Annotated in this window: 47 protein-coding genes (1 of these 47 running past the window's edge); 17 read left to right on the forward strand and 30 right to left on the reverse strand. The window is 67.5% G+C overall.

What is annotated here, in order from left to right:
* Positions 1 to 664 precede the first annotated feature (664 nt).
* The 5 genes from ASE02_RS00010 to ASE02_RS00030 all read right to left on the reverse strand — a co-directional run bounded on the left by ASE02_RS00010 (position 665) and on the right by ASE02_RS00030 (position 9,023).
* Positions 665 to 3,730 carry an AAA family ATPase gene (locus ASE02_RS00010; protein ID WP_056729928.1) on the reverse strand — a complete coding sequence of 1,022 codons (3,066 nt, stop codon included), beginning with the start codon at positions 3,728 to 3,730 and terminating at the stop codon, positions 665 to 667.
* Position 3,731: 1 nt separating this feature from the next.
* The gene (locus tag ASE02_RS00015) at positions 3,732 to 4,883 is read right to left on the reverse strand and encodes an exonuclease SbcCD subunit D (RefSeq protein WP_056729929.1); all 1,152 of its coding nucleotides are present in this window, start codon (positions 4,881 to 4,883) and stop codon (positions 3,732 to 3,734) included.
* 73 nt (positions 4,884 to 4,956) lie between these two features.
* Entirely contained in the window at positions 4,957 to 7,269 is a 2,313-nt protein-coding gene (locus ASE02_RS00020) for an AAA family ATPase (protein ID WP_056729931.1), read from the reverse strand.
* A 297-nt stretch (positions 7,270 to 7,566) separates the two neighbouring features.
* On the reverse strand, positions 7,567 to 8,478 hold the full coding sequence (locus ASE02_RS00025) for a HEPN domain-containing protein (RefSeq protein WP_056729933.1): 912 nt from the start codon (positions 8,476 to 8,478) through the stop codon (positions 7,567 to 7,569).
* 254 nt (positions 8,479 to 8,732) lie between these two features.
* Complete coding sequence (locus tag ASE02_RS00030; protein WP_056729936.1) at positions 8,733 to 9,023, reverse strand: hypothetical protein; 291 nt, start codon at positions 9,021 to 9,023, stop codon at positions 8,733 to 8,735.
* A gap of 876 nt (positions 9,024 to 9,899) precedes the next feature.
* Between ASE02_RS00030 and ASE02_RS00035 the strand changes: the two genes are divergently transcribed.
* Genes ASE02_RS00035 through ASE02_RS00050 form a run of 4 tightly spaced genes read left to right on the forward strand, consistent with a single transcriptional unit; the run spans position 9,900 to position 12,721 of the window.
* A complete protein-coding gene (locus tag ASE02_RS00035; RefSeq protein ID WP_056729938.1) occupies positions 9,900 to 10,301 on the forward strand; it encodes an MAPEG family protein in 402 nt (133 codons plus the stop codon).
* 40 nt (positions 10,302 to 10,341) lie between these two features.
* Positions 10,342 to 11,673, forward strand: a complete 1,332-nt coding sequence (locus ASE02_RS00040) for a TldD/PmbA family protein (protein ID WP_056730031.1) — start codon at positions 10,342 to 10,344, stop codon at positions 11,671 to 11,673.
* Complete coding sequence (locus ASE02_RS00045) at positions 11,673 to 12,467, forward strand: 3'(2'),5'-bisphosphate nucleotidase CysQ (RefSeq protein ID WP_056729939.1); 795 nt, start codon at positions 11,673 to 11,675, stop codon at positions 12,465 to 12,467. The genes ASE02_RS00040 and ASE02_RS00045 overlap by 1 nt, the downstream gene beginning before the upstream one ends.
* A gap of 17 nt (positions 12,468 to 12,484) precedes the next feature.
* Positions 12,485 to 12,721, forward strand: coding sequence for a DUF4170 domain-containing protein (locus ASE02_RS00050; protein ID WP_056729941.1), 237 nt, complete (start codon positions 12,485 to 12,487; stop codon positions 12,719 to 12,721).
* Positions 12,722 to 12,860: 139 nt separating this feature from the next.
* Here ASE02_RS00050 and ASE02_RS00055 read toward each other — a convergent pair whose 3' ends face one another.
* Entirely contained in the window at positions 12,861 to 13,526 is a 666-nt protein-coding gene (locus ASE02_RS00055) for a beta-lactamase hydrolase domain-containing protein (protein ID WP_056729944.1), read from the reverse strand.
* 133 nt (positions 13,527 to 13,659) lie between these two features.
* Between ASE02_RS00055 and ASE02_RS00060 the strand changes: the two genes are divergently transcribed.
* Genes ASE02_RS00060 through lpxK form a run of 5 tightly spaced genes read left to right on the forward strand, consistent with a single transcriptional unit; the run spans position 13,660 to position 19,400 of the window.
* The gene (locus tag ASE02_RS00060) at positions 13,660 to 15,432 is read left to right on the forward strand and encodes an ABC transporter ATP-binding protein (protein WP_056729946.1); all 1,773 of its coding nucleotides are present in this window, start codon (positions 13,660 to 13,662) and stop codon (positions 15,430 to 15,432) included.
* Positions 15,429 to 16,148 (forward strand): lysophospholipid acyltransferase family protein, encoded by a 720-nt coding sequence (locus ASE02_RS00065; RefSeq protein ID WP_056729948.1) that lies wholly within the window; start codon positions 15,429 to 15,431, stop codon positions 16,146 to 16,148. Before ASE02_RS00060 ends, ASE02_RS00065 begins: the two co-directional genes overlap by 4 nt.
* Before the next feature lie 11 nt (positions 16,149 to 16,159).
* Complete coding sequence (locus ASE02_RS00070) at positions 16,160 to 17,146, forward strand: cation diffusion facilitator family transporter (protein WP_056729950.1); 987 nt, start codon at positions 16,160 to 16,162, stop codon at positions 17,144 to 17,146.
* Between the two features lie 8 nt (positions 17,147 to 17,154).
* A complete protein-coding gene (locus ASE02_RS00075; RefSeq protein ID WP_056729952.1) occupies positions 17,155 to 18,411 on the forward strand; it encodes a 3-deoxy-D-manno-octulosonic acid transferase in 1,257 nt (418 codons plus the stop codon).
* Positions 18,408 to 19,400, forward strand: coding sequence for a tetraacyldisaccharide 4'-kinase (gene lpxK, locus ASE02_RS00080; protein WP_056729954.1), 993 nt, complete (start codon positions 18,408 to 18,410; stop codon positions 19,398 to 19,400). The genes ASE02_RS00075 and lpxK overlap by 4 nt, the downstream gene beginning before the upstream one ends.
* Here the strand turns inward: lpxK and ASE02_RS00085 are convergent.
* The 8 genes from ASE02_RS00085 to ASE02_RS00120 form a co-directional block, all read right to left on the reverse strand.
* The gene (locus ASE02_RS00085) at positions 19,397 to 21,382 is read right to left on the reverse strand and encodes a transglycosylase domain-containing protein (protein ID WP_082601778.1); all 1,986 of its coding nucleotides are present in this window, start codon (positions 21,380 to 21,382) and stop codon (positions 19,397 to 19,399) included. The genes lpxK and ASE02_RS00085 overlap by 4 nt on opposite strands.
* Positions 21,383 to 21,456: 74 nt before the next feature.
* Positions 21,457 to 22,524, reverse strand: coding sequence for a phosphotransferase (locus ASE02_RS00090; protein ID WP_056729957.1), 1,068 nt, complete (start codon positions 22,522 to 22,524; stop codon positions 21,457 to 21,459).
* 103 nt (positions 22,525 to 22,627) lie between these two features.
* The gene (gene purD / locus ASE02_RS00095; protein WP_056729959.1) at positions 22,628 to 23,902 is read right to left on the reverse strand and encodes a phosphoribosylamine--glycine ligase; all 1,275 of its coding nucleotides are present in this window, start codon (positions 23,900 to 23,902) and stop codon (positions 22,628 to 22,630) included.
* Between the two features lie 32 nt (positions 23,903 to 23,934).
* A complete protein-coding gene (locus tag ASE02_RS00100) occupies positions 23,935 to 24,408 on the reverse strand; it encodes a VOC family protein (RefSeq protein ID WP_056729961.1) in 474 nt (157 codons plus the stop codon).
* Positions 24,409 to 24,456: 48 nt separating this feature from the next.
* On the reverse strand, positions 24,457 to 24,648 hold the full coding sequence (locus ASE02_RS00105; protein ID WP_056729963.1) for a helix-turn-helix transcriptional regulator: 192 nt from the start codon (positions 24,646 to 24,648) through the stop codon (positions 24,457 to 24,459).
* Positions 24,649 to 24,661: 13 nt separating this feature from the next.
* Positions 24,662 to 24,859, reverse strand: a complete 198-nt coding sequence (locus ASE02_RS00110; RefSeq protein ID WP_056729965.1) for a hypothetical protein — start codon at positions 24,857 to 24,859, stop codon at positions 24,662 to 24,664.
* 79 nt (positions 24,860 to 24,938) lie between these two features.
* Positions 24,939 to 25,787 carry a hypothetical protein gene (locus ASE02_RS00115; RefSeq protein ID WP_156405857.1) on the reverse strand — a complete coding sequence of 283 codons (849 nt, stop codon included), beginning with the start codon at positions 25,785 to 25,787 and terminating at the stop codon, positions 24,939 to 24,941.
* An 87-nt stretch (positions 25,788 to 25,874) separates the two neighbouring features.
* Positions 25,875 to 26,903 (reverse strand): 2'-deoxycytidine 5'-triphosphate deaminase, encoded by a 1,029-nt coding sequence (locus ASE02_RS00120; protein ID WP_056729969.1) that lies wholly within the window; start codon positions 26,901 to 26,903, stop codon positions 25,875 to 25,877.
* 138 nt (positions 26,904 to 27,041) lie between these two features.
* On the opposite strand from ASE02_RS00120, the gene metZ reads away from it, so the two are divergent.
* The gene (metZ, locus tag ASE02_RS00125; protein WP_056729971.1) at positions 27,042 to 28,226 is read left to right on the forward strand and encodes an O-succinylhomoserine sulfhydrylase; all 1,185 of its coding nucleotides are present in this window, start codon (positions 27,042 to 27,044) and stop codon (positions 28,224 to 28,226) included.
* 25 nt (positions 28,227 to 28,251) lie between these two features.
* On the opposite strand, the gene ASE02_RS00130 is transcribed toward metZ, so the two are convergent.
* From ASE02_RS00130 to ASE02_RS00140, 3 genes are all read right to left on the reverse strand, one after another.
* Positions 28,252 to 28,557: a hypothetical protein gene (locus tag ASE02_RS00130; protein ID WP_056729973.1), complete on the reverse strand. Its 306-nt coding sequence runs from the start codon at positions 28,555 to 28,557 to the stop codon at positions 28,252 to 28,254.
* Between the two features lie 132 nt (positions 28,558 to 28,689).
* Positions 28,690 to 29,556, reverse strand: coding sequence for an alpha/beta hydrolase (locus tag ASE02_RS00135; RefSeq protein ID WP_056729974.1), 867 nt, complete (start codon positions 29,554 to 29,556; stop codon positions 28,690 to 28,692).
* A 14-nt stretch (positions 29,557 to 29,570) separates the two neighbouring features.
* Entirely contained in the window at positions 29,571 to 31,235 is a 1,665-nt protein-coding gene (locus ASE02_RS00140; RefSeq protein WP_056729976.1) for a sulfatase, read from the reverse strand.
* Positions 31,236 to 31,444: 209 nt separating this feature from the next.
* Between ASE02_RS00140 and ASE02_RS00145 the strand changes: the two genes are divergently transcribed.
* Both ASE02_RS00145 and ASE02_RS00150 read left to right on the forward strand, forming a co-directional pair.
* Positions 31,445 to 32,467: a LacI family DNA-binding transcriptional regulator gene (locus ASE02_RS00145; protein ID WP_056729978.1), complete on the forward strand. Its 1,023-nt coding sequence runs from the start codon at positions 31,445 to 31,447 to the stop codon at positions 32,465 to 32,467.
* A gap of 23 nt (positions 32,468 to 32,490) precedes the next feature.
* A complete protein-coding gene (locus tag ASE02_RS00150; RefSeq protein ID WP_056729980.1) occupies positions 32,491 to 33,396 on the forward strand; it encodes a formylglycine-generating enzyme family protein in 906 nt (301 codons plus the stop codon).
* A 54-nt stretch (positions 33,397 to 33,450) separates the two neighbouring features.
* Here the strand turns inward: ASE02_RS00150 and ASE02_RS00155 are convergent, their stop codons facing one another.
* Positions 33,451 to 35,871 (reverse strand): TonB-dependent receptor, encoded by a 2,421-nt coding sequence (locus tag ASE02_RS00155; RefSeq protein WP_162257116.1) that lies wholly within the window; start codon positions 35,869 to 35,871, stop codon positions 33,451 to 33,453.
* Between the two features lie 147 nt (positions 35,872 to 36,018).
* On the opposite strand from ASE02_RS00155, the gene ASE02_RS00160 reads away from it, so the two are divergent.
* Positions 36,019 to 37,563, forward strand: a complete 1,545-nt coding sequence (locus tag ASE02_RS00160; protein ID WP_082601780.1) for a sulfatase — start codon at positions 36,019 to 36,021, stop codon at positions 37,561 to 37,563.
* Here ASE02_RS00160 and ASE02_RS00165 read toward each other — a convergent pair.
* Together ASE02_RS00165 and ASE02_RS00170 are read right to left on the reverse strand one after the other, a co-directional pair.
* Positions 37,524 to 39,398 (reverse strand): sulfatase, encoded by a 1,875-nt coding sequence (locus tag ASE02_RS00165; protein ID WP_056729984.1) that lies wholly within the window; start codon positions 39,396 to 39,398, stop codon positions 37,524 to 37,526. The genes ASE02_RS00160 and ASE02_RS00165 overlap by 40 nt on opposite strands.
* A 241-nt stretch (positions 39,399 to 39,639) precedes the next feature.
* Positions 39,640 to 41,880, reverse strand: a complete 2,241-nt coding sequence (locus tag ASE02_RS00170; protein WP_056729986.1) for a TonB-dependent receptor — start codon at positions 41,878 to 41,880, stop codon at positions 39,640 to 39,642.
* Positions 41,881 to 42,052: 172 nt separating this feature from the next.
* Here ASE02_RS00170 and ASE02_RS00175 point away from each other — a divergent pair, with 172 nt between their 5' ends.
* The gene (locus ASE02_RS00175) at positions 42,053 to 43,414 is read left to right on the forward strand and encodes a metallophosphoesterase (protein ID WP_056729988.1); all 1,362 of its coding nucleotides are present in this window, start codon (positions 42,053 to 42,055) and stop codon (positions 43,412 to 43,414) included.
* 15 nt (positions 43,415 to 43,429) lie between these two features.
* On the opposite strand, the gene ASE02_RS00180 is transcribed toward ASE02_RS00175, so the two are convergent.
* Both ASE02_RS00180 and ASE02_RS00185 read right to left on the reverse strand, forming a co-directional pair.
* Complete coding sequence (locus ASE02_RS00180; protein ID WP_235536540.1) at positions 43,430 to 43,780, reverse strand: hypothetical protein; 351 nt, start codon at positions 43,778 to 43,780, stop codon at positions 43,430 to 43,432.
* Positions 43,781 to 43,929: 149 nt separating this feature from the next.
* Entirely contained in the window at positions 43,930 to 45,951 is a 2,022-nt protein-coding gene (locus tag ASE02_RS00185) for a TonB-dependent siderophore receptor (protein ID WP_056729990.1), read from the reverse strand.
* A gap of 120 nt (positions 45,952 to 46,071) precedes the next feature.
* Between ASE02_RS00185 and ASE02_RS00190 the strand changes: the two genes are divergently transcribed.
* The 3 genes from ASE02_RS00190 to ASE02_RS00200 are packed head-to-tail and all read left to right on the forward strand — an operon-like array spanning position 46,072 to position 48,392.
* Positions 46,072 to 46,383, forward strand: a complete 312-nt coding sequence (locus ASE02_RS00190; protein WP_235536541.1) for a PepSY domain-containing protein — start codon at positions 46,072 to 46,074, stop codon at positions 46,381 to 46,383.
* Complete coding sequence (locus ASE02_RS00195; protein ID WP_056729993.1) at positions 46,384 to 47,043, forward strand: response regulator transcription factor; 660 nt, start codon at positions 46,384 to 46,386, stop codon at positions 47,041 to 47,043.
* Positions 47,040 to 48,392: a sensor histidine kinase gene (locus tag ASE02_RS00200; protein ID WP_056729995.1), complete on the forward strand. Its 1,353-nt coding sequence runs from the start codon at positions 47,040 to 47,042 to the stop codon at positions 48,390 to 48,392. Before ASE02_RS00195 ends, ASE02_RS00200 begins: the two co-directional genes overlap by 4 nt.
* On the opposite strand, the gene ASE02_RS00205 is transcribed toward ASE02_RS00200, so the two are convergent.
* The 8 genes from ASE02_RS00205 to iolC all read right to left on the reverse strand — a co-directional run.
* Positions 48,393 to 49,817: an alkaline phosphatase gene (locus tag ASE02_RS00205; protein ID WP_056729997.1), complete on the reverse strand. Its 1,425-nt coding sequence runs from the start codon at positions 49,815 to 49,817 to the stop codon at positions 48,393 to 48,395.
* On the reverse strand, positions 49,814 to 50,647 hold the full coding sequence (locus ASE02_RS00210; RefSeq protein WP_056729998.1) for an inositol monophosphatase family protein: 834 nt from the start codon (positions 50,645 to 50,647) through the stop codon (positions 49,814 to 49,816). Before ASE02_RS00210 ends, ASE02_RS00205 begins: the two co-directional genes overlap by 4 nt.
* Positions 50,647 to 52,002, reverse strand: coding sequence for an MFS transporter (locus ASE02_RS00215; RefSeq protein WP_056730000.1), 1,356 nt, complete (start codon positions 52,000 to 52,002; stop codon positions 50,647 to 50,649). The genes ASE02_RS00210 and ASE02_RS00215 overlap by 1 nt, the downstream gene beginning before the upstream one ends.
* 183 nt (positions 52,003 to 52,185) lie before the next feature.
* The gene (locus tag ASE02_RS00220) at positions 52,186 to 53,682 is read right to left on the reverse strand and encodes a CoA-acylating methylmalonate-semialdehyde dehydrogenase (RefSeq protein ID WP_056730001.1); all 1,497 of its coding nucleotides are present in this window, start codon (positions 53,680 to 53,682) and stop codon (positions 52,186 to 52,188) included.
* Positions 53,683 to 53,685: 3 nt separating this feature from the next.
* Positions 53,686 to 54,492, reverse strand: a complete 807-nt coding sequence (iolB, locus tag ASE02_RS00225) for a 5-deoxy-glucuronate isomerase (protein ID WP_056730003.1) — start codon at positions 54,490 to 54,492, stop codon at positions 53,686 to 53,688.
* A 1-nt stretch (position 54,493) separates the two neighbouring features.
* Positions 54,494 to 55,393, reverse strand: coding sequence for a myo-inosose-2 dehydratase (iolE, locus tag ASE02_RS00230; protein ID WP_056730005.1), 900 nt, complete (start codon positions 55,391 to 55,393; stop codon positions 54,494 to 54,496).
* Positions 55,394 to 55,396: 3 nt separating this feature from the next.
* The gene (iolD, locus tag ASE02_RS00235) at positions 55,397 to 57,235 is read right to left on the reverse strand and encodes a 3D-(3,5/4)-trihydroxycyclohexane-1,2-dione acylhydrolase (decyclizing) (RefSeq protein WP_056730006.1); all 1,839 of its coding nucleotides are present in this window, start codon (positions 57,233 to 57,235) and stop codon (positions 55,397 to 55,399) included.
* Positions 57,232 to 57,671, reverse strand: the end of a protein-coding gene (gene iolC / locus ASE02_RS00240) for a 5-dehydro-2-deoxygluconokinase (RefSeq protein ID WP_056730008.1). Its footprint extends 1,483 nt past the window's final position; only the last 440 of its 1,923 coding nucleotides appear in the window; the start codon falls outside the window, past its right edge — the gene reads right to left on this strand; it ends in the stop codon at positions 57,232 to 57,234. Before iolC ends, iolD begins: the two co-directional genes overlap by 4 nt.

The following is a 57,671-nucleotide window of genomic DNA, read 5'->3' on the forward strand; positions in this document are numbered from 1 at the left end:
CGGTAACTCGCCCCTACAGCCGGTCACGAGCGCGTCAGACCGCGGTGCTCACCGCATGCTTACCGACATGCCCTCGTCAATCGCGGCGATCACACGCTCGCGAAGATCCACTGACAGCGCCTTGCTCATCCATGCCGGCCTCCATCACCAGCACAGAGCTTGAATCACCCATTCGATGATTTGGGAATCCCGCGCGATTCAATCAGGTCGCAGAATGCTCTAGAGCTCAGCCCGGATACTACTCATGCCCCGGTCACCCGGCTTATATCCGGGCCGGGGAGCCTGAGAACCCTCATCGAGGATGACAGCTCCGCTGGCATCGTCCGTGTTCATGAGCTTCCAGCCAACCGCCTCTCCGCTTACACTGCCACCCCTGATCTGCCAGACCCGCATGACAAGATTTCCCTTGGTGGAGATTCCTACGGCGTGAACCTCCACGCACCGACTATATCCGCTGTACTGAAGCTCAAGGACTTTACCTTGGGCCAATGCGTCGCAGGCTGTATCCATCCACATGTTCGTTCCTCCCTCTATGGGAGACCATGGCGCAGCTTGTTGGAGAACGCGAATCCGAGGCGGTCAATTAGACAAGCCTGCGCCGCCTCCGCGGCCCGCGAACCGCTCCCGTCAAATCTACTGCCGCATTTCCGGTCATCGCCGCCCCCTAGATCCCGACCCGTTGGCTAATGACGCTGCCCTGCGGCTGGCGGACCACGTCGAAGCCCATGGGAATCTGCTCTTTCACGGCCTCGACGTGGCTTATGACGCCGACCGCGCGATCTTGCCCCACTAGGTCACGCAAAGTGTCGAGGGCGACATCTAGAGTCTCGTCGTCGAGGTGGCCGAACCCCTCATCGATGAAGATCGCGTCGAGTTTGACCCCGCCGGCTTCAGCTTGGACGACGTCTGAAAGCCCGAGTGCCAGCGACAGAGATGCGAGGAACCCCTCCCCGCCGGATAGCGTATGAGCGTCGCGCTTCTGATCGGTGTGGGCGTCGTAAACCTCGATATCCAATCCTGCCCTGGCACGGCCGTCGCCCCCCTCATACTTCCGCAACAGCGAGAACCGTGCGCGCGACATGCGCGCAAAGCGCTGGTTGGCCGCTTCGAGGACAAGGTCGAACGTCGCGGCGATGGCGAAATCGCGCAGGCGCAGGCGATGGGCATTTCGACCGTCGGTTAGCTGGGCCAGCTCACCCAGGACACGGTACCGCTCAGTGGCGTCAGCAAGTTCGGCGGCCAGGCGGGCAACAAGGGCGTTAGTGATTTGCAGTTGTGACAACCTCATCGTGGTCGTCGTGAGGAGCTCCTCAGCCTTGGTCAGGATCGCGTCGGCGTCCGCCAGCGCAGCCGAGCTGGCCTGCAGGTCAGGGCGCTCCAGACCAATGATGGCCGCCACTGCACGATCCTTCCGATCCTGCGCGGCGGCCAAGCCAGCGACGTAATCGGCGATCGTCCCGGTCAGCTCCTCGATATTGGGGATGTCTGCCTTGGCCGCCGCGTAAGCAGCATCGTCAAGCCCTGCGGTTGCCTTCGCGGCGACGAACGAAGCGCGCTGGGCGTCACGCGCCGTGGTCAACTCCTTCACCCGATCCTCGGCGTGATTGAGCCCCGAGCGTGCGGCCTGGGCGGCCTCGCTGGCGCGCCGCTCGTTCTCGACCGCCAGTTGGTGCGCATCGGTCAACTGGTCACGGTGATCGACCGCCGCCTGTAGGCGAAGGGTGACCGCCGCAGCGTCGCGCAGATCTTCAGGTACATCCGCGAGTGATGCCGCGAGGGCGGCCGCGGCCGACGTCGCGGTCTTGTCAGCCGCAACGTGCTGATCGCGGGCGGCGGCGAGCGCTGACGTTGTCGAGGCCAGCTGCAGTTTGGCGGTATCGACAGCCGCCTGGACAGCGGCCATGTCCGGGCCCGCATGCAGCGCTTCGAGTTCTTCTTCCGCGGCGAGGACATTCGCTGAGATCGCGGCGACATCCCACTCGGGCGCCTTCAACGCCGCCAAGGTCGTGACCGCTTGCGTCCATTCGCCGTCAGCCCTCGCCGCGACCTGTGCGGCCTGGCGTTCGTCTGCATCGGCGGCTTCTCGCGCGCTGCGGGCTTGTCGCCACGCGGCGTCAAGGCCGAGACCCTCTTCGGCCCCACCGGCTGGCCGAGGGTGCTCCTTCGCCCCACAGACCGGACATGGCGCCCCATCCTCGAGTTTGGCTGCCAGGTGCGCGGCTTGCGCCGAAGCCAGCGCCTCTTCGGCAGCAGATTCGGCCGTCCTGCAGGCAGCGAGCGCGTCGACCAGACGTTCATGGTTCGCCAAAGCGGCCGACCTTGCGGCGGCGAACTTGTCGACAGCGCCGGTGGCGCTCGCGAACTGAGCGGCGTGATCCCGCGCCTGCCTTAAGACCTGCAGAGCCCCATGGACCTGCGAGATCCGTAGCACCGTCTGCTGTCCGCCGATGAGCTCCGCGGTTGCCGCCGCATGCGCGTGCTCAGCGGCGTCATGGCCTTCCAAAGCCATATCGAGAGCGGCCTTCGCCTCAACAGCGGCATCCGACGAGCTGCGCGCCGCCTCTCGAAGCGGTTCGGCGCCGGCCACACGCTTTTTCAGGCCTTCGAGCTGGGTCACCGCCGCGATGGCGGCGTCCCGTTCGAGTTGACGCGTAGCGGAGGCCTGCAGGCCTCCGACGGCCTCCGAAAGTATGCGTGCCGCCTCACTCGCCTGGTCTGCTGCGAGGGTCCTGGCCGTCAGGCCGGCGATTAGATCATTCTCAGCCTCGTTGGCTCGATCATCGGCAGCGACAGAGGCCACAGCGCGCCCAGCGGCCATTTTTCGCAGCTTGAGGACGTCAGTCTCGGGCGCGCGCGCAAGGACGCCATTGAGGCCGTCCAGCGCCGCGTCGTGTTCTTTAAACCGATCCTGGATCTGCTGGGCCGCTTGCAGCATCACACGGGCCGTGTCCCGGACCGCGCGCGCAGCGTCGCGGCCCGCCGTCTGGTCGCCGGCATCGGCCATCAGGGTTTCGATCAGCGCCGTCAGCGCATCGGTGTCGGACACGGCATGGGCCTGCAGGTGTCCGTTGATCGCCGACCTGCCCGACTCAACTTCCTCACGCAGTACAGAGGCTTCGGCCTTCAGCCGTTCAACAAAGCGTTCGTAGAGGGAGACGTCGAACAACCCCCGCAGCACAGCAGAGCGCTGGTCGCTGGTCGCCGTCAACAGCTGGCGGAATTGTCCCTGAGGTAACAGCACCACCTGACGAAACTGGGCGGCGCTATAGTTCAAGATCGACCGCATTCGATCGGCCACGACCTCGACCTTGCGTTCCTCCATCACGACGCCGGGGTTTTCGACGTCGATGTCATCGACCTCAATGTCGGTCGCGTCGTACAGGGCGGCCCAGTGCTGGCGCTCGACAAGGGCATCGCCCCGTTTGCCTCGGACCGTCTGACGCGGCCGCCGCACGACATGATATCGCTTGGCGCCAACCTCGAAGATCAGGCTCACCTCGGTCTCAATATCGGGCGTGGCATGGTGCGAACGCAGGTCATCGCCCTGGCGCTCATGGCCCGAAGATTCTCCGAATAGGGAGAAGCAAACACCGTCAAGGATGGATGTCTTGCCCGCGCCGGTCGGCCCGTAGATCCCGAACAATCGAGCGCCTAACGCGGACCGGAAATCGACAGTTTGCGTGTCAGGGAACGGTCCAAAAGCCGTCAGGCTCATTTTGATCGGGCGCATGTCAGACCTCCTCACTCTGGAGGTCGGTCAGCGCTTCATAGATCATGCCGGTCTCGACGTTATCTGGCCCCCTCCCGCGCACCGCAGCGAGAAAGCTGGCCACCAGCTTCACCGGGTCCTGCCGATCAGCTGCGACGGCGGCGGCGCCCGGGCCGACAGCGGCGAGCCTATTCAGGCGTTCCAGTTGCAGCACATGGGGGTAGACCGCCCGCAACTGGCCGATTGCATCGATAAGTGCGCCTTCGTCGGTCAACACCGCCTTGATCAGAGCGCCCGCACCGAGCCCGTCAGGCGCGCGACCCGCCGCGACCAAGTCCGCCAACTTTCCCGTCACGACCCGCAGCGGACGGGGACTGACAAGCGGAAGCTCGGCCACCCGAGCGACGCCGCCGGCGTCGAGCTCTACCAGGCTCAGGCTTTTCACCTCATCAGCCTCGTCGAAGCCGAAGCCCATCCAGGAGCCGCTGTATCGGATGTGGGAGGCACCGGCCTCCTGCGCGCGATGCAGATGCCCCAGGGCGACGTAGGCCGCGCCGTCAAACATTGCTGACGGCACCGTCTCGATACCGCCCACCTGAGCCAAAGGCCGCTCGGTCTCTGTGATCCGTCCTCCTTCAACAAAGGCGTGGGCTGTGACAACCCAACGCGCACCCGGCGGAACATGCTGGCGGGCTTGCGCCAGTTGGGCGGAAAGGGCGTGGGCGGGACTGGCGATGCCGACATCTTCGAACGCCTCCCTCGCCGCGAAGATCTCGCAGTAGGGCAAGGCTGAGAACGCTACTGAGCCGTGCTCGTCGCTCAGGACCAAGGCGTGGGGGCGGTCTCGCAGAGGACCCCTGATCAAGACCCGTCGCGGGTCCTGCAAGGCCGAGTTGAAGCTAACGCGGTCGGGAGCGTCGTGATTACCCGCGATCGCCACGATCGCCGCGCCGGTCTCGGCATAAACGCGGGCCAGGAAATCGTTGAAGAGCTGAACCGCTTCTTTGCGCGGCACCGCTCGGTCGAAGAGGTCGCCCGCAATGATCAGCACGTCGACACGATGTTCGACAATTGCCGCAAGGACCTGATCGAGAAGTTCGGCTTGGTCGTCGAGGAGGCTCTCCTGCGCCAGCGTCCTGCCCAGATGCCAATCTGATGTGTGCAAGATCCGCATCTCGGCCAATCTCCTGTCTCGCAGGAAAACAAACAGGCGGTCGTCAGGAGAACCAAAGACCGCGTTTCATATCTTAAATTTGAGCGGGCTGGTGCGCTGGCGGGGCAACAACCGGCTTCCAGATTTTGCGAATAATATCCGCGTGTTCTTTGTCCGCGACCCTGATCATATCTAGGAGCGCCGTATTCATTTCTCGTACCTCCTCAATTGTCATGGGCGAAAGACCCATCAAATCATCGAGATTGTCCGAGTGAGATTCGACCTGGATCAGGCGCTCCAGGGCAATGATCCGCACCGTATCTAGCTGGGGATAGTCCTCGCAGATTTTGGTCAGCTTTTGCGCGAACGACCGAGTGTCCGGCACTTTGAAGGCCAGGAATACGTCGAGTACCCGGCGCATTGTGTTCGGCATCATGAACTGGTGCGGCGAATGGGCAGTGCCTGTGGCCTCGAACTCCAGAAGTTTGCTGCACAGGAACTGGTACTCAGAATCGTATTCCCGCAATAGCGCCGACATCGGGACGAGCTTGGACGACCGCAAGGTGCTGCCCTCGGCCACGGTCACGTCGAGGAACAGCAATGCGGCGTCTTTCTTCCAGCGGCGCCAGGCCTTTTTGAACTCGTTCATGCACTGCCAATTATGGGTCAGTACTATTAGCTGGCCGGCCCCCCTCAAGCGCAACAGCAGCAGAGTGCAGGCGTAGTTCAGCGCCTTGCTGTCGAGGCTGGAGATCGGATCGTCGATAACGATGATAAGGTCTTTGAGCGCCCGGCCATCCCCACCGAGCGTCGTCAGGAAATAGCAAAGTGCTATGGCGGTTTTCTCACCCTCGCTGGGCTGACCTTTGACCAGCTTGCCATGGCGGTGAAGCTCATATCCCTCCTTGGAGGCAACCACTGCAAGCTCACCATGGCCGAGGTAATTGTGAATAAGCTTGGTGATCGTTTCTGCCGCAGGGCCATGGGTCCGCACCTTAGCCCGGAGCGCCTCGATCTTGGTGTCGAGATCGGCCAGCCCTTTGTCTCGCGCCTCGAGAGCCTTGCTGGCTTCCTCGGCAGCACCTCGGGCTGCGGCAAAGGCAGCCTGCCCTTCGGCAAGCCAATGCTTCCGAAGGTCTTCCTTGGCCTTGGTCTGCCTGTCGTTAAAGTTCAGCGACGCCGTGTTGTGATCGGCGATCACGGCGTTCACGGCGTTCACGGCTGCATCTAGTGCCTCCACAATGGTGCCAACTCCCATCGTATTTGGCAAAGTGTGCTGGACGGACTGCGTCGGTGTCGTTTGCCGGTTAGCAAGTGTTTGCTGCGCCAGCATTACCAGCTTCGCCGCTCCGTCCGCCGCATGGCTGAGGGCTGTCAGGGCTTCTGTGTAGGCGGCCTGAAGTGACGGGTCGAGTTCAACGGCCTTTGGCCACATATCAGGACTGAGGACAGGTAACTCCGCAACATCGAGCGCTCCTTTCTTTGCAACCTCTAGGTCTGAAAGCAGCTTGGCTATCTTGTCGTCGAGCGCAGTCGCGAGCAGCGCCTTCCGTTCGGCAGTGAAGGCACTTCCGCAGAGGAGGCAGGACTTCAGGTCATGGTCCGCATGGTAGTCGTGGCCGTCCTTCAGCCAGGCGACCATCGAGGGGTGATTTTGGATCTCTTCAAGCATGGTCGCGCCGATGCTCATTTCCGCGAAACCGCGTGCGCTACCCACCAGTCCTGCGATCCGAAATGACTCCGCCGCGAGCAGCGGGACTTCTGGCAAGGGCGCGTTCAAGCGCGCGACCTCTTCTAGAGCGCTCAAGGCTTCGGGTGACAGGATATCCGTCGCTTCGTAAGCTACTTGTTCGTAATCCGCCTTGAGGTGATTGGCCTCATACTTGCGGCTCTGCATATTGAGGGACTGGTAGAGGACTTTGGCCCTGTCCCGGCAATGGTTGCCGAACGCCGTGGCCAATGTCTTGGCAACCTTTTCCTCCGTCACCCTAGACTGCTTTTGCCCCGGAACCGTTGCCTCGGCAGCTTTCAATTCCGCCGCTGAATCCGCCTGCTCCTGGCTGATATAGAAGATTGATGCCGCCCGGCCCGTTGACCATTGCAGGTTCTCTGCGACGAAATCGGCGTTGAAGACGCAAACCCGGGTTTCGAGGCCGGCGAGATTGTCCGGTGCGCCATAAGTTTTTCCGTCGCTCATCTCGAATTCGAAGCTGCAGTCCTCCGGGAGTTCGCGGTGCGCCTTGCCGGTCTGTAGGCAGCCGAAAATCCTGGACAGGGTGCTTTTGCCAGACCCGTTGAAGCCGTAGGCGAGGTTGACCTTGTCGAATTCAGGCCCCGCGTCCTTCGCAGTTTTGTTGGCAAGGATGCCCGCGCTCTTAAGCGCGCGGATCTTTTTTATGACCGTCATTTTCCCTCCGTGGGGATGGTCAGACGTAGCTTTTGATCGACCGACGTCCCCAGAAGAAGCTTAACAGCACTCGCGCCGGTAGAAAGGGTCATGCGTGCACTTGTTAGAGCCATGGACAACGGGGTTCCTCCGCTGACGGCTCGCCGTCAAAAGTCGATTTACCCGGCGCAAGGTCACGGTCCAGAAGCAGATGTTCCAAACTTCGCCTATGAGCCCGGCCACGACATGGCGACCGGCCTAGCTGTTACCGCCGAAGAGTGGACCTCCGGAATGACGGCTTAGAGCCCAAAGAGGAGTTTAGGGTGCCGATCGCAGCACGGCCAACCGCTCTTCACATATGGCCTTCACCAGGTCGTGCAGAACGCTAATGCGCTCACTCAGCCAGGCGAGTTCTTCCGAGCTGATCTTGTAGTGAGGCGAATATCGCGCATCGACATATGCCCGCCGCAACAGCTCGAAAGACCGTTGCTCGAACTTCGATTCACGCGGCCAAGCTGCGGTGAGCCGCATGTCGAGTTGCTCCCCCTGAGAACGTAAGAAGTTGAGACGATGGGACTTGGGGCTGTAGAGCGTCAGCACCAACAACAACGAGGCATACAGGCGCTCGGTGGCTTGGTGAAGATCGAAAGCCGCATACTTAGGTTCGTTGTCCGCGATGCTGTTTTGAGCACGCTGAACTGCATATTTCGCACTCGAAAGCCCTTCGTCGAAATATCCCTGCGCCTCAGCCAATGCTTCAGCCGGTTCCAGAACCTTAGGTCTCTCAAACAGATGGCCGGGAGCCTCATAGAGCGCGATCCCATCCTTGAGGATATCGGTGAAGAAGTACCGTCCTTGCCGCAGGCGCTTGTTCACGTCAGCCAGGCTGTGGACGATGAAATTGGCAGGGGCCGTGATCCGGTGGGCGAAAGCATACTCGCGCAGCAGATGGTCGTCGGCTTTGGCCCAGAACTCCAGAACGTCGGTGAGCTTCTCGTCGTTGACCACCACCAGCAGATCGTAATCGGAGACGTAGCCGCCTACCGGATCGTTCACCCAGTCGCCCCGGGCGTAGGAGCCGAACAGGACCACCTTGAGGATTTGACCCTGGCGCTTGTGGGTCGAGGTCCCCGCCGCGATGGCCGCCTCGAACTCAGCGAACAGGATCTCCACCACACGGGCTAACTCCCGGCGCTTGGCGTCTGGCAAATGATCCAGGCTCGTCTTCATGTCCCTATTTCCCGCGAACTAGCTACGGTTGCAAGCCGGACGCACCCACTCGCGAAGGCCTGCCCGAGCCTCCGCCAAGCGGCGCATCCAGCCGGGTCCTGAAACTTGTCCGTGCTAGATCGCCTCCGCGAAGGTTCGAGGCCGTTTCACCGCTTTTCGCGCGGCCGCGGTTGCGACGGGGCCAAGGACACCAGGCGAATCTCATGCAGCTGATTTCAGCGGGGTTCGAAAGCCGTGCCCCAAATGTGGCCAGTTCACCGCACGCTGGTAACGGCTTCCGCGCCGTAGCTCAGCTCCGCGACCCGGTCAGGGTCGGGCGTCCACAAGAGCCCGCCGGCGGCCTGCATATCGGCCAGCGCCTTCCGCTCGAGATGGCGGCGAAGGACTCCCAGCGCAGCCGCGACCTGTTCCTCGTCCGACGGCGGCGTCTGGACCTTCGTATGAACGCCGAGCCGAATGCCGATCAGCAGGGCAATAACCCCGACCGTAAGCAGACCGACGACGTAGCCGAGGGCAGCGGGGGAGATGAACTCAAGGCCTGCCATGGCGACTCTCCTGATGATGTCCTTCTAAACTTAGGGCGGCGTGAGCCTGGAACAACGATCGTGTGTGACGAGGAACGACTCACGACCAAGCGCAGAACCTCGCGAACATTCCTGCCCTCCCCCCTCGCCCAGGCGGTGTTGGGAGACTGATCGCAGATCGGGGGCGTTTCGCCCGGGCGGTTCAAACGGAGGAGCGGCTCAGCCGGCCGCCACGTGCAAGCCGGACGCGCTCGCTCGCAAGGGTTTGCCCGACCCATCTGGAGGAAAGGTTGTTTCACCGCTCTTCACCCAGCTGCAGCCGCCTTGGGCTGAGGCGCCAAGCGATTCTCGCGGCGCGATTTCGGAGACGTTCAAAAGCGGCGCCCCTAATCTGCCCCTAAGGTATTTTTTGGGGGGCCAGATTTCCGCTAAGTACTGGAGCGGGCGATGGGATTCGAACCCACGACATTCAGCTTGGGAAGCTGACGCTTACTGAGGATTTACCCGCAGTTGGGTGCCAAAGCTATCGACTGGCTCCCTCACGAGACTCGAGATGAACAGCGACGCTTCCCGCCATCCCAATTTGTATTCCGGTCATGCGGCCGAACGGCACCATGGGTCCAAGCGCCGTCTTCCTAGCGCCAACACCGGAAATTGCATCGTCGGCCGGAAGCGGACACTCATACCTACCCTCCTCTATTCCTGCGCTGAGCTGTTTCGCCGTCGCAGGAGCCTTGTCGCGCCTGAAGGCGGGATCTGCGAGGGCTCCAGCCAGACCCGCGCCTCAACTACCTGGCGGTCGTGACCAGCGACTTGGTCGCAGCCCAGCTCTTGCCCTTTTGGTGAATCCAAGCCCAACTGCGCGCCGTCGCGGGGGCGATAGAGGGACAATCTGACATGGACGCCGTCACATCCGGCCACGCTGCGGCGCTATGGGTCGGCCTGCATCTGATCTTGCTGCTGGTGCTGTCGCTGCTGGTCGTGCGCCAGCGCCAACGCCACAAGGTCGCGCTGGGCGACGGCGGGGTGCCCGAGCTGGCCCAGGCGATCCGCGCCTTTGGCAACGCCACCGAATATGTGCCCGCCGCCATGGTCGGGATCGCGGTGCTGGCGCTGGTCGATGCGCCGCCGCTGGCCATCCACCTGACGGGCCTCTTCCTGTTCGCCGGGCGGCTGCTGCACGGGTTTGGCCTGTCGCGCAGCGGCGGGACCTCGTTCGCCCGCGCCATCGGCATCACCCTGACCTGGCTGGCCTATGTGTTCGCCAGCGTCGCCCTGCTGTTCTACGCGATCGCCTAACGCGCTTGCCGCGCGCGCCGCATCCCGCCATATGGCCAGGATGGAAGAGAGCCTCTTAGCCGATGTCGTCGCCGCCGCGCTGAAAGCCGGGGCCGACGCTGCTGAAGCCGTGGGCGCCGAGCGGCGCGCGCTTGGGATCAATGTCCGCCTCGGCGAACTGGAAGAGGTGGAGCGCGAGGAAAGCCGCGATCTCGGCGTCCGGGTCTTCGTCGGCCAGCGCCAGGCGACGGTTTCCGGCTCCGACATCTCCGCTGAGGCCCGCGCCAAGCTGATCGAGCGCGCCGTGGCGATGGCCCGGCTGGCGCCCGAGGATCCCTATGGCGGCCTGGCCCCCAAGGACCGGCTGGCCCAGGGGCCGTTCGCCGACCTCGACCTCTACGATCCCACCGAGCCGACGCCGGAATCGCTGGAAGAGGTGGCCCGCATCGCCGAGGACGCCGCCCGCGCCATGCCGCGGATCACCAATTCCGAAGGCGGCTCGGCCTCGAACTCCTCCACCCATTGGCGGCTGGTCACCTCGGGCGGCTTCTCGGGCGTCTATCGCGCCTCGGGCTTCTCGGTCGGCGCCTCGGTCGTGGCCGGCGACGGCGAGGCGATGGAGAGCGGCTATGACGGCCGCTCCACCCGCTACCGCGCCGACCTGCCGGACGCCCACGCCATCGGCCAGGAGGCCGGCCGCCGCGCCGCCGCCCGGCTGGGCGCGCGCAAGATCGACTCCACCACCGCCGCGGTGATCTTCGAGAACCGCTCGGCCATGTCGTTGATCAGCCCGCTGATCGGGGCCATCGCCGGCCCGTCGATCGCGCGCGGCACCTCGTTCCTGAAGGACAAGCTGCACCAGCAGATCTTCGCCAAGGGCGTGAACATCACCGACAATCCGCACAAGCTGCGCGGGCTGGGTTCCTCGCCCTTCGACGACGAGGGCGTGGCCAACCGCGCCTGGTCGCTGATCGAGGACGGGGTGCTGACCACCTGGATCATGAACACCTCCTCGGCCAAGCAGCTTGGCCTGGAGACCACCGGCCACGCCTCGCGCGGGCTGGCTGGCGCGCCGGGCGTCTCGACCACCAACCTGACGCTGGAACCTGGAACCCGCACCCAGGCGGAACTGATGGCCGACGCCGGCCAGGGCCTGCTGATCACCTCGATGTTCGGCCCCTCGCTGAACGGCAACACCGGCGACTGGTCGGTGGGCTGCGCGGGCTTCTGGTTCGAGAACGGCGAGATGGCCTATCCGGTCGCCGAGATCACCGTGGCCGGCAACCTGATCGACATCTACGGCCGGCTCGTCCCGGGGTCTGATCTGGAATTCCGCGGCTCGGCGAACTCGCCGTCGCTGCTGGTCGACGGCCTGGCCATAGCCGGGCGCTGATGCAGGACAGGGCCGCCGACCTCCAGCTCATCATCGACGCGGCCCGCGAAGCCGGCGCGCTGGCCCAGCGGCTGCGCACCGCCGGCCTCGACGTTCAGTACAAGGAAGGCGACTCGCCGGTCACCAACGCCGACCTGGCGACCGACGCCCTGATCAAGGAACGGCTGACCACCGCGCGGCCGGACTATGGCTGGCTGTCGGAGGAGACCGCCGACAACCCCGCCCGCCGCAACCACCGGCGGCTGTTCGTGGTCGATCCGGTCGACGGCACCCGCGCCTTCATCAAGGATCGGCCCTGGTGGGCGGTCTCCATCGCCGTGGTCGAGGACGACCAACCCGTGGCCGGCGTGGTCTTCGCGCCCGACCTGGATGAGACCTATCATTCGACGGCCGGCGGCGGCGCCTGGCTGAACGGCGCAGCCATCCACGCCTCGCAGCGCGACGTGGTCGAGGGCTGCGGCATGGTCGGCGACGTCCGCATGTTCAGCCACCCCGCCTGGCCGACGCCCTGGCCGGAGATGCGCATCGAGGCGCGGAACTCGACCGCCTACCGGATGTGCGTGATCGCTTCGGGCGCCTTCGACGCGACCCTGGCCCTGGTTCCGAAGTTCGACTGGGACCTGGCCGCCGCCGATCTGATCGCGCGCGAGGCCGGCGCCTTCGTCGGCGACCATCTGGGCCGCCCGTTCTCCTATAACGGCCCAAAACCCGCGCAACCGAGCCTAGTATGTGCGGCGCCGCGTCTCGCCCCATTGATCCTGGAGCGCGTACGGCATATTGCCCTAACGAACTGAGCAATTTGGGGAATACCATGCCCGAGAAACAGCTTCTGCATCTCGTGATCGGCGGCGAACTGGAGGATCTGGAGCACAACCAGTTCCGCGACCTCTCCAAGATCGACCTGGTGGGCGCCTATGCCAGCCACGCCGAAGCCCTCGCCGTCTGGCGGCAGAAGGCCCAGGCCACGGTGGACAACGCGCTGATGCGTTACTTCATCATCCACGCCCACAAGTTGCTCGATCCCGGCAAGGACCCGCAGCAGGACTAAGCGCCCGCTTCAAGATCCTCCCCCGCTGGGGGAGGTGGCGCGCGCAGCGCGACGGAGGGGGCTCTCCGGCGAGGCCGAAGCCCCCTCAGTCAGCCATTCGGCTGACAGTTCCCCCAGAGGGGGAGCATCTGGCGCGGCGCTATTCCCGCTTCAGAATGCCTTCGGTCAGCAGCCGGCCCCACATCTGGGCGCGGAAATCGGCCTTGATGCCGGCCTCGTCGTAGGCGTCGCTCATCACCCAATCGAGGAAGCTCTGTCCCTTGGGTTCGCCCTCGGCCAGATAGCGCTCGAAGGTGTAGTCCAGCACCCCGGTCTTGCCTTGCTTCACATGCAGGTAGCGCAGGCTGAGCTGGTCCAGGGCATCGCGGATCGGCAGGCCCTTGCGGAAGTGCATGTAGAACACGCTCATGATGCCGGCCCGGTCCGCGCCCGACTTGCAGTGCATCAGGGCCGGATATTCGATGGTCTCGAACAGCTCCTTGGCGCCCAGCACGCGGGCGCGGCTCGGCACCTCGCGCGAGGTGATGGTGAAGTCGACCATCTTCAGGCCCAGGCGCTGGCAAGCGTCCTTCTCCAGCGCGTGGAAGCTGGCGTCGAACCCGCCGCGCAGGTTGATCACCGTCTTGATGCCGCGCTTCTTCCACTCGGCCAGCTGATGAGGCCAGGGCTGGTTGGTGCGCACCAGCTCGTCGCTGATCCAATGGGCGTTGGAGAAGCCCAGGCGCAGATAGGCGTGATCCTTCCAGAGATAATCCAGATAGGTCGAGATGCGCCCCTTGGGCGTGGATAGGTCGAAATCGGCCAAGAGGGCTTCCTGTGTGAGGCGCCTAGATATGCGTTTCGCGCGCCCGGCGAAAGCGCGGTGCGTCGATCAGGCCGCCATGACCCAGCAAGACGTCGTCTTGACTTCCCCGTCCCGACAGCCGACCCCAGGAGCGATGAGCGAGCCCGCCGCCGAACTTTCCACCCGCGCCGTGATCGGCCGGATCGCGCGCGTCTATATGGCGCCGCGCTGGAAGGGCTGGAGCGTGGCGATGATCGCCGCCATCTGCGTCGCCTATCTGAGCGCCAGCCTGATCCAGATCCTGGAGCCGGCGATCAACGACCTGCTGGTCAATCACAAGCCTGGAACCCTGCTGGCCGTGCCGCTGACCATCGCTGGCCTGGCGCTGGCGCGGGGCCTGGCCCAGGTGATCCAGGCGACCCAGGTCAACCGCATCGGCAACGAGGTGGTCGGCCAGGTCCAGGTGCAGCTGTTCGGCAAGCTGGTCCGCGCCGACCTGGCCCGGCTGCGCGCCGGCCATTCCGGGTCCTTCGTGTCCTCGGTGCTCTACGACGCCGGCCTCATCCGCGAGGCGGCGACCTCGGGCGTGATCAATTACACCCAGCACCTGCTGACCGTGATCGGCGCGATCGTCGTGATGGTCGGCAATGACGCCATGCTGTCCCTGACCCTGGTGGTGGCCGCGCCGCTGTCGACCGCGATCATGCGCCGGTTCTCCAAGCGCACCGTGAAGGCCACCAAGGGCGCGATGGTCGAGACCTCGGCGCTCTCGACCGCGATCATGGAAAGCCTGGACGGCGTCCGGGTCGTGAAGATCGAGAACCGCGAAGCCTATGAGGAAAACCGCGTCGCCGAGGTGGTCACGCGCCGCCAGAAGCACCTGGTGAAGGGCGCCAACGCCCGCGCCCGCGCCGCGCCGGCCACCGAGACCCTGATGACCCTGATCACCGCCGGCGTCATCGCCTATGCCGGCTGGCGCTCACAGTCGGGGGGCATGAACGTCGGGGCTTTCGTCGCCTTCATCGGCGCACTGGGCCTGGCCTCGCAGTCGCTGCGCCAGCTCGCCAATCTGCAGACGGTGATGGCCGAGGGTTTCTCGGCCGCGCGCCGCCTGTTCACCGATCTGGACGTCGAGCCCGAGGTCCGCGAGCGGCCGGGCGCCAAGGCCCTGCCCAAGGGCGAGGCGACCATCCGCTTCGAGAACGTCGGCTTCAGCTACGGGACCGACGGCCCGCCGGCCCTGCAAGGCGTGACCTTCGAGGTGCATCGCGGCGAGACCGTCGCCCTGGTCGGCCCCTCGGGCGGCGGCAAGAGCACGATCCTGAACCTGATCCCGCGCTTCTATGACGCCACCACCGGCGCCGTGACCATCGACGGGACCGACGTGCGCGACGTGACCCTGGCCTCGCTGCGTCACCAGATCGCCCTGGTCACCCAGGAGCCGTTCCTGTTCGACGAGAGCATCCGCGCCAACATCGCCTACGCCCGGCCCGACGCCTCGGACGATGAGATCATCGAGGCCGCCAAGGCCGCGGCCGCGCACGAGTTCATCCAGGCCCTGCCCGACGGCTACGCCACCCTGGTCGGCGAGGCCGGAGCCCGCCTGTCGGGCGGCCAGCGCCAGCGCATCGCCATCGCCCGCGCCTTCCTGAAGGACGCGCCGATCCTGCTGCTGGACGAGGCCACCAGCGCGCTGGACACCGAGAGCGAGGCCCAGGTCCAGGCGGCGTTGTCGCGGCTGATGGCCGGACGCACCACCATCCTGATCGCCCACCGGCTCTCCACCGTTCGCGGCGCCGACCGCATCTATGTGATCGAAAAGGGCCAGGTCGTGGAGACCGGCGACCACGACTCCCTCGTCAAGGCGCGGGGCCTCTACGCCCGCCTGGCCCAGAGCCAGGACCTGGAGGCGGAGACCGCAGCTTGAAGAAACTGCTGAGAAACCCTGGCGTCCAGGCGTTCCTGGGCTGGGCGCTGTGGGCGCACCTGGCGACCACCCGCCGCACCCGCCGCTGGCGGCATGAGAACGTGGCGTGCGTCGAGCCGGTGCTGACCACCGGCGTCCCGGCCATCGCGCTCTTCTGGCACGGACGCATCCCGATCTGCCTTGGCCTGGCCGAGATCTGGTGGCGGCGCACCAAGCTGCGCTGCATGGTCTCGCCCTCGTCGGACGGCGAATTCGTCGCCCAGGCCCTGGCCCGCGCCAAATTCCCGGCGATCCGCACATCCTCGGCCAAGAAGGGCGACTCCGCCAAGGCCCGCGCCGCCCTCGCCGCGATCCGCGAGGCCATCGCCTGGGTCAAGGACGGCGGCGTGCTGATCGTCACCCCCGACGGCCCTCGCGGTCCCAACGAGGTGATCGCGCCGGGCGCGTTGCAGATCGCCAAGCGCACCGGCGCGCCGATCTACCTGATGGGGGTGGCCGTCTCGCCGGTCATCGTGCTCGACACCTGGGACAAGGTGCGGCTGGGCTTGCCCTTCGGACGCGGCGCCACGGTCTGGGACGGCCCCTACTACGTGCCCGCCGACGCCGACGACGACGCCATCGCCGCCCTGGTCGAGGACCTGTCGGCCAAGCTCACGGCGACCAACCGCCGGGCCGACGCGCTGGTCGGACACGTTGATCCCGCCGCCGGGCGGTGACACATAGGGTCATGGGTCAAGACCACGACGGGCAGCACCATCACGGCCACGACCATGACCACGATCATGGCGCGCACGCCCATGCGCATGGTCACGCCCATGGACCGGGCGGCCACAGCCACGCCCCCAAGGATTTCGGCCGCGCCTTCGCCATCGGCGTAGGCCTGAACTTCGCCTTCGTCCTGGCCGAGACCGGGGTCGGCCTCTGGTCGGGTTCGCTGGCCCTGCTGGCCGACGCCGGCCACAATCTCTCCGACGTGCTCAGCCTGCTGCTGGCCTGGGGCGCGACGGTGCTGGCCAAGTCCGCCCCGACCTCGCGGCGCACCTATGGCCTGCGCAAGGCGACGATCCTCGCCTCGCTGGCCAACGCCGTATTGCTGCTGGTCGCCGTGGGCGTGATCGTTTCCGAGGCGATCCACCGCTTCAGCGAACCGACCTCCATCGCCACCTGGCCGGTGATGATCGTCGCCGCCATCGGCGTGGTCATCAACACCGCCACCGCCCTGATGTTCATGAAGGGCCATGAGGACCTGAACATCCGCGGGGCCTTCCTGCACATGGCCGCCGACGCGGCGGTGTCGCTGGCCGTGGTGATCGGCGCGGGGATCATCGCCCTGACCAGCCTGTTCTGGATCGACCCGGCGCTCAGCCTGCTGATCGCCGCCGTCATCGTCATCGGCACCTGGAGCCTGCTGCGCGACTCCGTCGACCTGGTGCTGGACGCCGCGCCCAAAGGCGTCGACGTCGAGGCCGTCCGCGCCTGGCTGCTGGCCCAGCCCGGCGTGACCGAGGTCCATGACCTGCACATCTGGGCCATGAGCACCACCGAGACCGCGCTCACCGCCCACGTCACCCGCCCGCAGAACGAGGACGGCGACAACTTCCTGCACGCGACCTGCGAGGGCCTGGCGGCGAAGTTCTCCATCGGCCACTCCACCCTGCAGGTCGAGGTCGGCCAGGCCGAGCATTGCCGGCTCGTCCACGCTCACGCGATCTGAGCCGCGCCTTGCGCCCCCTCTCCCTCGCGCTCTACGCCGCCGCGACGCGGCTCGCCGAACCTCTGGCGCCTGGCCTGCTCGCCCGCCGCGCGGCGCGGGGCAAGGAAGATCCCGCCCGCGTCGGCGAGCGCCTGGGTCACGCCAGCGCGCCGCGCCCGCCTGGCCCGCTGGTCTGGCTGCACGGGGTCAGCGTCGGCGAGAGCCTCTCGCTCCTGCCGCTGGCCCAGGCCCTGGCCGCGCCGGGTCGGACGCTGCTGGTGACCTCGGGCACCCGGACCTCCGCCGAGCTCCTGGCCACGCGCCTGCCGCCGGGCGTGATCCATCAATATGCCCCGGTCGATACGCCGGCCTCCGTGCGCCGGTTCCTGAACCACTGGCGGCCTGACGCCAGCGTCCTGGTCGAGAGCGAGCTGTGGCCAAACCTGATCCTGGCGGCCAAGGCGCGGGGCGTGAAACTGGCCCTGGTCTCGGCCCGGATGACCCAGGCCAGCGCCGACGGCTGGGCGCGGGCGCCCGGCGCGGCGCGGGCGCTGCTTTCCGCCTTCGACCTGATCCTGCCGCAGGAGGCGCAGACTGACGCCCGCCTCACCAAGCTGGGCGCCACGACCGGGCCGCGCCTGAACCTGAAGCTGGTGGGCGAGGCCCTGCCCTTCGACGCCGCCGAGCTGGCCAAGCTGAAGACCGCCATCGGTCCGCGCAAGGTGGTGCTCGCGGCCAGCACCCATCCCGGCGAGGACGAGATCGTCGCGTCGGCCTTCCGCGCCGCGCAGACGGGCGCCCTGCTGATCATTGCACCGCGCCATCCTGATCGCGGCGAGGCGGTCGCCAGCCTGCTGGCGAGCCAGGGCTTCAACACCGCCCGGCGCGGCGCGGAGCAATCGCCCACCCCCGACACCCAGGCCTATGTCGCCGACACCCTGGGCGAGATGGGACTGTTCTTCCGCGTCGCCGACGTCGCGGTGATGGGCGGCAGCTATGTTCCCTGCGTCGGCGGCCACAATCCGCTGGAGCCCGCGCGGCTGGGCGTGGCCATCGTCACCGGCCCGCACGCCTTCAACGCCGCGGCGATCTACGCCGAGATGTTCATCGAGGTCGCCGCCCTCGAAACCCCCGACGCAGCGACCCTGACCCGCGACCTGCGCGGCCTGCTCAACCAGCCGCTGGTCGCCCGGCGGATCGGGCAGGCGGCGCTGACCTACGCCGAGCGCCAAGGCGCGGCGCTGGACGAGGCGCTGGCCCTACTCAAACCCTTGCTGCCCGCATGAAGCTCTCAACCCCCCGCTGGTGGTATGTGCGCGAAGGCGCGCCTGCCCCCGTCACCCGCATCCTGCTCAAGCCCGTCTCCTGGATCTGGGCGGCGGTGACGGCGCGCAAGATCGCGCGCGCCGTTCCGGTCGATCCCGGCGTCCCGGTGATCTGCGTCGGCAACCTGACGGTCGGCGGCACGGGCAAGACGCCAGTGGTCCGCGAACTGCTGCGCCGCCTGCCGAACGCCCATGGCCTCTCGCGCGGTTACGGCGGCTCCGAACCGGGGCCCCTACGGGTCGACGCCCGCGTCCAAAGCGCCCGCGAGGTCGGCGATGAGCCGCTGATGTTGGCGGGCGAGGCGCCGATCTGGATCGCCCGCGACCGCGTGGCCGGCGCCCAGGCCGCGGCGAAGGCCGGCGCCAAGGTGATCGTCATGGACGACGGCCACCAGAACCCCAGTCTGAAAAAGACCCTGACCTTCGTGGTCGTCGATGGCGAGACGCGCGACGACATCTGGCCGCTGGGCGACGGCTCGGTCTTCCCGGCTGGGCCGCTGCGCGAGCCGTTGGCCGTGGGCCTGGCGCGGGCCGACGCGGTGATCCTGATGCTGCCCGCCGACTTGGCCGAGCCCGATCCGGCCCTGATCAGGGCGCTGATCAGCAAGCCCATCCTGGTCGCCCGGCTCGATCCCGCCGCGCCGCCGCCACCTGGCCCCCAGGTAGGCTTCGCCGGCATCGGCATGCCCTGGAAGGTCGAGCGGGCGCTGAAGGCGGCCGGCTGCGACCTGGTCGACTTCGCCAACTTCCCCGACCACTTCGCCTATGACGAGGCGACGCTGAAGATGCTGGCCGACCGCGCAGAGCAGTTCGGCGCGGGTCTGGTCACCACCGAAAAGGACTGGGTGCGCCTGCCCGCCGCCTGGCGCGAACGGGTGCACGCCTGGCCGGTCCGCGCCGTCTTCGAGGACGAGGCGGTGCTGCGCCGGATGCTCGCGCCGTTCGGCTAGAAGGGCGGCTGGGCGGCGGCCGGCGCGGCCGGTTGCGCCGCTTCGGCGGGCTGAGCCGGAGCTGCGGACGTTCCGGCCGGCGGCGTCGCGCCGTCAACCGGCGGAACCGCGCCATCGACCGGCGGCGCCGCCAAGGGATCGACCGCCTCGACCGCGACCGGAGGCGGCGCCACCGGCGCCATGCCGATCCGCTTACCGTTCACCCGGACCACGCCCTTGCTCATGGCGTAGCGGGCGAAGTCGCGCCAGATCTCGGCCGGCAGGCCCGCGCCGGCCACGCCGTTCATGGGGCTGTTGTCGTCGTTGCCGACCCAGACCCCAATGACCATGTCGCCGACGAAGCCGACGAACAGCGCGTCGCGATAGTCCTGGGTGGTGCCAGTCTTGCCGTAGGCGTAGGGCGAGACATTGGCCGTGTTGCCGGTGCCGAAGGTCACTGCCGCGCGCAGAAGGTCGAGCAGGCCGTCACGCTCGGCGCGCGGCAGTTGCCGGGCCGGGGCGACGCGCACCTGCGGCACGCCATAGGGCGTGACCGGCGCCTGCCCTGCCGCCACGCCCGCATAGGCCGAGGTGAGGTCGAGCAAGGTCATCGGCGCGGTGCCGAGCGCCAGGGTCAGGTCCGGCGGGAAGTCGGCGCGCACGCCCATGTCCTGGGCGGCGCGGACGATCTGGGCGCGGCCGACCTGCTGGGCCAGCCGCACGGCCGCAACGTTCGACGACCCGGCGAAGGCGTTGCGCAGGTGGATCTCGCGATTGGCGTAGTGGCCCTCGTGGTTCTTCGGCGACCAGTCGCCGATGGTCACCGGCGCGTCGAGGATCAGGCTGTCGGGGGTCATGCCGCTGCGCAGCGCCGCCTGGTAGACGAACAGCTTGAACGCCGATCCCGGCTGGCGCTGGGCGTCGGAGACCCGGTTGAACTGGCTGGTCTTGTAGTTATCGCCCCCCACCATCACCAGGACCCGGCCGTCCGGCCGCATCGCGACCAGCGCCGCCTGGGTGGCGTGGAGGTAGCCGCCATGCCGCTTGAGCGCCTGGCTGACGATGGTCTCGGCGCGCTCCTGCAGCACCGAGTCCAAGGTGGTCGGCACCAGCACCTCGCCATAGGCGCTCTCGAAGGCGCGGCGGGCCTGAGGCGACACCCAGTCGGCGAAATAGGTCCCGACCGGCAGTTTTTCGCGGCCTTCGCGGACCCGGATCGTGCGGTTCGCGCGGGCCTGTTGCGGGGTGATGGCCCCGACCTCGACCATGGTGGCCAGCACGACGCGGGCGCGTTCGCGGGCGGCAGGCAGGTCTTCGGTGGGCGCCAACCTGGAGGGCGCCTTGACCATCCCGGCCAGCATCGCCGCTTCGCCGATGCTCAGCGTCTCGGGCGTCTTGTCGAAATAGTGCCGGGCCGCGGCGCGCAGGCCAAACACCCCGTCGCCAAAATAGACCGTCGACAGATAGCGCGAGAGGATTTCGTCCTTGGTGAGCCGGGCTTCCAGATAGAGCGCGATCAGGGCTTCCTGGGCCTTGCGGCGCAGGCTGCGCTGGTTGCTCAAGAACGCGTTCTTGGCCAGCTGCTGGGTGATCGTCGAGCCGCCCTGCTGGACCTCGCCCTCGCCGACATTGCGCTGCAGAGCCCGCGCGATGGCCCGGAAATCGAGACCGATGTGGCTGTAGAACCGTCGATCCTCGATGGCCACGAAGGCGCCGGGAACGTGTTTGGGCAGCTTGGTCACATCGACCGGCTGCTCCTTGTAGGAGCCTCGCCGGGCGAAGGGTTTGCCGTCGGCGCTGACCAGGATCAGCGTCGGATTAGCCAGGGGCTCCAGCGCGCGGCCCAGCGGCAGCGACCAGACCATGAAGACGATCAGGGCGATAAGCGCCAGCACCGCGCCGCCGGCGACCTGCCAGAGGCGGCGACGCCAGAACGGCGGCTTGGCGATGGCCGCGCCCATCGGCGCGCGCACGGTCTCAGGTGCGCCGGTAGGGTCGGTCATGGACTTGCGTACTCGGACGTTGGCGGCGGGTCAGAGGCCCTCTTGGCCCTCATCGCACGCCGCCGCGCCGGTTTCTAGGCCCCGGCCTTCTGGGCGTAGACCCAGGCCGACTTCGCCAGCAACGGCACGCGTTCGGCCATGGCGGCCGCCTGCGGGCTGTTGGCGGTGCCGTCGCGCACCCGCCCGACGATCCCCTGGCAGATCCCGGCCAGCCGGAACATGTTGTAGGAGAAGAACCAGTCGAGGTCGTGCAGGCCGGTCCGGCCGGTCAGACGGCAATATTCGGCGACATACTCGTCGACGCTCGGGATGCCGTGCGCCTTCAGGTCGGGGATCTGGGCGATCGCGCCGTTCACCCAGTTCATCAGCAGGTAGGTGAAGTCGGCCAGCGGCTCGCCCAGGGTCGACAGCTCCCAGTCGAGCACGGCGATGACGCGCGGCTCGGTCGGATGCAGGACCATGTTGTCGAGGCGGTAGTCGCCATGGACGACGGAGGTGCGTTCCTGGGCCGGCAGGCTCTTGGGGAGCCATTCGATCAGGCGGTCCATCTCCTCAAGGTGCTCGGTCTCGGAGGCCTTGTACTGCTTGGTCCAGCGGTCGACTTGCCGGCCCATATAGTTGCCGGGCTTGCCGTAATCGCCGAGGCCGATGGCCTCGTGATCGGTGTTGTGCAGGTCGGCCAGGGTCTTGAGCTTGGCCATGAAGATGGCGTGGCGCTCGGCCGGCTCATACTGCGGCAGCTGCTGGTCCCAGAGGATGCGGCCCTCGACCATGTCCATCACGTAGAACATCGTGCCGATGACGCTGTCGTCGGTGCAGAGGCCGTAGGAGCGCGCCACCGGGAAGCCGGTCGGATAGAGCGCCGAGATCACCTTGTATTCACGGTCGACCGCGTGGGCCGAGGGCAGCAGCTTGCCCGGCGGCTTGCGACGCAGGACGTACTTCTTGCCCGGGGTGACCAGCTGATAGGTCGGGTTGGACTGTCCGCCCTTGAACTGGCGCACCTCCAGGGGACCGGCATAGCCTTCGACATTGGCCTGCATCCAGGCGGCAAGCGCGGCTTCGTCGAAGCGATGGCTCTCGGCGACCTCTTTGGTGCCGCTGTTCAGCTGCTCGCGCTGTTGCTCCGCGGTGTCGGCCATGACGCTCCCCTTAAGTCTCGTACAGTTGTTTGAACCACCATACCGAGGCCCCCGCCCTATGAGCAAGGCGTCACGCCCAGGAATGCAGGGCGCCGCGGAGAGCCTAGCGAGGGGTCAGGGCCCGCCAACCGATGTCCGTACGGTGGAAACCGCCTGGCCAATCGATCCTGGCGATCGCCCCATAGGCCTTGTCGCGGGCTTCCTGCAGGGTCGCGCCGCGCGCGCAGACGTTCAGGACGCGACCACCTGCCGCACGCAATACGCCGTCCGGGTCGCGCGAGGTGCCGGCGTGGAAGACCACGACGTCCTCGCCGAAGTCCTGCTCGGCGCCGCGGATGATCGAGCCGCCCACCGGGCTTTCCGGATAACCGTCGGCGGCCAGGACCACGCAGATCGCCGCCTCGTCGCGCCAGACCGGCGCGGGAAGCTGGGCCAGCGTGCCGTTCGCGCAGGCAACCAGGTAGGGCACCAGATCGCTCTCCAGCCGCAGCATCAGCACCTGGCATTCGGGATCGCCGAAGCGGACATTGAACTCGACCAGCTTGGGGCCGTCCTTGGTGGCCATCAGCTCGACGAACAGCACGCCCTTGTAGGGCGCGCCCTCCGAAGCGATCCCGGCGAAGGCGCGTTCGGCCAGCCGCAGCCGGGTCTGTTCGATCAGCTCGGGCGTGAAGACCGGGGCTGGCGAATAGGTGCCCATGCCGCCGGTGTTGGGGCCGATCTCGCCGTCATAGGCGCGCTTATGGTCCTGGGCCGAACCGAAGACGATGGAGTCCTTGCCGTCGCACAGCGCGAACAGCGAACCGATCTCGCCCTCGAGGAACTCCTCGATCACCACCCGCGCCCCGGCCGCGCCGTACCGGCCGCCCAGCGCGTCGTCGATGGCCGCCTCGGCCTCGGCCCGGTCCTGGGCGATGACCACGCCCTTGCCGGCGGCCAGACCGTCGGCCTTGATCACATAGGGCGGCTGGAAGGCGGCCAGCGCCGTCTTGGCCTCATCGGCGGTGTCGCAGACCTTGTAAGCCGAGGTCGGCAGGCCGTGGCGGTCGGTGAAGGCCTTGGTGAAGGCCTTCGAGGATTCCAGCTTTCCGGCGGCGGCCACCGGGCCGAAGCAGGGAATGGCTGCTGCGTTCAACGCGTCGGCGAGGCCGGCCTCGACCGAGACCTCGGGGCCGATCACCACCAGATCGGCGGCGATCTCCTGGGCCAACGCCACCAGGGCTGGAACGTCGGTGGCCTTGAGCGCCCGCAGTTCACCTAGCGAGGCCATGCCGGGATTGCCCGGGGCGATGACCAGACGCTTCACCAGCGGCGAGGCCGCGATCTTCCAGGCCAGGGCGTGTTCGCGCCCGCCCGAGCCGACGAGGAGAATGTTCATGGCCCCGCCTTTGGCGCGCGCAGGCGCGGCGGTCAAGGATCGGGAGCCAGGCGCGAGCCCAGCCATCGCTCGACGACCGTGACGGCGCGCTCCGAGGCCGCGGCCTGCGGCCGGCTCGGCGGGGCCGTGACCTCCAGCACCACGCCGTCGGGATCCTCGAAATAGATCGACTGTTGGGCGCCATGGTCCTCTTCCCAGAACCCGACCTCGGCCGCCCGCAACCTGGCCCGCCAGCCGGCGAGTTCGGCGACGGCGTCCACCCCCATCGCGTAGTGGCGCACGTCATGGGGCAGATCGCGATAGCTGGGGGCCGGAGCGCCTCTCAGCTCCACCAGCACGATCTCTCCGCCGCCCGGCACGGCGAAGATCATCATCAGCCAGGGGTAATCGCCCCAGTCGTCGCCTTCATGCGCCTCGACCAGCGGCAGTCCCACCACGTCGCGATAGAAGGCCAGGCTCGCCCCGGCGTCACGCACCGGGAACACCACATGGTCCAGCTTGAGCATGCGACCTCTCCCTTCAGGGAGCGGGCAACATATCACCGTTCGGAGGGGTCAGGCGTCCGTGAAGATCGCGTCGATGGGCATGTCGAACAACCGGGCGATCTTGAACGCCAGCGGCAGGCTGGGATCGTACTTGCCGGTCTCGATGGCGTTGATGCTCTGGCGGGAGACGTCGAGGCGTTCGGCCAACTCGGCCTGGCTCCAGCCACGCTCGGCGCGCAGACCCTTGAGGCGGTTTTTCATCAGGTCGCCACGCCTAACGTCCCCAGAAGCTCCAGCCCAGATCGGCCATGGCCCCGGCGACCTTGAGCACCGGCAAGTTCAGCAGGGTCAGCGGCTCGACCGCCGCGCTGCGCCAGGCCAGGACCGCGCCGCCGGCGAAGAACAACATCAGGCAAACCAGCGGCAGCAGAAAGCCGGCGCGGATCGTCCATCTGTCGCGACGCGGCGTCATGCCTAGCTCCCCAGTCGATATGACAAGGAAACACGACATCGATCAAAATGTCAAGCGACCATGACACCCGTAGCGACCGTCAGTCGGCCCAAAAGCCGTGCGCCGCAAGCCCGACAAGCGCCCGACAGGTGATCTCTCCGGCCCACTCTTGATGGGCCTTCACGTGCCAGGGCTCCCATCCCGGCCGCCACCCGCCGTCATCGCCCTGCGCCGCGATCAGTCGCGCCGCCTGGCGGGCGACACCATCGCGAACGAGCTCGTAGCCGAAGGAGGACGGGGTCGGCGCGATACGCATGAGATTCAGGTGCGGATCGTCAGGGTCGGCCGCCACAAGCGACGCAGGCAATCGCCGTTCCAGAAAGTCGCGAACGTCGGCGGGCAGCGCCTTGGTGTGGATCAGGCGCATGCAGCAATAGAGCTCGTAGGCGCTGTCGAGGCGACCAACACGGTCGAGCGCCTCCAGCACGGTCGATGTCACGCCCTGCAGAACTTCGCCCGGCACATCGGCCCGATAATCGTAGAGATAGCCGAGCAACTCAGCGGTCGGGTTGAAGACATAGCCTCTGAAGCGGTCGAGGCCGGGCGCCCACCACGGCGCGTGCGGCCCCTCGTCCACACGCGCATCGACCGCCGGCCAGACCCACGCCGTCCGATCTACAGTCCGCACCAGATAGTCGATCGCCTTTTGCACCATGGGTAGATCGGCAGGCGCATCGATCGCCCGAAGATATTGAAAGGCGATGCTCGTGCCGATGGCGCTGGGCGCGGGCGAGCGGATATCGGGCTCTATGGCGTTTCCAAAGCCGCCTTCCGGCGTCTGATAGCGCTCAAGCTCGCCAATGACCCGGTCAAAGGCGGTCTCGTCCCCGCCGCTCGGCGACATGTAGTCGAGGTATGCGCGGTCCAATGGCCGCGCATTGGCCCGCACGAAGGCCCGCGCCCGCTCGATCGCCGCCTTCGAAATCGACGCTGGCATCTCTGCTCCCTTGGGAGGCGGCCGCGCCAAGGGCCGTCGTCAGCCCCAGATGCGGAAGTGCTTGGAGAGCTTCAGGCCCTGGCGTTGATAGTGCGAGCCCTGATCGCCGTAGAGCCGCGAGGGCTTGGCGGTCAGGGGTTCGTAGACCAGGCGGGCGACGGTCTGGCCGTCTTCCAACAGGAACGGGGTCTCGTGGCTGCGCACCTCCAGCACGCCGCGCGAACCGACGCCGCCGGCCTCCTCGGTCCCGAAGCCCGGATCGAAGAAGCCCGCATAGTGGACGCGGAACTCGCCGACCGACGGATCGATGGGCGTCATCTCGGCGGCTTCCATCACCGGGATCTCGACCGCCTCCTTGGAGGCCAGGATGTAGAACTCGCCTGGATCGAGCAGCAGCTCGCCGCGGCGCGGGATCAGCGGCTCCCAGAAGTCCTTCGGGTCGTGGCCGTCCACATAGTCCATGTCGACCACCCCGGCGTGGCGGCGCGCGCGGAAGCCGGCGACGCCGTCGGAGAGATCGACCCCGACGCTGCGGGTCGACAGTTTCGGCGGATCGCCCCGCTTCAGGCGAAGCTGGTTGAGACGGGTATTGGTGCGCACCAGGATCGAGAAAGTCTGCGGCGCGATCTCGATATAGGTCGGCCCGGCATAGCCCTCCGACACGTCGTCGAAGGCGACAGAATTGTTGGTCAGCAGCCGCACGAAGACGTCGACCCGGCCGGTCGAGCTCTTCGGATTGGCCCGCGCCGAAATGCCCTTCGGCAAGGCCAGGGCTTCCTGAAGCTCGGCGATATAGACGCAGCCGCGCTCCAGCACCGCGCCCTTGGTCAGGTCCAGTTCGTGCATCGCCACGTCGGCCATGCGCTGCGGCACCGTGCGGCCAAGTCCCGGCAGGAACGAGGCCCGCACCCGCCAGGCGCGCGCGCCGAGCCGCAGATCCAGGCTCGCGGGCTGGACCTGATCGAGATCAAAGGGCTTGGCGGACGTGATGGCGCCAGAGGCGATCAGGTCGTCGATGGATTGGCAGGGCAGAATGCCAGGGGCGCTGCTGGACGGGGCGTCGGTCATCGGCGCGACACTCGCCGCCCGTCGCGCGTCTGGCAAGGCTTAGCCGGCGAGGACCTGCAAGCTGCGTCAGATTTTCCACTGTGGCGGCGGCCCGGCCTGCGGTTTAGAAGGCCCTGCCCCTGTTGGAAGGATAAGAACATGGCCGAAGACCCGCGCGATTGGCAGCAAGAAACCAAGCTGGTGCGCGGCGGCATGGCCCGCTCGCCCTATGGCGAGATTTCCGAGGCGCTCTACCTCACCCAGAGCTTCGCCTATGAGACCGCCGGCGCGGCGGACAAGCGGTTCTCCGGCGAGGATCCGGGCTTCATCTACCAACGCTTCGGCAACCCGACGACGCAGATGTTCGAGGACCGCCTCGCCCTGCTGGAAGGCGCCGATGTCTGCCGCGCCACGGCCTCGGGTATGGCCGCGGTGCATGTGGCGCTGCAAGGCCTGGTGCGGGCCGGCGATCACATCGTGGCCGGCCGGGCGCTGTTCGGCTCCTGCCGCTGGATCCTGTCGGAATGGATGCCGCGCTTCGGCGTCGAGATCACCTATGTCGACGCCACCGACCTGGAGGCCTGGAAGAACGCGGTCCGCCCCAACACCAAGGCGTTCCTGGTCGAGACCCCGGCCAACCCGCTGCTGGAAGTGACCGCCATCGGCGCGGTGGCCGAGATCGCCCATGCCGCTGGCGCCAAGCTGGTGGTCGACAACGTGTTCGCCACCCCGATCTTCCAGAAGCCGTTGGCGCTGGGCGCCGACATCGTCGTCTATTCGGCCACCAAGCATATCGACGGCCAGGGCCGCGTGCTCGGCGGCGCCATCCTCGGCGCCGAGGATGTGATGACCGAGGCCTATAAGGACATCCTGCGTCACACCGGCCCGGCCCTGTCGCCGTTCAACGCCTGGGTGCTGCTGAAGGGCCTGGAGACCCTGGAACTGCGCGTGACCCGCCAGACCCAGAACGCCGCCAAAATCGCCGACGTGATCGGCGCCCACGCCAAGACCAAGACCGTGCTCTATCCGGGCCGTCCCGATCACCCGCAGGCGGCGATCATCGCCAATCAGATGACCGGCGGCGGCAATGTCGTGGCCTTTGACCTCGGCAGCCGCGAGGCCGCCTGGCGGTTTCTCGACGCGCTGGCCATCGTCGACATCTCCAACAACCTGGGCGACGCCAAGTCGATGGCCACCCACCCCTCGACCACCACGCACCGCTCGATGCCGGAAGAACAGCGCCTGGAGATCGGCCTGACCGAAGGTTGGGTGCGGATGAGCGTTGGTCTGGAGAGCGCTGTCGACCTGACGCGCGACGTCAGCCGGGCGCTCGACGGGGCGTAGGACTCAGCCGCCTCGCCCGCGAGGTCTAGTTCGCGGGCGTCGAAGCGGTCGGGGCGTAGGGCGAGCCCGGTTGCAGCCACAGCGGAGTCGGCGGCGGCTCCGCGGCGGCCGCAGCCTCGGCCTCGGCCTCTTGCGCCGGGCGCGCCCTGATGACGTCGCCCTCGCCCTCGCGGTTGTTCAGGCCGTCGATCGTTCTGGTCGCCTCGGCCGCGGCGCCGGTGCGTTCGGCGCTGCTGCGGATGTTTGTCGCCAACCGGGTCACGTCGGCACGCGAACAACCGGCCAGGGCCAACAAAAGCAAGACGGCCGCCAGTTGATAGCTCTTCTGCATTTCAAGCGATCTTCATTGCCCGTTTGAGAGCGCCATCGCCCCCGTGCTCACGCACGATCATATCGACATCGGAACAACGCGCCAATCCACCGACTGGCGCGCGAAAGGGCCGCCGAGCAAGGCGCTTGCGGGTCATGGCGCGGGCGAAATCCCGCGCTGCTTCAGGAAATCGCTGACCTGCGCCAGGGTCGACGCATAGGGCGACGTCCCGAGCGCGGGGTCCGGCGTCCGCCGGTTGAAGAAGCCATGGGGTTGGCCGGCGTACTCCTCCAGGCGGCAGTCCTTACCCGCCGTGGTCGCCCTCGCGCAGAAGGTCCGGATGGTTTCGATCGGCACCAGCTGGTCGTTGGACCCGTGGAGGATGATCATCGGCGGCAGCGGCGCGAGGTCGAGCAAGGCCGGTGAGATCCCCGGGCCATCGTCGGGCTTCATCCCGTTGACGCCTCGCGTCAGCGGCCCCGTCAGGTCGATCGCCGGATTGAACAGAACCAAGGCCGCCGGTACGGCCTTGGGATCAGCCCGCAGCGCGGTCATCAGCGCCAGGTGTCCGCCCGCGGAACCGCCCGCCAGCACGACGCGCCGGGGATCGATGTTCAGGTCCGCGCCATGCGCGCGCAGCCAGGCATAGGCCTGTCCGGCATCGTCCACCGCCGCGACCGGGGTCGTCCCGTCGCGGCAGAACACCCGATAGTCGGCCAGGGCGGCGACATAGCCCTTGGCCTGCAGCGCGCGAACCTGATCCACGAACTGGATCACGCTCCCCTGACGCCAGCCCCCCCCGAAGAAGAACAGGATGGCCGGAGCGGGCTGCGCCGCTGGGCCGGCCGGACGGAACACGTGGATCTTCAGCGGACGACCGGACGCCTGCGCATAGGTGAAGGTCTGCGCCCCCTCGACGCTGAGCGGCTGCGGTTGAACCCCGTCGCAGGACTGAGCCACAGCGCCGCCGCCTGACAGCAGGGCGGCCAGACCGGCGATCATGCCGATGATGGGCTTCATCCTCGCCCCCTCGCTCATTGCGCCACCGGCGGACGCCACCGATAGGCCTGGCCCGCCTTGTCGGCGGCGGCCTTCTCGGGGCTGTCAGGGAAGATGCCGTTCATCCGGCCCGGCTCGTTCGGCGCGATCAGCCACTGCGGCGGGAACTGCGCAGCCTTCGCGCCGTCCTTGTCGCGCTGGACGAGGCCGGCGCTGTAACGCTGGGTGTAGGGCACGACATGCTCGCCCTTGCCGTTCGCCATCTTCGCGAACAGCCGGCGGCGCAGGTCGATCTTGGTCTCCAGATGGACCGGATCGTCGATGAGGTTGTTCATCTCATCGGGGTCCTTGGCCAGGTCGTACAGCTCCTCCAGGTCCCACACCCCGTGGTACTGGATGTACTTCATCCGCCCATGCTCGATGGCGAAGGTCGTCGGGGTCTGGGGATAGCCCCACTCCCAGTAATATTCGTAGACGAAGTCGTCCTCGACCCAGTCCTTGGCCGCCACCGCCCCGGTCGCCACCGGCAGCACGCTGCGGCCTTCGAACTGCGGCGGAGCCTTGGCGCCGGCGATCTCCAGGAAGGTCGGCGCCAGGTCGAGATTGCGCACCCGCGCCTCATTGACCACGCCCTTGGGCAGCAGCCCTGGCGCATAGGCCACCATCGGCACGCGGACCGAGGGCTCATAGGCGTTGCGCTTGTCGATCAGGCCGTGCTCGCCCATCAGGAAACCGTTGTCGCTGTAGAACACCACCAGGGTGTTCTTCTCCAGGTCATGCTTGCGCAGATAGTCCAGGGTGCGCCCGACGTTGTCGTCCACCGCGCTGAGCGTCCGATAGTACTCGCGGAAGTTCTCCCGCAGGTCGCGATCGGTGTGATAGACGAAGTCCGCGCCGTGCCAGCTGTTGCGCTGGTTCTGCACCCACATCGGCTTGCCGCGGTTGTTCTGCGGGGTGTCGGCCATGCTGGCCGGCAGCTTGATGTCCAGGCCCTTGTACTGACCCGCATGGCGCGGCGCCGGCTTGGCGTCGGAGTGCACGGCCTTGTGCGACATGTAGATGAAGAACGGCTTGGACTTGTCGCGCCCCTTGTCGAGCCATTGCAGCTCGTAGTCCGTCAGTTCGTCGGTGATGTATCCCTTCTGGGGGACGAGCTTGCCATCGACGTTCAAGGTCTGGGTCTTGCCGGCGGCGACCTCCTGGGGCGTCAAGCCGTCGGTCGGAAAATAGGTCCCCTGCCCCTTGAAGCTGACCCAGTGGTCAAAGCCTGCGCGCGGCCCGTCGGAACTCGACCCCATGTGCCACTTGCCGAAGAAGGCGGTCTGGTAGCCGGCCTCCTGCATGTACTTGGGAAAGAAGGTCAGCCCGGCTTCGGATGAGTTGTTGTTGTCCACGATGCCGTGGTTGCGGGTGGTTTGGCCGGTCAGGATCGTGGCGCGGCTGGGCGAGCAGAGCGAGGATGTGACCACCGCATTCGGGAAATAGACCCCGTTCTTGGCCAGGTAGTCGATGTTCGGGGTCTTCAGTCCCGGGGTCACAAAACCCATGGCGTCGAAGCGCAGGTCGTCCACCAGGACGAAGACGATGTTGTAGGGCGCCTTAGCCGGCGCAGGCTTTGGGGCCGACTGCGCCGCCAAGGGAATGGAGAGGGCCGCGAGCGCCAAGGCGCCGGTCCGGGCGAAGGCCGAAAGCCGTGTCATTCTGCGATCTCTCGTCTGGCCAATTGGCGGGAACGCCAGCGATATGCTAGACGAAAGACAACGTTGTCAATGCGCGATGCGGGACATGGGCAGACGCGCGCCGGCCGACCGTTCACGAGCCTGGCGCGGCGAGGCGTTCCAGCGTCATTGCCTGGGAAAGGGCCAGGAATTCCGATAGTCAGCGTGTCCTGACAATGGATGTGAGAGTCATGAGTCGAACCGCGCCGCCACCTCGCCGGCCGACGATCAAGGAGGTCGCCAAACTGGCGGGCGTCTCCTTCAAGACCGTGGCCCGGGTGGTGAACAACGAGGCCAGCGTGGGGCCGGAGCGGCGCGAGGCCGTGCAGAAGGCCATGGCCATGCTGAACTACGCGCCGAACATCTCGGCGCGGCAGCTGGCCGGCAATCGTTCGTATCTGATGGCGCTGCTGTTCGACATCGGCCTGGACAATTTCGCACGGGCCCAGACCGGCGCGATCCGCCGCTGCCGGGAGGCCGGCTATCAACTGATCGTCGAGGAAGTGCCGGCAGGCTCCGAAACCGAGGTCGCCAGCCGCCTGTACAATTCGCGCGTCGACGGCGTCATCGTGCTGCCGCCGCTGTCTTTCCACCCCCCCCTGCTGGCGGCGCTGCGTGAGCGAGGCCTGCGCTACGTCCTGATCACTCCCGACGCGGGCGATCCGGCCGCTCCGAGCGTCGGCCTGGACGACAGGCTGGCCGCCGAGCAGATGACGACGTTCCTCATCGGCCTTGGCCATCGCGACGTCGGCTTCATCTCCGGCGGCCGCCACCTGGCCTCGACCTATCGCCGCGTCGGTTATCGCGATGCGCTCCAAAAGGCTGGGATTGCATGGCGCTCTGAACTGGAGGCCGAGGGCGACTTCACGTTCAGAAGCGGCGAGGCTGCGGCGCGCCAGCTGCTGGGACAGGCGGTTTTGCCGACCGCGATCTTCGCCGCCAACGACGGCATGGCCCTTGGGGTGATGGCGGCCGCGGCGCGGTTGGGCTTCCAAATACCAGAGGACCTCTCCGTCGCCGGCTTCGACGACATGCCTTACGCCCGCCTGGTCTGGCCCGAACTCACGACCATCCGCCGGCCGCTGCGGGAGATGGCGGTCGCGGCCGTGGAGCTGCTGCTGGCGCCCGAAGACAACAAGCCGCCTGAGCACCTGCTCGTGGACTTCAAACTGATCGAACGCGGCTCGGCCGCGGTGAAAGGGCCGGGAAAATGAGCCGAGCAGCGTCGCTAAGAGGCATGCGCCAGCTGGACGGCGGCGAGTTCGTCATGGGCTCGGACCGTTTCTATCCCGAGGAGCGCCCGACCCGCCGCGCCCAGGTCGATCCCTTCTGGATCGACGAAACGCCGGTGACCAATCGCCAGTTCGCCGCCTTCGTCACCGCCACCGGCCACCGCACGCTCGCCGAGATCGCCCCAGACCCGAAGGACTATCCGGGCATGCCGCCGGAGATGGCCAAGGCCGGCTCCCTGGTCTTCCAGCCCACGTCCGGCCCGGTCTGGCTGGGCGACGCCGGCCAGTGGTGGGAGTTCAAGTTCGGCGCCTTCTGGCGCCGCCCGCTGGGCCGGCCGGGCCCGATGGCGCTCGACAACCACCCGGTGGTCCACGTCGCCTACGAGGACGCGGCCGCCTACGCCGAATGGGCGGGCAAGTCGCTGCCGACCGAGGCTGAATGGGAGTTCGCCGCCCGCGGCGGTCAGGCCGGCGAGTTCGCCTGGGGCGATGAACTCGCGCCCGGCGGGGCCATGCTCGCCAACTACTGGCAGGGCGAGTTCCCGTCGCAAAACCTCAAGCTGGATGGCTGGGAGCGCACCTCGCCGGTCGGGACCTACCCGCCCAACGGCTATGGCCTGTCCGACATGATCGGCAATGTCTGGGAATGGACGAGCGACTGGTACGCCGACGCAGGCGACCTTGCCCCCGCCAGTCCCTGCTGCGCGCCCTCGAACCCGAAGGGCGGCGTGATGGAGAAGAGCTACGACCCCGCCATGCCGGAGATCATGATCCCGCGGAAGGTCATCAAGGGCGGCTCGCACCTCTGCGCGGAATCCTACTGCCAGCGCTACCGGCCCGCCGCGCGTCATCCGCAAACGATCGACAGCTCCACCAGCCACATCGGCTTCCGCTGCGTCGTCCGCGCCTAGCGCCGAAAGAAGACGGGCTCCCCGCCAAGGAGGAGCCCGCCAGTCAGGGAAAGCCTAGAACTTCATGCCCAGCGTCACGCCGTAGAGGCGCCCGGCGTCACGCGGGATGTACGCGGTCACGTCGTTCGGGAACTGCGGACTGCCCAAGGTCCCGACGTGGGCCATGTTGGTGAAGTAGGTCTCATCCAGCAGGTTGCGCACGAACAGGCTGGCGCTCAGGCCGCTGACCACGTTGCGCGCGCCGAGGCTCAGGTTCACCAGCGTATAGGCGTCCTGAGTCAGCAGCGGATCTTGCTCAACCGCGAACTGCTGCTTGGACTGGTAATTCACGTCGACCTGCACGAAGCCCGACCAGTCGCTCGAGCCGATCTCACGCTCGTAGCGGGGCGAGAGACTCAGGCGCCACTCCGGCGTGCTGGGCAGACTGCCGTTACGGATGTCCTGGATCGGGCTGGAGGTGACCAGCACGCCGGCCGCGTTGGGCGACCGCGCGCGATAGCAGCTGTTGGTCGGGAAATTCCCGGTCAGCACCGGCGCGTTCAGCTGGACCTGCATCGGGCAGTTCAGGCCGTCCACATCGATCGAGGCGTTGGTGTAGGTCGCCGAACCGGTGATCGAGAAGTTCTGGCTCGGACGCCATTCGCCTTCCAGCTCGAAGCCCTTGGTGGTCGATGATCCGGCGTTGGTCTGCACGTACTGGATCACCCCTGTCGTCGGGTCGGAGCGGTTCGCCTGGATCTGCAGGTCCGTGTATTTGGCGTAGTAGACCGCCAGGCTGAAGCTCAATCCCGCCTCTGGAAGCCGCCCCTTCAGGCCGACCTCGTAGGCGTTGACGTGCTCAGGCAGTACCGGCGGACCATTGACGAAATCGTCGGTCAGCTCGGTGCTCATGCCGAGTCCCTTGTAGCCCCGCGAATAGGTCGCGTAGGTCTGCAGGTCGGGGCTGAACCGGTATTGCAGGCCAACCTTGCCGGTCATCGCGGTGTCGTCGCGGGTGCGCGTGCCGACCGACCAAGTGCCGGTCGGGCCTTGCAGGTTCAGGTCGCCGGGCTTGAGCGGCAGGCCGGGCCGGTTGCCGATCACCGTCACCTCTTCGCGTTGCAGGCGCGCGCCGGCGATCAGCTTCAGGTTCTCGACCAGTTCGAACTCGGCCTGACCGAAGCCCGAGATGTGCTCGCTCTTCAGCTTGGCGTTGTGATAGCCGGACCGGGTGACGTAGGTCGCGCAGGGCTGGCCGAGCACCAGCCCGGCTCCGGTGCAGGTGTCGATCGCCCGCTTGAAATCACGATGGATCAGGACGTCGGAATAGTAGAGGCCGGCCACATAGGTCAGTCGCTGGCCCGGATTGTTCGCGATCCGGATCTCCTGGCTGAAGTTGCCGATGTCGATCGGGCCGTCATTGATGCTGAACCGCGAGCTGGTGTTGCTGGGCTGCGGCCCCAGATAGATCGGCTGGGGGGTGTAGAGGCCGTCGACGTCGACCTGACCGTGCTCGTTATATTGCTGGTAGGCGCTCAGCGCCGTCAGCGTGCCCCAGCCCAGGTCGTAGTTCGCCTCCAGCGACACCATCGCCTGGTTGGTCTTGGACAAGGTCTCCACATCGGTGCCGATGGACCGGTTGCTCGGCGAGGCCACGATGGGACCGATGAGCTGGGCGAGGTTTGGATTGGGGGTCGAGACCATGATCGGCCGCCCGACGGTCCCGACGAACATCCGGTAATCCGTCGTCAGCAGTAGATTCAGCTGCTCGGTCGGATCCCACTCCAGCTTGGCGCGCACGCCGAAGCTCTCGTATCCGCCCTCATCGACGCCGGTCCGCACATTGCTGACGTAGCCGCCGATGTTGTTGTAATAGGCCGAGATCCGGCCCGCGAGAGTGTCGGTGATCGGGCCGGTGACGCTGCCCTTCACCCGGTACTCTTCGTGCGAGGCGGCCGTCACGTCGGCGCTGCCGCCGAACTCATGACGCGGCCTGGCCGTGATCATCTGCACGACGCCGGCGGTGGCGTTCTTGCCGAACAGCGTGCCCTGCGGGCCGCGCAGCACCTCGATCCGCTCCAGGTCGGCGAAGTCGGTCAGGCTCTGCGCCGGCCGCGCCAGCACGACGCCGTCGACGACGAAGGAAACCGACGGCTCCACGCCCTGCCCGAACAGCGAGGTGCCGATGCCGCGAATGCGGAAGGAGCTGTTGGCGGTCCCCGCCTGCTGGAAGGTCAGCGACGGCACGGTCCGCACCAGCGAAGCGGTGTCGGTGATGTTCTTGGCGCTCAGCGTATCGCCGCTAACCGCCGAGACCGCCACCGGCACGTCGATCAGGCGCTCGGTCCGCTTCTGGGCGGTGACCAGCACCTCCTCCACCAGATTCTCGGCGGGCGCCTGGGCCGAGGCCCCGGAGGCCAGGGCGCTCAACGCCGCGCCGGCCAATAATGCGGCCAAGCGGCCGCGCACTAGATGGTTCGAGAGATCCTGGTCCACGGCGTTCCCCCCTTGAGGATGTTGCGCGGCCGTTGACGCCGTCTGCGTCGCGGCCGTTCTTGACAACGTTGTCTATTCACCGTTGATGTAATCGATGTCAAGCCATGAGAGCGCGACGATCGCAGCGTCCCACGCCAGGGGAGTTCCATGCCGTCCACCTTCCGCCACGCCGCCCAGACGTCGCTCGTCGCCCTGGCGGCCGCCATGGTTCTGGGGGCCGTGCCGAGCCTCGCCGTCGCCCAACCGTCGACGCCCGCCGCCAAGACGGCGCCGGCCGCACAGCGCCCGATGAACGTGCTGCTGATCATGAGCGATGACCTCGGCGCCCGATTTGGCGGCTACGGCTTTCCCGAGGTGAAGACCCCCAATCTCGACCGGCTGGCGCGTGAGGGCGTCCTGTTCGAGCGCGCCTACACTCAGTTTCCCCAATGCGCGCAGAGCCGCGCCTCGTTCCTGACCAGCCGCCGGCCCAACGACACCCGCGTCTTCGATCTGAAGACCAATTTCAGGGTCGCGCTGCCCGACGTCGTGACCCTGCCCCAGTACTTCCGCCAGCAAGGCTACTTCGCCGGCCGGGTCGGGAAGATCTTCCACCAGGGCGTTCCCAACGACATCGGAACCGGCGGGCCCGACGACGTCCCGTCCTGGACCGAGGTCGTCAATCCGCGCGGCCGCGACAAGGAGGCCGAGGTCGCCGGAAGGCTGGTGAACATGACGCCCGGCATCCCGTTCGGCGCCGCCTGGGCCTATCTCGAGGATGAGGGCAAGGACGCCGAACAGACCGACGGGATCATCGCCGCCGAGGCTGTCAAAATGCTGGAGAAGCACAAGGACAGCCCGTTCTTCATCGCCGCCGGCTTCTATCGCCCGCACGTGCCGGACGTGGCGCCGAAGGCCTATTTCGACCTCTATCCCTTAGACACGATCCGGCTGGAGCAGACGCCGCCGGAAACAGCTCCGGTCGAGCCGATCATGACCTCGAACATCTGGCCGCCCCACCTTGGGACCTCGGAAGCCGAGCGGCGCAAGATGATGCAGGCCTACTACGCCTCGGCCACGTTCATGGACGCCCAGGTCGGCCAGATCCTCGACGCGCTCGACCGGCTTGGCCTGAAGGACAACACCATCGTCGTGTTCATGAGCGACCACGGTTACCAGCTGGGCGAACATGGCCAGTGGCAGAAGAACACCCTCTGGGAACAGTCGGTGCGCACGCCGCTGATCCTTCGCGCGCCGGGGGCTCGCGGGAACGGCGCGGCCTCCCCGCGCCCCGTCGAACTGCTCGACATCTACCCGACCCTGGTGGAGCTGGCCGGGCTGCCGGCGAGGAGTGATCTGCAAGGCGTCAGCCTGACGCCCCTGCTCGCCGCTCCGCGCGCCGATTGGGCGCGCCCGGCCTATTCCCAGGTCCAGGGCGGCCGCAGCGTCCGCACCCAGCGTTGGCGCTACACCGAGTGGGAAGCGGGCCGCGTCGGCGCCTCGCTCTATGATCTGGCGGCCGATCCCGGAGAGCTGCGCAACCTGGCGGGCGACCCCAAACACGCCGCCACCGTCGCCCAGATGCACGCCCTGCTGCCCAAGGAAACCGTCGAGCCGCGCGGCCCGGCCATGATCCTCTACAACCGCGAGGCCAAGACCGTGCGCTTCGCCCCCTATCCGAGGCCGGCCACGGCGGTCTCGAACACCCGGTAGTCGGGCCGGTACTCGCCGCGCAGGACCGCCGCCAAATAGCGGCCGGCGCTGCGGACATACTGATCCTTGCTTAGGGCGGCCTGCTCGATCACCGGCAGCGCCGCCTTCGCCTCGTCGCCCACAAAGGTCAGGGCGTTCAGCGCCATGAGCTGAACCGGCGTCGCCTGGGCTCCGCTGGTCAGGCCCGCCAGGGCCTCGACCGCCGACGGCGCCTGGCCCAGTCCCGCCAGCGCCTCGGCCGCGACCACCCGCACATAGGGCGAGGTATCGCCGGCCATCGCGCGCCGCAGATCCTCCTGGGCGGGACTCGCCGCGCCGCCCAGCATCAGCAATCCCTGCGCGGCCCAGAAGCGGACCAGCGCGTTGGAATCCGTCAGCTTGCCCTGGAACAGCGGCAGGTTGCGCACATCCTGGCGCCCTGCCGCCGCGGCCAGGACCATCAGCTCTTTCAGCGGATGGGGCCCCTGCGCCCGGCTCTGCAGATAGCCTTCCGGCGCCGCACCCTCGGGGATGAAGCCGTTGTCGTTGATCGCCAGCATGTGGCGATCCAGGGCCGCGCTCAGGCGCCGCAGCCGGCCGCATTGATCCGGAGCCGCCGCAAGGTTCCGCAGCTGATCTGGATCGGCCTCGAGGTCGTACAGTTCCTCGAACGCCTTCGGGCCGAAGAAGCGGGCCTGGTCGACGGTGAGCTCGCCCGCCCGATAGCGCCGTTCCCAGTCCTGATAGCCCTTGGCCAACCACTCGAAGCCGACATGCTGCCCAAGCGGCCGATTGGGCATGTAGTTGCGGATGTAGCGGAAGCGCCCGTCCGACACCGTGCGGATCATGTCGTAGCGCTCGTCCATCCGGTTGCGCATGCCGAACGCATAGGTCTGCGGCGAGGCCTTCGGGCCGAGGAACGCGCGGCCCTGCATCTGGGCCGGCGCGGCGACGCCGCCGAGCGCCAGGACGGTCGGCGCCAGGTCGATGAAGCTGACCGGGCGCTCTTCGACGCCGCCCGCGGCCTTGGGCGCCAGGTGCGCGAAGCGTTCGGGCAGGCTGACGATGAGCCCACAGCGAAGCCCTTCCTCATAGCAGTAGCGCTTGCTGCGCGGCAGCACCCCGCCGTTGTCGGAGTAGTAGAAGACGATGGTGTCGTCGCTGAGCCCGTCGGCCTCCAGCTCGGCCAGCCGGGCGGCGATCTGGCCGTCCATCACCTCCATCAGGTTGCGGTAGCTGGCGATGTCGCGGCGAATGTCCGGCGTGTCGGGGAGGTAGCCCGGGACCCGCACCTGTTCGGGCTTCACCCGCCCTGAGACGGCGGCGAAGATCCGCGACTCGTGCGTGGTCTCATGGTTGAAGACCGCCATGAACGGCTGGCCCGCCGAGCGGCCACGCCAGTGAGCCTTGGCGCCGGTCGCATCCCAGATCGCCGCCGGATCAATGTCGCAGTTGTAGTCGGTCTTGCTGCTGTTGGTGCAGTAGTAGCCGGCCTGCCGCATCAGCTCCGGATAGGTCTGCAACAGGCCCGCGACCTTGGCCCTGGCCCGCATGTGGTGCGCCGGCCCCGCCGCCTCCGGATAGACGCCGGTCAGGATGGCGAACCGCGAGGGCGCGCAGACTGGCGCGTTGCTATAGGCCCGGTCATAGCGGATTCCGCGCCGCGCCAAGGCGTCCAGTGTCGGGGTATGGGTCAGCGGCTCGCCATAGGCGCCGATGAACGGATTGTTGTCCTCGCTGACCAGCCAGAGGATGTTGGGCCGTGCCCCCTGCGCCGACCGCGCGCTTCTGGCCAAACTCGCCAGGGCCAGGGCGCCAGCGCCGCTCACCACCGATCGCCGCGTCGCATTGGTCATCGCGTCTTCTCCCGCCGAGACCACCACGCGCCTCGCCCATCACCAGCCTTAGCGCACAGGCGCCAGCCATGACAACGTTGCCATCAACGTTGTCCTCGGTCGATGCTACGAATGAAGGGGCGGCCGCGCTTGAGCTCCCCGAGGAGCCCAGCGCCGGCTAGGGCCGCCGCCGCGTCAGCAGCGGCCTGGTAGGCGGCTTGACCCGGTGAAGCTGATGGAGCTCCACCGGGTCTCGACGAAGTTAGAAGCGCTTCGTGAGCTGGACGCCGTAGGTGCGCGGCTCGTTGACGAAGGCCGTCAGGTTGTTGAAGTCGATCGCGCCGATGACGTTCGTCTCGTCGGTGACGTTGCGCACATAGACCGCCGCTTCCAGGCCGTGGCCCTGGTTACGCCAGCCGGCGCGGACGCCGCCTTCGAAGGCCGTGTCCTGCATGAACTCAACCGACTCATAGAGGAACAGGTTGAAGTTCTTCTGCATGACCCAGTCGGTCGAGGCGAAGACCTCCGAGCCGTTCTCGAGCGCGTGCACGTAGTTCAGCGTGACGTTGGCGGTGTATTCCGGCGCCTGCGGGAACGGGTTGCCGTTGATGTTGGCGCGACGCGTCGTGCCGACATTGACGATCGGATCGGTCACGGTGCAGCCCGCGCCGCAGAAGGCCACCAGCAGGTCGCTGTCCTTGATCTCGGTGTGGTTCCAGGCGAAGCCGCCGGCCAGGTTGAAGCCCGCGCCCAGATAGACGTCGCCGTCGATCTCGACGCCGTAGCCTTCGCCCTTGTCGGCGTTGATCAGCTGGTTGAAGTTGCCCTCGCCGCCGATCGCCGTGAACTGCGGATCCGACACCTCATAGAAGTAGGCCGTGGCGTTAAGGCGAGCGCGGCCCTCCCACAGGCGCGACTTCAGGCCGGCCTCGTAGGACATGACCGTTTCGGAGTCGGCGGTGGTCACGAAGTTGGAGGTGGCGATCCGGCCCTGAATCGAGGGGCCGCGATAACCCTTGGCCACGCGGGCGAAGAGGTTCAGCTCGTCGTTGACCTCATAGAGGGCGCTGACGTCCCAGCTCACCTGTTCGTCGCCGACCTTCTTGGTCACATCCAGCGCCGGGCCGAGCACCCGCTGACCGCGGAAGTTCCGGCTGTCGTCGGTGTAGCGCAGGCCGCCCGTCAGCTTCAGGGCGTCGGTGACCTGATAGTGGCCCTGGCCGAACACCGACCAGGATTCCGAGCGCTGGACGATGTCGGTGATAATGGTCGGCAGCACGCCGCCCGTGCCGTTGAACGTCGCCGAGATCAGGTTGAAGCGTTCGTCCCAATAGAAGGCGCCGACCTGCCAGCCCAGGGGTCCGTCGCCGTTCGAGGACAGGCGCAGTTCGTAGGTGTTCTGCAGCAGGTCGCTGTCGAGGGTGCCGGTCTCGGAGTTGAACGGCGTCTTGTAGGACGTGCCGGCCGGGGCCGAAGCCACGCCGCCGTCGATGTCGCCATCGCCGGAGGACGAACCCTGGTACGAGCCGACCACGCCGGTCAGGGTCGCCGGTCCAAAGTCATAGGCGACCTGCAGCGACTGCGACGTGGTGTTCTGCTTCTGGAAATTGTTGCGACCGCCGTCGTAATGGACCGTGTCACGGTCGAAGTTGGCGTTCAGCTTGTTGGAGCCCTTGGTCAGGACGTTGGCCCGGTTCATCGTGCCCGTGCCTTCGTAGTCGCGGGCCTGCAGGGTCAGCAGGGCCGACAGATGGTCCGTCGGCGCCCAGGCGATGTGGATCCGCCCGGCGACGTCGTCGAAGTTGCCCAGGTCATCGCCGTCCGGATCGGCGAAGGACGCGTTGTAGGCGTTGTCGACCCAGTCGGCCCGATGGTTCCACAGGCCCGACACCCGCACCTGCAAGGTCTCGGTGAGCGGCATGGTCACGCCGGTCTCGGCGCGGACCGAGCCCAGGTTGCCGTAGGCGAGCGAGCCGAAGGCGTTGAAGTCGTGCGACGGCTTGACGGTGTCGATCTTGACCACGCCGGCCGGAGTGTTGCGGCCAAACAGCGTGCCCTGCGGGCCGCGCAGCACTTCCAACTGCTGGACGTCGAAGAGCGGGAAGCCCTTCAGGAAGACGTTCTCGAGCACGACGTCGTCGAGCACGACGGAGACCGGCTGCGAGGCGTTGAAGTCGAAATCCACATTGCCAAGGCCGCGGATGTAGAAGCGCGGGGCGTAGCGGCCGTTGGAGCTTTCGACCTGGAGGCTGGGCACGCGAGCCGACATCGACAGGATGTCGCCGCCGCCAGCGGCCACCTCGGCCATGGTCTCTTGGTTCACCGCGGTCACGGCGAACGGCACGTCGCGAATGTTCTCGCTGCGGCGCTGGGCCGTGACGACAACGTCTTCGACAGTGAAGGCCGCGTCCGACGGGGCCGCCGACTGCGCCAGGACAGGCGTGGAGACAAGAAGAGCCAGACCGCTCACAGAGCAGGCCAGCACGCCGAGACGACGAGACATTTGAATATTCCCCGAGGAGTAGATTTGGGGCCGCCCTACGTTGTGGCGCTGCTGAGCGCCAACACAAAACGGCGTTCAGTTCGTGAATTTTTGACTACGTGACCACAATCACGCATTGCGCCGCCTCGCTGCGCCATTGCCTGCGCTCCGGAATGGTGAAATCAGGCGCGCTGTGCCTCAGCTCCTCGCCCCCACCGATCGCCGACAGGCCCTCAAAGGTCTGGCCGCGATCGCCGCCAGCCCGCTCCTGACCGGATTCGCCTCACCGATCATCGGGCGGGTGCTCGCCATGTCGGACCTGCACTCGGCCTATGAGCGGACGGGCCAGTTGCTCGCCGCCCTGGAGGCCGAGGTCGCCGCCCAGCCCGTTCCGCATGTCATCGCCGTCAATGGCGATACGTTCGAGCACGGCAATGTCGCGGCGGTGCGATCAGGCGGCGCCATCGATTGGGCGTTCCTGGGCGAGCTGCCGAAGATCGCGCCGACGGTCTTCAATCTCGGCAACCACGACAACGACATCACCCCGGACCTGGCCGAGGTCGTGGCCCGCCTGCGCGGTCTGGGGATCACGGTCGTCAGCACCATCATCGACGCCCGGACCGGCGCGCCGTACGCGCCGGCCACGGCCGTCCTGCCCTTGGGCGCCCGAAGCCTGCGGGTGGTCGGGGTCGCGACGAATTCGCTGAACACCTATCCGGCCGCCAGCCGCCCGAACCTGACCATCCCCGCGCCCGGCGAATGGGCCCGGGCGAACCTCGCCAAGGCCCTGGCCGGCGCCGACCTGGCGATGGTCATGAGCCATGCGGGCGTGGCGGCCGATCGAGAAATCCTCCCCCTGCTGCCGGGCGGCGCGCTGATGGTCGGCGGGCACAACCACCTGCTGTTCCAGCATCGCCAAGGCGCCAGCCTCTATGTGCACACCGGCTCGTGGAGCAACGCCTACACCGCCGCGCCCCTGCGAGCGGCCGGGCCAGGCGACGCCGTCTCGCGCCCGGTCGCGCTGGACGCCCCCTCTTCACCGCGCCTCGCAGCGCTGATCTCGGACGTTCTGGCGCAGGACGTGACGGAACAGGAGCGGGCGACCCTGGGCATGTCCGCACGCGCCCTATCGCTGGGCGAGACCGGACGCGCGGTCGCCGGAGCGATGGCACGGGCGAGCGGCGCCGAGGCCGGTTTCATCGGGCACACCACGCTGGGCACGGGCCTGCCCGCAGGGCCGTTGTCGCGCTTCACCTTCGACGCCGTCGTGCGTTTCGAGGGCAAGTTGATGGTCGCCGAGGTCCCCCGCGACCAGCTCGCTCGGTTCCTAGAGCGGGCGAACCAGGACCGCCCGATGCCGCTCGACCAGCGGAACGGCGATTTCCTCTACGCCCAGACGCTCACCCCCGCGGCCGGCAAGCTCGCGCGCATCGTCACGACGGACTGGTGCGCGTCGAACCAAGCCGAATATTTCGGCGCCACGGGTCTGGTGTTCAGCGAGCTCCCCGACCTGCGACTGAAGGCGGTCGCGGCCAAGGCGATGCTTGCCGCCTAAAGACCGCTCAAGGCGTCAGCCGCCGTTCTCGTCGACGACGATGGTGACCGTCTTGCCGCGGGACAGCGGGTCCCATCCCACCGCGATGGCCGACGCGATGGCTCTCGCCACAAGCTCGGGGTCGATCAACGCGGGCTGCAATTGCGGCGTACCGAACTTGCGCTGGGGCCCCACCGGGAACTCCATCACGGCTTCGCGCTGCCCTTCCTTGTGACGCGCGGCGAGCGCCATGCCGCGAAACTCCGCGGTGTCGCTGGACCACTGGGGCTGGCGGTGAAGCCGCCAGACAAAGGGCTCTCCGTCGACCTCGATCTCAAATTCGGGGCTTTGCTTGTTTCGTGCCATTTGAGGGAGATAGCTCGGCAAGCGCGTCCAAGCCACCCCGCTTGGGTGCGGGGACCTCTCGCCGGAGAGATCGGCCTCCAGCGATCTCGCGGCGCGGACGTCGACCTCGGCCAGGTCACCGTGCCGGAACCTAGCGCGCAGCTCGCCACGGCTGATCAGGGCGCCGCGCCTCAACGGCCGAAGGATCTCTGGACGGTGATCCCCGCCGATGGGCCGAAGTCGAGGCTCCGGGTTTCGATCCGCTTGAGCCCCGCGGCGCCGCGCGGTCCGGCGTATTGCTCCCGCCGCCGCTCAGCCTTGCCGCTGGCGACGTTGTCGGCATGGATCCGGATGTTCCAGGCGGGCGCCGGGCGGTACTCGGCGAACAGGCCGTAGCGCGTATGGTTCTCGTCCCGCCGGACCTCGTTGAACCGGTACTCATAGCTCTTCTCCCCGATCACCACGTCCACGCCCCAACGGACCCGATGGGCCGGCAGGTCCTGGGTGAAGTGGATCGCGCCCTCGAAAGGCGCCTCCCCGGAGATCACGCGCTCCAGGCCGGTGGTGGGGTCGGTCACCCGGCTGCGCCGCCAGATCGCGGCGGTCTTGAGCAACCCGCCCGGGATTTTCAACGCGTCGAGCGGCAGGGTCGCGCCGAGTTCGAATTCCGTCCGCTCGCCATCACCGATGTTGCCCGGGGCGTCGAAGATGAAGCCCGGTCCGGCCACCGGCGTTCGGTCGATGACGTCCGCGATCCAGTCGCGCCGCAAGGTCATCACCACGACGGCGTCATGCGCAAGCCGCCGCTCCCAGGTCGCCGCCACGCGCCAAGTCTTGTCCGGCTCGAGATCGGCGTTGCCGGCCGAGACCAGGTTCGAGGTCAGCGAGGTGGAGCTGACGAAATCTTCGAAATCCAACTGCCCGACCTGGCGCTCGACCTCCAGCCGGAGCTGATCGGAGGCGCCGGGGCTCCAGGTCAGCAGCCCGCGCGGCTTGAGGTAGTGAAACGATTTCTCCATTTGGCTGTCGCCAGTCTGGGTCAGCCGCGAGACCTCGAAGCGTGAGCCGGCTTCGGCCGTCAAGGTCGAGGCGAGCCGCCAGGTCGCGGTGGCGAAGACCTCCCCCCGCTGCTCCTCGATCCTGACATTGGCCGCGGGCAGGAATACCGGCGCGCCGTTCTCCTCAAGGCCGCTGTGGCTGTCGAGAATGTTGACCGCCGCCTCCGCGCCCAACTCCAAGGTCGTCGCCCCAGCCTGACGGCGCAGGGTCCCGCGCGCGATGGTTTCGCTGGCGTCGGAGGCGACGCGAGTGGCGGTGACGTCCGCGCCTTCCCACGCCGTATCCCCGCCCCGCACGCGGGCCTGGTGATGCAGGGCCAGCAGGTCGACGCGCCAGCGGTCACCCAGCTGGCGATCGTAGCGGCCCCCGACCTCGAACTCGGTCAGAGTTTCGCGCTCGTCCACCACCTCCTGACCAGCGGTCGGAAGCGTTGATACGTCCAGGATGTCGGCGGCGGTGCGCTCGCGCCGCGCCGAGGCGTCCAGGCGCAACTTGCCGCCGGCGAGCCCCCGCTCGTAGCCAGCTGCGGCGACAGCCGTGTCGATGGCCTGGTCCTCCCGGTAGATCGCCTGTTCCAGCAGGTCTCCGCCAGGACCTCGGCGGACTCGCGGCCCGCGTCCCTTCTCGGGATCATACTCGCGTCCCGCCTTGGCCGAGAGCTCCAGCAACTGGCCCGGCGAGCGCCGTGACATCTCCGCGGCCAGGCCGGGGGCGATCAGCCCGCCGCGCGCCACCGCTGTCGCGGCCTCCATACGCCCCTGGCTCACGGCCGCGCGCACCCGCACCACATTGGCCAGCAGCCCCCGCCCCTGCATGTCGACGCCTGGCGCGCCAGGGCGGATCAGCTCGATCCGCTCCACCGACGTCGCAGGTATTCGGCGCAGGATCGCCTCGAGGCTCTCCTGCTTGCCGGTCGGCGGCTTGCCGTCGATCAGGACGTTTCCGCCCGCGCCGGCGAGGCCGCGCACCTCGCGGTCGCCGCCCTCGAAGGAAAAGCCCGGCAGGCGCGCGATCATGTCGAGCGCCGAGTAGGGTTGAGCCGCCGCGAAATAGGCGGCGGGAAAGGCGTTGATCGCACCGTCCGCCGCCCAGGCCCCGCCCCCAAAGACAAAGAAGGCGAGCGAGGCGGTGGTCAGCAGCGGCGTCCTGATCATGTCGGATCCCCAATCGAACGCGTCTCGCGCCCCGGGAACCTCTCTGACCGCCGCCGCCTGACGTTTGGGCGCCGATCTCCGTCAGCGGCGTGTCAGGATGAGCGTGGAATGTTCAGCGTCATGACCCAACACCCCCCCCTCTGGCTCATCCTCGCCGCCGTCGCGGCGTTCGGCGCCCCGGCCCAGGCCGGCGACAAGGCCTCCGACCACGAAGCCGCGCGAGCCGCGCTACGGCGCCATGAAATCCTGCCGCTCACCCGCATCCTGACCATTGTCGAGAGCCGGGTGCCCGGCGACGTCCTCAAGGTGAAACTTGAAGAGGACAAGGGCAGGATGATCTATGAGTTGAAGGTCCTCGGCGTGAACGGCCGTGTGCGCGAAGTCGAGATCGACGCCAAGAACGGCGCGGTGCTGAAGGTCGAGGACGATTGAGTGCGCGCCCTTGTCGTCGAAGATGATCCCGACGTCGGCCCCGATCTCGTCCGCGCCCTGACGGCGGCCGGCTTCACAGTCGACCTGGCCAAGGATGGCGAGGACGCCTCATTCAAGGGCAGCGTCGAAACCTATGCCGCGGTCGTGCTCGATCTGGGCCTGCCCCGGCTCGATGGACTGTCGGTGCTGCGCCGGTGGCGCGCCGAGGGTCTCGCCTTTCCGGTCCTGGTGCTGTCGGCGCGGGGCGACTGGACCGAGAAGGTCGAGGGTATCGAGGCCGGCGCCGACGACTATCTCGCCAAGCCGTTCCAGATGGGCGAGCTGGTCGCCCGGTTCCGCGCCCTGGTGCGGCGCGCGGCCGGCCGCACCTCGCCGGTCATTACGCTCGGCCGGCTGAATCTCGACACCCGCCGCATGTCGGCGACGCTGGATGGCGCGCCCATCCGCCTCTCGCCCCTGGAGTTTCGGCTGCTCGACTGCCTGGCGCACCAACCGGGCCGAGCGGTCTCGGCCGGGGAGTTGGCCGAGCACCTTTACGGTGCGGCCGAGAGCGGCGACGCCAACGCCATCGAGGCGCTGGTGACGCGGCTGCGGCGCAAGATCGGCGCGGACGTGGTCGAGACCCGCCGTGGCTTTGGCTACCTGCTGGCCACCGGGTGAAGGCGCGTTCGCTTCATCTGCGGCTGATGGGCGGGGCCATGGTGGCGATCTTCGCCGCCCTGGCGCTCGCCTGGCTGGCCATGACCTGGCTGTTCGAACGCCACATCGAGCGGCGCGAAGCTGCCGAACTGCGCCGCAGCGCCCTGGTCCTGGTCGAGGGCCTTGGGATCAAGCCGGACGGCGGCCCGCGCGCCGATCGCCACCCGACGGACCCCCGGTTCGAAGGGCCCGCCAGCGGCCTCTATTGGCAGGTCTCGACCCCCCAAGACGCGGTCAGGTCGCGGTCCCTGTGGGATCAGACGCTGTCATCGCCGAAGAGCGCGCCCGCCGAGACGTGGCGCACGCGGGTCGGGCCCGGCCCCTACGGCGACCGCCTGCTGCTGGTCGAACGCTCGGTGCGGCCAGATCGGAGCGGCGCGGCGGTGCTGGTGCAGGTGGCGGCCGACGAAAAGGATCTGGCGGCGGCGCGGCGCGAATTCGGCCGAGACCTGGCGCTGTTTCTAGGCGGCCTGTGGGCGGTGCTGTCGCTCGCGGCCCTGGTCCAGGTGCGGCTGGGACTGCGGCCCCTCAGCCGCCTGCGGGAGGAACTGCGACGGCTGCGGCGTAACCCTTCGGCCCGGCTAAGCCTCGAGCATCCACGAGAGATCGAGCCGCTGATCGGCGCCATCAACGCCCTGGCCCAGGCCCGGGAGGGCGACCTGGAGCGCGCCCGGCGCCGCGCCAGCGACCTGGCTCACAGCCTCAAGACGCCGCTGGCCGCCCTGGCCGCCCAGAGCCGCCGGGCGCGAGCCGATGGCGCGAGCGACGCCGCCGACGGCCTGGACCGCGCCATCGCCGCCGTCGGCGCGGCGCTCGAAACCGAACTGGCCCGCGCCCGCGCCGCGGCGATGCGGGAAACGACGGGCGAGGCCGAGGCGGCGCCCGCCGCCATCGCTGAGCGCCTGATCGGCGTGGTCGAACGCACCGATGACGGGGCGAAGCTGATCTTCGACCAGGCCATTCCCGAGGACTTCCGGCTACCCGCGCCGGAAGAGGCGGTCACGGAAATCCTGGGCGCCCTGATCGAGAACGCCGCCCGGTTCGCGCGGCGGCTCGTCCGGATCTCGGTGGTGGAAAGTGCGGAAGCGGTCGGCGTCGCCATCGACGACGACGGTCCGGGGATCGAGGACGGCCGGGCCGAGGCCGCCCTGCTCCGCGGCGGCCGACTGGACGAGGCCGGCGCGGGTCACGGCCTAGGCCTGGCCATCGTGCGCGACCTGACCGAGGCGACCGAGGGGGAGATCAACCTCGGCCGATCCCCGATGCAGGGCCTGAGGGTCGTGGTCTCTTGGCCACGGGACCGCGCCTAGTCAGCGCGTCTCCGGCGCGTAGTAGGCGCCGCCGGCTCGATATCGCTCGAGCCGCTTCAGCTCCTTCGGATCGATCTTGGAGCGCCAGGTCGAGACGCCGTTGACGAGATCGGCCGGCGTCAAGCTCAGCGGCGCCCAGACCGGCGCGCCGGTGACGTCGTAGAGATTGTAGGTCAGGCGGGGCGAGCCGGTCAGGTCGAACTCCAGCAGGCCAAAGTTCGAACCTTTGGCGAAGACCGGCCGCATCCGGGCCTCTGGGACCTGATCTGGCCACTTGTCGTTCGGCGTTTGGGCCAGCGGCGAGGCGACCAGATCGTAGATGTCGTAGCCGCCCTGCTCGGCGCGCGGGATGCAGTTGAGTTCGCCCACATGGGTGTCGCCCGACAGACAGACGACGCCGCTGATCTGCTCGTCGCGGATGAAGTCGAAGATCTCGTCCCGTTCATGGAGATAGGCGGCGAAGGAGTCGCCCGGCCGCTCGGCCAGGGACCAACCCGTGCCGCTGATCAGGATCTTGAACGGCGCGCGGCTGGCCTTGAGCGCCGCCTTCAGCCAGCGTTTCTGACCGGCGCCCAGCATGGTCTTTTCGGGGCCATCGAGCTTGTCGCCAGGGTCGCGGTGGTAGCGCCCGTCGAGATGGAAGAAGTCCACCCCGCCAAAGCTGCTCTGAAAGAAGACGCCGGGGGTGTCGGCGGTCCCGTAGAACGGATTGGCCCAGTGGCGTTTGAACAGCGCCAGGCTGGCCTCCTTCACGGGGCTGCGAGCGTCGGAGTCGTTGTAGCCGAAGTCGTGATCGTCCCAGATCGCCAGGCTGGGCGTCGAGCGCAGCAGGGGCGCCAGCCGCTCCACGCCGCGCTGACGCCGATAGGTGTCGGCGATCGCTTCGGGCTGGTCGCTGTCGGCGTAGATGTTGTCGCCCAGCCAGAGGAAGAGGTCGGGCTCAAGCGCCTGAACCGCGGCGAAGATCTTCTGCTCGCTGTCGTACTGGAACCGCGCGCAGGACCCGAAAGCGACCCTGAACTTGGCGGGCCCGGCGGGCGCCGTCCGCACCTTGAACGGCACAGGCGCGTAGCGATCCAGCACCCCGTCGATGCGATAGCGGGCATAGTAGGTCGTGGCGGGCTTCAAGCCCTCCAGGCGTATGACGGTGGTCAGGTCGTTGGCCGCGTCGGCCCGGACCGGGGCGCTGAGCTTTGCATCTGCAAACGCGCGATCGGACGCGTACTCGACTTGAACCATCGCCGCCGCGCTGGAGCGCGACCAGATCGAGATGTGGCTGGGGCCGGTGTGACCGATCATCGGCCCCTGCATCAGGCGCGGATAGCCCAGCACTCCGGCGAGACTGGCGCGGGCCGATCCCAGCACGGCGCCCAGGGCCGTGGCGGCCAGAAGCCCCCGGCGAGCAAGTCGAACTGGCAGGGTCATGGCGCGGGACTGGGCCAGGCGGTCGGGCCGGAGTTTTCCACGGGCGCGAGCGCTTTCAGCAGTTCGGCCTGAATCTGCGGCGTGCAGTTCAGGACCGTCCCCGCCATCAGGTCCAGAGGGCCGCCGCGCGTGTCGGTGACCACGCCGCCCGCCTCGCGCACCAGGATATCCCCGGCCGCCATGTCCCAGGCGCTGACCGACTGTTCCCAATAGGCGTCGAACCGGCCGCAGGCGACATAGGCGGTGTCGACCGCGCCCGCGCCCAACCGGCGCACCGAGGCGATACGCGGGGTGAGGCGCGCCATCTCGGCCAGGAACTGGTCGTGGCGCGGCTTGCCCGCGAAGGGGATGCCCACCGAGATCACCGCTTCTTCCAGCGTGGCGCGCTGGGAGACTCTGATCGGCTGGCCGTTCAGCCACGCCCCCTGGCCGAGCTCGGCCCAGAACATCTCGTCCATCATCGGAATGTAGGTGACGCCGGCGATCACCGTGCCGGCCTTGGCCAGCGCCACGTTCACCGCGAACAGCGGAATGCCGCAGACGAAGTTCATGGTCCCGTCGAGCGGATCGACGATCCAGACGTGGTCAGGATCCTCGCCCTCGGTGCGGCCGCCTTCCTCACCCAGGAACCCATAGGTCGGACGCGCCTTGGCCAGCAGGGTCCGGACGGTTTCCTCGGCCCGCTCGTCGGCGATCGAGACCGGGTCGCCGTGACCGCCCTTGATGCGGATCTCCAGGTTCGCAAGGTTCGCGAAGTCCAGCTTCAGTTGATCGCCCGCCACGCGCGCGGCGTCGATCATGGCCTGCAACAGCTCCGATGGCTTACTCATCAATCCCTCAACTTGGTGCGCCACAGGCTGGTGGCGAGCACCAGGGAGGCCACGGAAGCCCCGATCCAGAACAGGATCGCGGGGCCAAAATCATAGTGCCGGACGCCGTCGATCATCACGGTGCCCTTCTCGATCAGAGCGCCGGAAACCTGCTCCTGGATGGCCGCGCCGAGGTAGCTGAACACCCCGATCATGCCGAGCGCCGCGCCCGCGACCCGCTTGGGGCAGATGTCCGTGGCGAAGAGGCCGCCCAGCGACGTCACCAGCCCGGTCATGCCCAATCCAAACAGGACCATGCCCAGCACCAGCACATAGTTGTTGGTCGGCCCGAAGAAGATCAGGCCGAGCCCGACCAGTTCGAGCAGGCCAAACAGCAGGTTGGCCGGCGGCCGGCGCGCCGCGAAATACTTGTCCGAGATGTAGCCGAAGGCGATGGCGCCCGCGACGCCGGCCAGGGTGCTGACGAACAGCAGGCTGCCGGCGGCGGGCAACGAATAGCCACGCGCCTCCTGCAGATAGAGAACCCCCCAGCTGTTGATGGCGTAGCGCGTCACGTAGGTGAGGGCGCTGGAGACGGCGAGGATCCAGACCGCCGGCATTTTCAGGAGCGAAAGCTGGGTGGCGAGGACGGGGCCCTCAGCCGAGGCCTGGACCTGGGCCTTCTCGCCCTGCCAGTGGTCGTTGCGCCAGTCGGCCACCGCCGGAAGGCCAAGGGTCTGGGGACGATCCTGCATCCAGAAATAGCACCAGACAGCCGCGCCGATGCAGAGGGTCGCCGGCACGAAGAAGCCGAAGCGCCAACCCAAGGCGGCGACGATGGCGCCGATGACCAGGAAGTTCAGCCCCTCGCCGATGGAGTGGGCCGTGCTCCAGACGCCGTAGAAGCGTCCACGTTCGCGATTGGAGAACCATTGAGCGAGCGCCACCACGCAGGCCGGCGCGCCGAAACTCTGGAACCAGCCGTTCAGGCCCCAGAACACCACCGCCATGGCGACGCTGGTCGACAGCCCCATGCCGATATTGCACAGCGCCGACAGAAACAGACCAAAGGCGAAGAAGCGTTTGACGTTGGCGTGGTCGGCCAGGAACCCGTTGGTCAGCTTGCCGAAGGCGTAGGTGTAGAACAGCGCCGAGCCGATCAAGCCGAGGTCGGCGGCGCTGAAAACGCCCTGGTCGATCAGCGGCTTCTTCACCACCCCCAGCGCCAGGCGGCAGGTGTAGGACAGGCCGTAGCCGAGCGTGATGGCCATCATGATGCGGAAGCGATGGCGGGTGTAGAGCGTGTCGACATCGCTGGACACGGTTCGCGGCGCCGCGTCCGCGCCGACCGCGAATAGGGACAGTATGGCTTTCATCGACTTCCCGCGCCCTCCAACCCCTAGGGCTCTAACGGCCCGCTTATCTTGATCAGTCTATTTCATTTTTTTGTGTCTTGGAAGTTTTCTTCCACATTTGGAATGAAATCTGCTCACCCGAAAAGAGCGCCCCTGCGCGACCTAGCGCAGGGGCAGTCGGGGAAATTCGGAGAGCGGCGCGCCTCAGCGCATAGTCGGAATGACGAAGCTCTGCTCGACCTCGCCGCCTGACGGCCAGCGCTGGGTGACGATCTTCTGACGCGTGTAGAACCGGACGCCGTCTTCGCCATACTGGTTCAGGTCGCCGAAGCCCGAGCGCTTCCAGCCGCCGAAGGAGTGGTAGGCGACGGGCACCGGCAGCGGCACATTGATCCCCACCATGCCGACCTCGACCTGATCGGCGAATTGCCGGGCCGCGTCGCCGTTGCGGGTGAAAATGGCCACGCCGTTTCCGTACTGATGGCGGGTCGCGAGCTGCAGCCCCTCGTCAAAGGTCTGGACACGGACGATCTGAAGCACCGGGCCAAAGATCTCGTCCTGATAGCTCTTCATGTTCGGAGTCACCCGGTCGAACAGGGTGGGGCCGACGAAGAAGCCGCCTTCCGCGCCCTGGAGCGTGAAGTCCCGACCATCGATGACCAGCTCGGCGCCTTCCTCGACGCCCATCTGGATGTAGGCCTCGATGCGGGCCTTATGGGCGGCGCTGACCACCGGGCCGTAGTCGGCGTCGGGATCGGTGGAGACGCCGACCCGCAACCCTTCGATCGCGGCCACCAGCTTGGCGCGTAGAGCATCAGCCGTCGCTTCGCCCACCGGCGCCACCACCGGCAGCGCCATGCAACGCTCCCCGGCCGAGCCGTAGGCCGCGCCGATGATGTCGGCCACCGCCCGGTCAAGATCGGCGTCCGGCAGGACAACGCCATGGTTCTTGGCGCCCCCCATGGCCTGGCAGCGCTTTCCCGCCGCCGCCGCGCGGGCATAGACGGATTGGGCGATGTCGGAAGACCCGACGAAGCTGACGGCCTTGATGTCGGGGTGCTCGAGGATGGCGTCGACCGCGGCCTTGTCGCCCTGGACGACATTCAAGATACCCGGCGGCAGGCCGGCCTCGATCATCAGCTCCGCCAGGCGCAGCGGCACGGACGGGTCACGCTCCGAAGGCTTGAGGATGAAGGCGTTGCCGGTGGCGATGGCCGGGCCGAACATCCACATCGGGATCATGGCCGGGAAGTTGAACGGGGTGATCCCCGCCACCACGCCCAGCGGCTGGCGCATCGAATAGACGTCGATCCCAGGCCCCGCGCCCTGCGTGTAGTCGCCCTTCATCAGATGCGGAACGCCGCAGGCGAATTCGATCACCTCCAGGCCCCGCATGATGTCGCCGCGCGAGTCGGCGATCACCTTGCCGTGCTCCGAGGAGAGCAGACTCGCCAGCTCGTCCATATGGACGTCCAGCAGCCGCTTGAACTCGAACATCACCCGCGCGCGGCGCTGGGGATTGGTCGCCGCCCAGCCAGGCTGCGCGGCCTTGGCGCTGGCGACGGCGGCGGCCAGTTCGGCGGCGTTGGCCAGCGGCGCCTGCGCCTGCACCGCGCCGGTGTTGGGATCGAACACGTCGCTGAACCGGCCGGAGACGCCGTCTACGCGGCGACCGTCGATGAAGTGGGACAGGGTACGCAAAAATCAGACCTTTCGGGCGATCCAGTCATGGGCGGGGTCGTTGCGGAAGATCCACTCCCGCTTCGGACCAGCCATGACATTGAGGTAGTAGAGGTCGTAGCCATGAGGGGCGCCCACGGGATGGTAGCCGCGCGGCACCATCACCACGTCGCCGTCCTCGACGGCCATGGTCTCATCGAGGCTGCGATCGTCGGTGTAGACCCGCTGGAAGGCGAAGCCCTGCGGCGGGTTGAGGCGGTGATAGTAGGTCTCTTCAAGCGCCGTCTCTTCGCTCGCCGTGGCGGTGTCGTGCTTGTGCGGCGGGTAGCTGGACCAGTTGCCGCCCGGCGTGATCACCTCAACGACCAGCAGGCTCTGGGCCGGCTCGGTTTGCGGCAGGATGTTGCGGACATAGCGGGTGTTGGTCCCCTGCCCGCGCACCTCGCGGCTCATCTTGGCAGGCTCGATCAACCGGGCCTGGCCGTCCGGCGAGGCCGGCGCGCTGCACACCGCCAATTCGACGGCGCCATGGGCGGTCACCGTCCAGCTCGCCCCGCCCGGCGCATAGACCGCCGCCGGCGCGGCGTCCTCGAACACGCTGGTCCGACCGCCGATGCGGGTGAACCTCTGGGCGCCGACGGCGACGTCGGCGGTCCCACTGAGGATCACCAGGCAGACCTCGCGCCCGGCTTCGCCGCCGCTCAGGACGACGTCGGGGCCAAGCTCATGGACCTTGAAGCCGACATGCGACCAGCCCGCGCTTTGCGGGGTGACGTCCAGCACGCAGCCGGTGGGATCGGGCGCGTGCGGGCGGACGAGCAGGCTGCCCATCTCAAGCCGCCTTCTTCAGGCCGGCGGAAGCGGCTGCCCGCTCCAATGTACGCAGGCCCAGCTCGCCATATTTGCGGGGATCGGCAACCGCCGGATCCTGCTCGGCCTCGATGATGATCCAGCCGGAATAGCCGACCGAGGCCAGGGCCTGCATGACCTTGCCGTAGTCCAGGTCGCCGTCGCCGGGCACGGTGAACATGCCGGCCAGGACGCCGTCCAGGAACGAGCGGCCATCGGCCCGCACCTCCTGGAACACTTCGCCCCGGACGTCCTTGCAATGGACATGGGCGATCCGTCGCGGATGGGTGCGGATGACCTCGACGGGATCGATGCCGCCCAGCGCCGCGTGTCCGGTGTCCAGGGTCAGGCCGACGTTCATGCTCGTTCGCCGCAGGAATTCCTTCAGGTCGGCGGGCCGCTCCACCACCGTGCCCAGGTGGTGGTGATAGGCGAACTTCAGGCCCTGGCCCGTCACATAGTCGGCGAGGTCGGAGAGCCGACGCGCGAACGTCTTCCACTGGCCCTCGTCAAGCTGGGGCGTGGCGGTCAGCGGCTTGGTCCGGTCGCCGTGGATGGCGTTGCTGGTCTCGGCATGGACGAAGACCGTGCTGCCCATGGCTTTAAGCAGCGCCAGGTGATCCTTGGCGGCGACGATCTCGGCGTCGACGCTGTGGGTCAACAGATTGCCGCTGAACCAGCCGCCGACGATGTCGAGGCCGTAACTGGCCATCAGCGGTTTCAGGATCGCTGGATCGCGCGGGAACTTGCCGCCCAGCTCCACGCCGGAGAAGCCGATATCTCGGGCGTCGGCCAGGATGGTTTCCAGCGGCGTATCGCCGCCCAGTTCGGGCATGTCGTCATTGACCCAGGCGATGGGACTCACGCCGAAGCGGATGGTCATGGGTCAGTCTCCCGTGCGTTGATCTTGAATCTTGGTTTCGTAGGTCTCGCGGGCGGCCCGCACCGCGGGCCGAACCGACACCTGCGGCACCGCGACATCCCACCAGGCGCCGCCGGCCTCGGTGACGATGGCCGGGTCGGTGTCGACCACCACCACATAGGTCCGGTCGCTGGCGCGAGCCCGAACCAGGGCGGCCTCGAGATCGGTGACGCCGACGACCTTTTCCGCGCGCGCGCCAAGACTGGCGGCGTGAGCGGCGAAGTCGATGCCTGGCAGCACCTGATGGAAGCTGTCGGCCAACAGGTTGTTGAACGGCGCGCCGCCGGTGGCCTGCTGCAGCCGGTTGATGCAGCCGAAACCTCGATTGTCGAGGACGACGATGGTCAGCTTGACCCCCATCATCACCGAGGTGGCGATCTCGGAGTTCATCATCATGTACGAGCCGTCGCCGACCATGACGAAGACCTCGCGGTCCGGCGCGGCCATCTTGGCCCCCAGCCCGCCGGCGATCTCGTAGCCCATGCAGGAAAAGCCGTATTCCACGTGGTAGCCACCGGGCCGGCGCGTGCGCCACAGCTTGTGAAGCTCGCCAGGCAGGCCGCCCGCCGCGCACACCACCACCGCATCCTCGCCCGCCGATCGCCAGACCGCGCCCACGACCTGGGCGTCGGACGGCAGGTCAGTGTCGGTGGCGGCGGTCGCCGCCTCCCAGGCCTGGTTCCAGGCCTGCATGTTCTGGGCGCGGTCTGCGTTCGGCGCTTTCCAGTCGCCGAGCAGCCCGCGAAGGTCTTCCAGCACCGCGCGAGCGTCGCCGACCACCGGCAGAGCGCCGTGCTTGTGCGCGTCGAAAGCGCCGACATTGATCTGCACGAGCCGGCGCGCGGGATTGGCGAACAGCGCCCGCGACCCCGTCGTGAAATCCTGCAACCGCGTGCCGACCCCGATCACCAGATCGGCGGCCTCGGCGGCAGCGTTGGCGGCGGCCGAGCCGGTGACCCCGACCGAGCCCAAGGCGGAGGGATGATCCCAGACCAGCGAGCCCTTGCCGCCCTGCGTCTCGGCCACCGGCAACCCGGTAGCTTCGGCCAACTGAGCCAGGACCGTCTCGGCGCCGCTGTAGAGCACGCCGCCGCCGGCCACGATCAGCGGCGCCCGGGCCGCCGTCAGCAATTGGGCGAGACCGGCCAACTCGCGTGGATCGGCGGGCTGGCGGCGTTGGCGCCAGACGCGGCGCGCAAAGAAGCTTTCCGGGAAATCAAAGGCCTCGGCCTGGACGTCCTGGCAGAAGGCCAGCGTCACCGGACCGCAATCGGCCGGATCGGTGAGGACCGCCATGGCGCGCGGCAGGGCGGCCAGCAGCTGTTCAGGGCGGGTGATGCGGTCGAAGTAGCGCGACACCGGGCGGAAGCAGTCATTGGCGCTGATCGTGCCATCGCTGAAGCTCTCGACCTGTTGCAGCACCGGGTCAGGCCGGCGGCTGGCGTAAACGTCGCCTGGCAGGAACAACACCGGCAGACGGTTCACATGGGCGAGCGCCGCGGCCGTGACCATGTTGGTGGCCCCTGGGCCGATGGAGGTGGTGCAGATCATGGCCCGAGCGCGCCGCATCTGCTTGGCGTAGGCGATCGCGGCGTGCGCCATGCCCTGTTCGTTGTGCGCCCGCCAGGTCGGCAGTTGGTCGCGGGCGCCATGCAGCGCCTCGCCAAGACCCGCCACATTGCCGTGGCCGAAGATCGCCCAGACGCCGGCGAAGAACGGGACCTCCTGACCGTCCAGCTCCACGAACTGGCCGGCCAAGTATCGAACCGCCGCCTGGGCCCCTGTCAGTCGCACATTACTCACGCCACCAGCTCCACCTTGCCCCGCGCCTTACGCCAGGCGAGGACCAGGAAGGTCAGTCGCTCGGCCAGGGTCCGCACCGCGGTTTCGTCGTCGATTTCTCCGGCCAACCAGGCGCGCGCCGGCTCCTGGAAGATGGTCCGGCCCACCGCAAAGCCCTTCACGGCCCGGACCTTGGCGGTGGCGTCGAACGCCGCCAGCAAGGTTTCGGTGGGCTGCGAAAGACCGAGCAGCACCACGCCCCGGCAGAGCGGATCGCAACGGGCGATGACCGCCTCGATATTGCGCCAGGCGCCGGCGTCGTCCATCGGCTCAAGCTTCCACCAGTCGGGACGAACGCCCAGGGCGTAGAGCCGCTCCAGCACCGTGGCGATGGTCGAGGCGTCGACCGCCATGCCAGCTGGCACGATGATCTCCACCAACAGTTCGTGGCGTGTCT

The organism is Phenylobacterium sp. Root700 (assembly GCF_001429025.1).
Classification (GTDB): domain Bacteria; phylum Pseudomonadota; class Alphaproteobacteria; order Caulobacterales; family Caulobacteraceae; genus Phenylobacterium.

Bases quoted from the DNA above. Each gene is read 5' to 3' on its own strand.
- ASE02_RS00025 (WP_056729933.1), bottom strand. From the start codon at position 8,478: ATGAAGACGAGCCTGGATCATTTGCCAGACGCCAAGCGCCGGGAGTTA.
- iolE (WP_056730005.1), bottom strand. From the start codon at position 55,393: ATGACCATCCGCTTCGGCGTGAGTCCCATCGCCTGGGTCAATGACGAC.
- purD (WP_056729959.1), bottom strand. From the start codon at position 23,902: ATGAACATTCTCCTCGTCGGCTCGGGCGGGCGCGAACACGCCCTGGCC.
- ASE02_RS00020 (WP_056729931.1), bottom strand. From the start codon at position 7,269: ATGACGGTCATAAAAAAGATCCGCGCGCTTAAGAGCGCGGGCATCCTT.
- ASE02_RS00190 (WP_235536541.1), top strand. From the start codon at position 46,072: ATGACCCAACACCCCCCCCTCTGGCTCATCCTCGCCGCCGTCGCGGCG.
- ASE02_RS00130 (WP_056729973.1), bottom strand. From the start codon at position 28,557: ATGCAGAAGAGCTATCAACTGGCGGCCGTCTTGCTTTTGTTGGCCCTG.
- ASE02_RS00045 (WP_056729939.1), top strand. From the start codon at position 11,673: ATGCAGGACAGGGCCGCCGACCTCCAGCTCATCATCGACGCGGCCCGC.
- ASE02_RS00085 (WP_082601778.1), bottom strand. From the start codon at position 21,382: ATGACCGACCCTACCGGCGCACCTGAGACCGTGCGCGCGCCGATGGGC.
- ASE02_RS00110 (WP_056729965.1), bottom strand. From the start codon at position 24,859: ATGACGCCGCGTCGCGACAGATGGACGATCCGCGCCGGCTTTCTGCTG.
- ASE02_RS00060 (WP_056729946.1), top strand. From the start codon at position 13,660: ATGAGCGAGCCCGCCGCCGAACTTTCCACCCGCGCCGTGATCGGCCGG.
- ASE02_RS00150 (WP_056729980.1), top strand. From the start codon at position 32,491: ATGCGCCAGCTGGACGGCGGCGAGTTCGTCATGGGCTCGGACCGTTTC.
- ASE02_RS00040 (WP_056730031.1), top strand. From the start codon at position 10,342: ATGGAAGAGAGCCTCTTAGCCGATGTCGTCGCCGCCGCGCTGAAAGCC.
- ASE02_RS00210 (WP_056729998.1), bottom strand. From the start codon at position 50,647: ATGAGTAAGCCATCGGAGCTGTTGCAGGCCATGATCGACGCCGCGCGC.
- ASE02_RS00100 (WP_056729961.1), bottom strand. From the start codon at position 24,408: ATGCTCAAGCTGGACCATGTGGTGTTCCCGGTGCGTGACGCCGGGGCG.
- ASE02_RS00070 (WP_056729950.1), top strand. From the start codon at position 16,160: ATGGGTCAAGACCACGACGGGCAGCACCATCACGGCCACGACCATGAC.
- ASE02_RS00205 (WP_056729997.1), bottom strand. From the start codon at position 49,817: ATGACCCTGCCAGTTCGACTTGCTCGCCGGGGGCTTCTGGCCGCCACG.
- ASE02_RS00030 (WP_056729936.1), bottom strand. From the start codon at position 9,023: ATGGCAGGCCTTGAGTTCATCTCCCCCGCTGCCCTCGGCTACGTCGTC.
- metZ (WP_056729971.1), top strand. From the start codon at position 27,042: ATGGCCGAAGACCCGCGCGATTGGCAGCAAGAAACCAAGCTGGTGCGC.
- ASE02_RS00140 (WP_056729976.1), bottom strand. From the start codon at position 31,235: ATGACACGGCTTTCGGCCTTCGCCCGGACCGGCGCCTTGGCGCTCGCG.
- ASE02_RS00035 (WP_056729938.1), top strand. From the start codon at position 9,900: ATGGACGCCGTCACATCCGGCCACGCTGCGGCGCTATGGGTCGGCCTG.
- ASE02_RS00015 (WP_056729929.1), bottom strand. From the start codon at position 4,883: ATGCGGATCTTGCACACATCAGATTGGCATCTGGGCAGGACGCTGGCG.
- ASE02_RS00165 (WP_056729984.1), bottom strand. From the start codon at position 39,398: ATGACCAATGCGACGCGGCGATCGGTGGTGAGCGGCGCTGGCGCCCTG.
- ASE02_RS00215 (WP_056730000.1), bottom strand. From the start codon at position 52,002: ATGAAAGCCATACTGTCCCTATTCGCGGTCGGCGCGGACGCGGCGCCG.
- ASE02_RS00090 (WP_056729957.1), bottom strand. From the start codon at position 22,524: ATGGCCGACACCGCGGAGCAACAGCGCGAGCAGCTGAACAGCGGCACC.
- iolB (WP_056730003.1), bottom strand. From the start codon at position 54,492: ATGGGCAGCCTGCTCGTCCGCCCGCACGCGCCCGATCCCACCGGCTGC.
- ASE02_RS00135 (WP_056729974.1), bottom strand. From the start codon at position 29,556: ATGAAGCCCATCATCGGCATGATCGCCGGTCTGGCCGCCCTGCTGTCA.
- ASE02_RS00185 (WP_056729990.1), bottom strand. From the start codon at position 45,951: ATGATCAGGACGCCGCTGCTGACCACCGCCTCGCTCGCCTTCTTTGTC.
- ASE02_RS00145 (WP_056729978.1), top strand. From the start codon at position 31,445: ATGAGTCGAACCGCGCCGCCACCTCGCCGGCCGACGATCAAGGAGGTC.
- ASE02_RS00105 (WP_056729963.1), bottom strand. From the start codon at position 24,648: ATGAAAAACCGCCTCAAGGGTCTGCGCGCCGAGCGTGGCTGGAGCCAG.
- lpxK (WP_056729954.1), top strand. From the start codon at position 18,408: ATGAAGCTCTCAACCCCCCGCTGGTGGTATGTGCGCGAAGGCGCGCCT.
- ASE02_RS00010 (WP_056729928.1), bottom strand. From the start codon at position 3,730: ATGCGCCCGATCAAAATGAGCCTGACGGCTTTTGGACCGTTCCCTGAC.
- ASE02_RS00050 (WP_056729941.1), top strand. From the start codon at position 12,485: ATGCCCGAGAAACAGCTTCTGCATCTCGTGATCGGCGGCGAACTGGAG.
- ASE02_RS00160 (WP_082601780.1), top strand. From the start codon at position 36,019: ATGCCGTCCACCTTCCGCCACGCCGCCCAGACGTCGCTCGTCGCCCTG.
- ASE02_RS00170 (WP_056729986.1), bottom strand. From the start codon at position 41,880: ATGTCTCGTCGTCTCGGCGTGCTGGCCTGCTCTGTGAGCGGTCTGGCT.
- ASE02_RS00120 (WP_056729969.1), bottom strand. From the start codon at position 26,903: ATGACCGACGCCCCGTCCAGCAGCGCCCCTGGCATTCTGCCCTGCCAA.